This is a genomic window from Pseudomonas sp. CM27 (assembly GCF_013179515.1).
GTDB lineage: Bacteria > Pseudomonadota > Gammaproteobacteria > Pseudomonadales > Pseudomonadaceae > Aquipseudomonas.
Window position 1 is genome coordinate 1 of the sequence record NZ_JABMCN010000010.1, and the last position, 42,945, is coordinate 42,945.

The window sequence follows — 42,945 nt, forward strand, 5'->3', positions numbered from 1 at the left end:
AGTAGGCCAGCAGCTGAGTGTGCTCGTAGCCGTGCTGGCGCATTTCTTCCCTGATGTTGTCGATCTGGTTGCGTACCTGCCGGTGCACGTCCTTGATGTTGGGTAATTCATCCAGGGTGCGCAGGCGCATGACCAAGCCGAACAGGGGGGATGCGGCGTCCAGCATCAGGTTGTCGTAGCCGCCACGCAGCTGGAACTCGGGATCAGCGGCATAACCTTCATGGCCGGGCTCCGGCTTGGGCTCCTGCGTCGGGGCCTCGCAAGCGCCAGCAGCGGCTGTGGGGCCAGGCTCCGATTTATGCAGCGTATCGGGCAGCCGCGCACCCTCAGCTTTGCTGGTGCCGTTGTGCGTGTTGTCAGTTTTATCCATTTCATTCACTCCTGATTGCCCAGAACTGCATCTCAAGCCCCGGGAACTCCCCGGCGATGTGTATCCCGAAGCCATTTGCCGTCTTCATGCAGCCCCAGGCCGGGTCGCGGCGGTCCAGTTCGAAGTAGCTGAACCCTGCATGGAAGGGCAGTTCGCGAGGCGCTACTGGCAACTGCCGCAACGGAATTCCGGGTAACTGCTTGTGAACGCGATCATTCAAGCCTTCCAGTGAAGTTACCTTGGCTTTCTGCACGAACAGCTTGCGCAACGTCGTCGGCGGCAGGTCGGCGCGCACGGCGACGATGAAGTCGGCTTCGTCGATCAGGCGGCGGTCTTCCAGCGTTGTTGTCATCACCCCGTAGTCCTGGGTTGCCAGGGGCAGGGATACGGCGCGCGGTTGCAACACCGTGCCCAGCGCACGACGCAGGGTGTCTTGCAGCGGCTTGAACGATGTGCGGAGCGCCGTGTGCTGATAGGCGGGGTATTCCTGCGGCAACCTGCCTTCGTCGGTGAAGGTCACCAGTTCGCCACAGGCCTGGCTCATGCAGAGGTACAGTTGTTCGGGGTGCGTCTGGCCTTGCCTGGCCAGGTGCTGGAAGCACGGCCACCAGCGGTTCATGGCTTGCAGCAGGTTGAAGTCGCGGATGTCGGCAATGCCCGATTGGCCGGATGCGCCAATGCGGGCGGCCAGGTTGCGCGCGCGTTCGCGCAGGGTGTTGGTGATTTCTTCGAGGGAGCGTTGCAGGGCTGGTACTGCGCGTACCGAAACGCTTGTGGGATAGAACGCTTCGTCCAGCTGCAGGCTGCCATCGGGACGGCGCTCAAGAATACGTGCCACTGCCAGGCGGGTGTAGGCACTGCTGTCATCGGCCTTGCGCTTGAGTTGCAGGTTGGGCACGGCCAAGTCGACCTGCACCAGGTCGCCGTCGGCACTGTGGGTGTCCTTGATCTCATGGGCCTGGGCGTTGTAGCGAACGTTGGCCGCGCTGTCGGGCCAGCTCACCTCGCGGCCACCTTCGGTGCGCAGTGGCAGGCACAGGAATACCTCGCTGTCAGTCGCACCGTCATCAATGATTTCCAGCGGTGGCGGCGGTGGCAGATCTGCGGGAATGTCGAACACCGTGCCATCGGGCATGATGCCTCGGGCGCGGGTAATGGCGATCTTGCCCAGGCTCAGGTACTCGTCGTTCAGCTGCAGTTCGCTGAAGCCGTAGAACGCTGCATTCAGGCTGGCGAAGCGTTGCTGCAAGGCAGCTTCGCTGGCCCGGGCGGCTTGCTGGAAATGTTGCGGCTTGACGAACAGGCCCTCAGGCCACAGGACGGGGTTGCGGGAGCTCATGGGCGATCCTTGTCATCGAGAGTCAGCGAAAAGGGCAGGGCTAGAGGCAGCATTAGTCCTCTTCCTTGAGCAGAATCTGGGTGTCGTTGACCCGTACCGACAGGACGATCTGGCGGCCACGCGGGGGGATGCGCAGCACTTGCTGCCAAGTGGCGTTTTCCTGGTTCGTATAATCGCCAATCACCGCGATGAACCGGGTCTCGGGCTCGATGGGCACGAAGGGGATGAACTTGAACTGGCCGGGGCGCAGCAGGTAGTCGTCATCACGGACGTAGCTGCTGCGCAGCGCTTTGGCCGGGTCTTTGTGCAACAACTGATACACGCTGTTGCGCAGCAGCGAGTCGTCGCTCAGCTGCAGGATCTTGATGGCGATCGGCGTGGCGATTGGCCCAGGGGGCGCGGTGGCAGTGGGCGGGAGTGCAAGGACTACCGTCGGGTCGCCGTAGCTGCCTGGCGTGCTTTCCTCAAGCGGCGAGTGTTGCGGATTAAGGTCGTGGTCTTGGTCCATCACGACGGGCGACATCGCAGGGAACTGCTCCTGGAGATACTCGAACAAGGCCCCGATTTTCTCGGTCAACGCATAGGGGTCGCCGGCGCTGAGGCTGACCGCATAGGGGTTGGGCTCCAAGGCGTTTTCGGATGCATGTGCTACCTCGAGGCTGTTCGGGTTGCCATTGATCGTGGGGCTAGCGTTGATGCTGAATGCGACTTCGGTGGGGTGGTCCCTAGGCGGGCCGATGGGCAACGAGTGGTCCCTGATTACCTGGCTGGCTCTGTTCCATGACGTGCAGCCAGGCAGTGCGACCAGCGCGATCAGCAGCGGCGTGAGCAACGACGCCTGGCGGTTCATGGGCGGTCTCCCGCAAGCAGGCGCTGCAGCGGGTCGTCCGCCGTAGGCGCTGCAGCCGCCCCTGCATCCGGTGCCGCCAAGGGATCATTCCCCAGCGCAGGTTCGAACGCCGAGCAGATCTCGGGGAGCGGCTGTAGGGGACGCGTTTCGGGTTGCCACGCATCGGCGTGCGCATCGCTTAGCCACTGGTCCAGTAGCGTGCTATCCGGATCGAGCAGATCTTGCAGCGAACGCGTATCGGCATCGGTGCACTGGACCAGCAGCCGATACGCGCCGATACGCAGCTGATCGCCGTGACCCAGGCGCCGGGGTGGATGCGCACCCACGCACGCGATGCTGTCGTTCAGATACGTGCGCTGGCAGTGGTCAATGACGCAGTAACTGCCTTCGATCCAGCGGATTTCGCAGTGGATCGGGGCAATGGCCAGCTGACGGTCATCCACTTGCCAGGTGCTCCCTTTGCTACCGATGGTGCCGCCGTTGCGATCGAACTCATGCCGAGCACTGCTGGTGTGCTGCAGCTGTTCGATGTTGATGATGCTCAAGGTCAATGTGCTCATGAACGTCCTCGAAATCGAACCACCGGGCTGATCTCGCCGTGGCGGTCATCGATAAAGCTGGTCCAGCCCAGGTACGCGCCCTGGCTGCGGTGCAGGCAGAAAAGCGACAACGCGTTCTGCTTCAACCGCAGTTCCAGGTCGTAGGCCAGGCCGTCACGCAGCAAAAAATCGATCAGTGCCCGCAAGCGGCCGAAGTTGATGCCGCTGGGCAGCAGGTCACGCAGTTGCGCCTGGTCCAGTTCCCTGATCACGATGGTGAACCTGCTGCTACGTGTGCACGTGCGGCTGCCGACCATGAAGCTGCTGCCCAATTGACCGTTGCTACGCCCCAGGCTGACCAGTTGCTTCGCGGCGGTGGGTACCGAGCGCGAATCGAACTCACGGATCCGCACATGCGTCAGGTCGAAGCAGTGAGCGATGATGCCGGCGACGGTACCGGGTGAACGGCTGCGGCTGGCGATCACGCCGGCGAAGCTGAGCAGCCTGCTCCAGGGCAGCGGGGTGTCGCCGCGCAGCTGCTTGTCGTTCAGGCCGAGCAGGGCGAAGATGTACTGTGAAAACCCATCTGTGGCACCCGCCTGGAAGCGGATGTAGTAGCGGTACTTGCGCCAGATGCGGTGCAGCAGGCTCAGCACGTAGTGATTGAAGAAGTCGAAGAACGCCGGCCGCACGCCGATGCCGTGTGCATGCTCATAGGCAACCTGCTCCAGGTAATAGTTGGGCAGGGGCGAGTCAGTGCCATGCAGGCCCATGAACGTGGTGCACACGCGGTAGCGCTCTTGTTCCCCAGGCATGCGTTCGGCCTTGTACACGTCCGACACGGGAAAGGTCAGCCGTGGGTCACTGCCAAGGCGTACACGCAGGCGGGCGGCCTCGCTGGGCCAACGCGGTTCGAGGTCATCGCCGTGCAGCCCGTGAAGACGCTCCAGCAACTGGAAAAAGTTGTACTGGTGCGCGTCGGCGAGCAGCCGGTCAGCTAGATCAGCGGTTGCTTGCCGGTCTGGATGGGCCATGTGTAGTGCTCGTTGTTGGTGGTGTTGATCACTTCCAGCTGGTGGAAGGAATTGAGGCTGGCGTACAGGGCGAAGAAGTGCGCGAGCACGCAGCTGAACAGGTACAGGTCGCCTTCGCAGAGGAAGGCGCCCTGGTCCAGCTTCAGCCGGGTATGCAGGCCCCGAATGGGCTGGCCCTTGATCAGCCAGTCCATGGGTTGCGTGTGGATGTCATGAATGCCTTCTAGGCGCTTGCGGGTCGTGCGTGCCTGTTGAATGTCATATAAGGCGGCGAAGTCATAGGCGCGGATCACCGCCTTCAGCGGCTCGACTGAAAGCAGCGACAGGTAGTTGAGCGACATGTTGGAGAGCAGCGCCCACTGCAACTGGCCGTCCAGCACCGGGCGACAGGGTCGGGTGGGCGTGCGCAGGTTGGTATAGGTCGCCAGGGGCGGCGTGGCTTCGGTGAACACGTTGATATCACCGATGGCCAGTGCCAGCGGCAGGTCGCGGTTGGTGCAGGTCAGCTCGATAGAGGCGGTTTCCAGCTCGCCGATGTAGGCGTTGGCATCGGCGCGCACAAAGGCCATGCGATGCGTGACGCCATCGCCACGCAGGGATTCCTCGAGTGAGTAACGGTAATAGAGCGCCGTGCGCCCCTGGAGATGTTCGATTTCATGGGCGAACGATTCGAACGGGCGAAAGGTACGCAAGTGCTCGCCAATACTGCCATCGGTGGTAGTGCGGGTGCTGATGACCTCGTCGACGCTGAACACTTCGTAGGCGTGCTGCTCTTTGCCTTTGGGCCTGAGCTCTGCCTGGGCAGCTTCGCTGGACAGATCGATGGGTTCGGCGCTGTGCTTGAACAGGTTGACTGCCGGGGTGCAAGACAGACTGAAATCGGCTTTGCCCACCCGCAGCGAAGCAGGTAACTGGCGGCTGAAGTGGAACTCGATGCTCACCTGCTGACTGGCATGTGCCGGCCACAGCCTTGCCAGCCCGGTCACGCTGAAGAAGTGAAAGCGCTGTGGGAAAAGAAAGTATTCCTGCAGAATCCTGTAGCCATCGAAGACGTTCTGCGGATAAGGCAGCAGGGCGTCGTCCGGGCTGAAGCCGGAAAAGACGACGTTATCGGCCGGCACCCGGCGAACTTCGCCATTGATGATGACGCTGATGTGCTTGAGGTATTGAGAGATCCACAGATACAACGTGCGAGCGGTAAGGTCATCGCCGCCAAGGTGGAAATCGAGACTGGCGCATTCCAAGGTATCCAGGGGCCGCTCGACCAGAGGCTGCAGGTCGATGCGCACCACCGTGCTGACGAGGGTCTGGGTTGTGGCTACCGTGTCGATGTCGAACGGATGAATAGTTACCGGCGTGCAGGTACGAAACTCGCAGGCCACGTTGTCAACAGGTTTCGAGAACAACCGCGACCCCTTGGGAATTTGCTGTGACTGGCTGAGCGACTGCTTGCGCGCTGTGAACTGGACGATCGTGGCACTGGGCAATGGCCGCAGGTAGTTGGGCCACAGCAGCTGCAGCATGGGGTGGGTCAACTCCGGCAGGTCGTCTTCCAGTTTCAGCCGCAGCTTGGCCGTGAGGAACGCAAAGCCTTCCATCAGGCGTTCGACATCGGGGTCGCTCCCGCCTTTGCCCAGCCACCGCGCCAGTTGCGGGTTGTCCCTGGCGAAGTCGTTGCCCAGTTCGTGCAGGTGACGCAGTTCTTCGCTGAATCGATCTTTCAGAGACATGGGTCACCTCACGCGGGTGTAGCGGTTGTGCCCATTGACCAGCAGCTCCAGTTGCAGCTGCTCTGTGTGGTCATTGACCTGCACCTGGCAGTCCAGCCTGAAGTGCAACTCCAGCGGGGCATGGCAATCGGGTACTGCCTTGAGGGTTCGCACCTTGATGCGCGGTTCGAAACGCTGAAGGGTGTGGCGGATATCGGCGCTCACTTGCCCCAGCAGGTCGCCGCTGCTCGCGTCATGCCCGTTGAAGTCACTCAGGCCCAGCTCAGGGCTGCTCTGCGAGCAACCCTGGCGGGCGTTGAGCAACGTTTCCAGATGACGCTTGATGGCGGCGAATTTGTGCAAAGCGTTCTCCTGGCGGGTCGGGTTTCGGGCGACGGACGGGTCCGCCATCAGGCGATCAAACAAGCTGCTCATGGCGTATCGAGCCGCCCGACCAGGGAGATCTCGAAGTTGGCGCCCATGTACTTGAAGTGCGGGCGCACGGCGAGCGATACCTGGTACCAGCCCGGGTCACCGGCCACGTCCGAGACTTCTACCTTGGCCGCCCGCAGCGGGCGACGACTGCGAACATCGGCCGAAGGGTTCTCCTGGTCGGCGACGTACTGCTTGATCCACTTGTTGAGCTCGGATTCGAGGTCTTTGCGCTCTTTCCAGCTGCCGATCTGCTCGCGCTGCAGCACCTTGATGTAGTGGGCCAGGCGGTTGACGATGAACAGGTACGGCAGCTGGGTGCCGAGCTTGTAGTTGGTCTGCGCCTGCAGGCCTTCCGGTGTCTTGGGAAAGTGCTTCGGTTTCTGCACCGAGTTGGCCGAGAAGAACGCGGCGTTGTCGCTGTCCTTGCGCATGGTCAGGGCGATGAAGCCTTCTTCGGCCAGCTCGAATTCCTTGCGGTCGGAGATCAGCACCTCGGTAGGAATCTTTGCCTGCAACTGGCCGAGGGATTGGTACAGGTGCACGGGCAGGTCTTCGACGGCACCGCCCGACTGTGGGCCAATGATGTTCGGGCACCAGCGATAGCGGGCAAAGCTGTCGTTGATGCAACTGGCCAGCAGGAAGGCGGAATTGCCCCATAAATAGTTGTCGTGTCGCCCGTCGATGTTCTCTTCATAGCCGAAGCTTTCGATCGAGTGTTCTTGAGGGTGATAGGCAGAGCGGAGCATGAAGCGCGGACCGGTCAACGCTGCGTGGCGGGCATCCTCGCTGTCACGGAATGCACGCCATTTGGCATGCCGCGGGCCGGCGACAATGTCCTTGATCTCCTTGAGGTTGGGCAGCTCTTCGAAGCTTGCGAGGTTGAAAAACTCGGGGGAGGGGGCTGCGAGGAATGGCGCATGCGACATGGCGCCGACCGAAGCCATGTAACTGAGCAACTTGATATCGGGTGAAGAGGGGCCGAAATTGTAGTTGCCAACCATGGCCGCCACAGGTTCGCCACCAAACTGGCCATAACCTGCGGTGTAAACGTGTTTGTAGATGCCACTGCAAGTGATGTCAGCCGCGTTTTCGAAGTCATCGAGCAGCTCTTCTTTGCTGACATGTAACAGCTCAAGCTTGATGTTTTCACGGAAGTCAGTACGGTCGACCAGAAGTTTCAGGCTGCGCCATGATGACTCAAGCTGCTGGAATGCCGGCTGATGCAGAATTGCATCCATCTGTTTGCTGAGCACTCGATCCAGCTCTGCAATCATCTGGTCGGCGCGATGCTTATTGATTAATTGATCTGGATCATTGCTTTTGAGGATTTCGGTGATAAAGGCAGAAACGCCCTGGCGGGCAACTTGATAGCCCTCTTGCGTGGGCGCCAACTTTGTTTCGGCCATGATCTGGTCGAGCAAAGTGGCATTGCTCGACACATCGGCAGCTGTTTCAGAGATGACAGTTGCATTGCTTGGCTTTGACATGGGGACGCTCCGTTGTCTCAGTCTGCTTTGGGCGCCTCGAGCACCAGGTCCAGTTCGTGGGCGAGCCGCTTGCGCGCTTGTTCGTCATTGAGCAAGTGCTGCAGTTGCTTGCGGAAAGCAGGGACGTTGCCCAATGGCCCTTTCAGCGCCACCAGCGCTTCGCGTAGCTCCAGCAACTGATTTAACGCCGGTACCTGGCGGGCGATCTGATCGGGGCCGAAGTCGTCGATCGACTTGAACTGCAGGTTGACCGCCAGCTCGGCATCGGCGGTCGCGCTGAGCAGGCAGGGCACTGACATGTCCATGCGAACGTCGGCATCATTCAACACGTTGTTGAACGTGTGTTTATCGATGCGCATGACCGGACGGTCTTCCAGTGCACGGTCGTCATCCAGGCCGAAGTCGCCCAGCACCAGCATTTTGTGCGGCAGCTCTACTTCGGCCTGTTCGTTGCCAGTGGTGGGAACATACTTGATGTTTATGCGCTCTTTTGGTGCCACGGATCCGGTAGATTTGCTCATGGTTATATGTCCGTTTATATAGGCTTCCCATATGTAGGAAGTTTCCTACGTATTTGTGGGTGGATGCCGGCGAGTGACTTGTTGGAAGTTTTCCTCGCATAAAAACCATGCGCTTGAAGTGCGAAAATAGTCGAGCGAGAAAGTGTAAGATAATATTTTTATGTATTCGAATTTTGTGATGGGCTAGGCTGCAGGCGATTGCGCATGACTTGATGAGTCGTGCTTGCTTTGTTCAAGTTGACTAAGTCATATGGGTTGTAGGAAAGAGAGAATTTATAAGTAGTGAATATGTGCTGTTGCGAAGGAAGGTGGACTCACTATGATCGCCCATGCTACCCGTGGTTTTACTCTGCTATCGCTGGTTTTTGTTTCGTCGGCGTTGGCGAACCCTACCCGGGACTGTCCTGGGATAGTGTCAAACGTGGAGCGTCTGGCTTGTTTTGATCAAGCTGCAAAAACGCCTGCATATGCCCCGAAGCGGCAGTGGTCCGCCCCGGAGCAGGAGGCCCCCAGCGTTCTGCGCGTGTTGGCCAATGAAAACGCGCGTGGGCCAGATGATCTGACCTTCATCACGAGTACTCGCGCGGAGGATTGGCGAGTGCAGGGTCTGGTGATATCAGCACCGGCAATCGCGTCTGTCGAGCCCCGCCCTTACCTAGCTATCAGTTGTATCGAGAGCATCTCCAGGCTCCAGTTGATCACGGGTCAGCCGTTGGAAGCGAAGCGGGCCAAGGTACAACTGCAAGGGATGCGCGGATCCACGGTTGCAACGCCGTGGCAGGTGATGGAAAACGGCCAGGTCCTCGACGCGGGGCGGGGGCTGCCAGCCATCGAACAGATCAGGAAACTGATCGGTGCAGGACGGATACAGGTGCTCAGCGACAACCCTGTGATTGATGGCCTGTTGTTCGACGCGCAGGGGCTGGACGCACTGATCACCAAGGCGCGCAGCACATGTCGCTGGTAACGGGTGGATCCGAAGCGGAAATCAGCCGGCTGCTCGCGCCGATCGATCCGGCAACGCCGGCTGGCCTGTTTGACGTGGAGGATGAAACATACCAGGCCATCGACCAGGAGATGGTCAAGCTGGGTGGGTTGCAGGAGTCTTCAATCGACTGGGCCTACATCGACGAGGCCGCCCGCCATTACCTCGGCCAGCAGTGCAAGCACTTGCGCATCGTCGCCCACCTGGGTGTGGCCTGGCTGCGCAACGGTTGCTGGGAGCGCTGGGCACTCACCCTGGCGTTGCTGGCCGGTATGCTTGAATGCTACTGGGAGGCCGCTCATCCAAAGCCAGGTCCCAAAGGCTATCTGGCCAAGCGCAAGCTCGCAGGCCTGATGCTCAATCGACTGATCGAAGCGCTACCGCGTCTCGATCGCTTTACCTACAGCCGGGACCATGCAGCGGCAGCGCAGGCTGCGTTGCTGCGCATGCAACCGCTGCAGGCTGCCACGCAGCTGGATCCAGCTGTGCTGAGCGATTTGCAGCGCCTGCTACTCATGCACATGGATCTTGCCGAGGGCGCAGGCCAGCCTGCAGAGCCCATCACTCCTTCACCCATCAGCAGACCCGCTTCGTTGGCCGAGGTCATGGCCACGCCAAAGTCCGCCGTGTCGATGGGCAACGAACGTGAAACACGGCGCGCCGTGCTGGTCATGGCCGAGCACATCAATCAACAGGACCCCTACGACCCCGTCGGCTACCAGCTACGTCGTTTTGGCTTGTGGGCCCACATTCAGGCTGCCCCCCAGGCACGGCAGGGCAACCGTACCGAGTTGATGGCGGTGCCAGTGGATATTGCCGGGTTCTATGAAGACGCCATATCCAGCTCGGCGGTTGACCCTGCGCTGCTCCAGCGGATTGAAAAAAGTGTCACGGCCAGCCCCTACTGGATTCGCGGCAGTTACCTGGCAGCAACCGTCGCTGCCCGATTGGCGATGGGCGAAGTCGCGGAGGCCATCAGGTCTGCAAGCGCACGGTTCGTCCAGCGCCTGCCAGCGTTGCAGCAATTGTGCTTCAGCGACGGCGTGGGGTTTGCCGACGACCAGTGCCTGGCCTGGCTCAAAGGGGCTCAAGGGCGATCCGAACCCGGTGCGGCCTCTCAGGCGTTCGCCAACCTGCGCGAGGAGCTGATCAGCCAGCTGGAAAACGGTGGCATCGAACCGTTACTTCTCAAACTGCAGGGCATGCAGGCGAATCTCGACACCCCCCGTGAGCGTTGCCACACCACGGTGATTGCGGCGGACCTGCTGGCTACTCGAGGCGTGTCCTGGTTGGCCCAGGACTTGTGCAGCGGCGTCGCCAGGACCATGCAGAACACCACCGCCGATGCGTGGGAGCCCGAAGTGTTTCAGCGGCTGCAGCAGTACGCAGCCCCCACAGCGTTGGCCGATCGGAACAAGGAGCAGGAGCCTCGATGAATCTGAAATTTAAGCAACTCATACGTTGGGGCTTGCCGCTGATGACATGTATCGGCTTGGCGATGCCCATGCTGCTTGGGCTTGGCGCAGTGCTGATGCTGGTTGCCATCTGGTGGCTCGGCCCGGAATGGACCTGGCGCGAGCATCAGCCGCTGGCAAGTGTGGCCAATCGAAGTGTGGCTAGCCTGATGCTGGTCCTGATACCACTCCTGTGCTGGCTCATTGTGCTGCGCACGCGCTTTCGCCGGCTGCAAGCGGAACGCCAGCAAGCAGTGGCCGCCGAGCTGGATTGTTCATTGCCGTTTATCCTGGCTCAAGACAAGGCCTTGAGCCAAGACCTCGCCCGTTACCTGGACAATGTCGGCGGCCAGCGTGCCTTGTACCAGTTGCCCTGGTATCTGGTGCTGGGTGCTGAACACGCCGGTAAAAGCAGTTTCATCGACCACACCGATCAGTGCTTTTCCCTGACCCGCATCGACAGGGCCCAGGCACGAGCCCAACTGGCTGAGGTGCTTGCTTACCCGGTGGGCTGGTGGGTCAGTGATGATGCCGTGATCATCGATCCGCCGGGTGCTTTGATCAGTCAAGCCGCCGCGCCGGGTGGTTCGACAACGGCCGAAACCCAGGCCAGATTGTGGCAGCATTTGCTGGGCTGGTTGCTGCGAAATCGTAGCCAGCGAGCGCTCAACGGCTTGATTCTGGTAGTCGACTTGCCTGCGCTGCTGCATGGTACGCCCGAACAACGTGTTGCATTGACTTACGTCCTGCGCACGCGTCTGTACGAGGTAAGCAGCCAGCTTGGCTCGCGTCTCCCCTTGTATGTGGTGCTGACAAAGTTCGACCTGTTGGACGGCTTTGACCAAGCGTTCAGCAAGCACTCGGCTGGCAAGCGCGAACACATGCTGGGGTTCACGTTCAAGCTGGATACAGTCGATTCGTATGACGCCTGGCTGGACGAATATCGCGAGTACTACGATCACCTGCTCAAGCAATTGTTCGAGCAGCTCGTTGACCAGCTCGATAGGCTGGGCAGCGCCCCCTTGCGGGGGCGCTTGTACTCCTTGCATGCACAGATGATCGGGCTGCGCCCGATACTGCCGGGCTTTCTGCAGGAAACGCTGGCGAGTGACCGTTTCACCACGCCTGCGTTGGTCCGCGGCGTGTATTGGTCGTCGGTCGTGCAACAAGGCGACATGCTCAACGCTTTCGTCCGCGAGGCGGCACAGCCCTACCAGACAAAACTTCCCTTGCGTGAAGGCAAGGCGCAAGGCAAGGCGCTGGTCTACTTCATTCAACAGGCCTTCAGGCGTGTCATTTACCCGGAAGCCGGGCTTGGTGGGGACAATACCAAGGTTGCGCGCAGCAAGCGCCAGTTGTTCTGGGTAGGGTCTGGTGTAGGTGCTCTGGCATTCTGTGTCGTCATCGCCAGCTGGCAACGCTATTTTGATATCAACAGTACCAAGGCAGTCGGCGTACTTGCCAAGAGCCAGGCGTACAGTCGTCAGGAAGTGGACCCGCACCTGGACTCGACCGGGCGGAACCTGCTGGAGCCGTTGGACCAGATTCGCGATGCTGTCGCGGTGTTTGGCGACTATCGCGCTGCCTGGCCGGGTGTTGCCGATGTTGGCCTGTATCAGGGCCGCGCTATCGGGCCTCGGGTCGATGAGGCTTACCTGAGTTTACTCTCCAGGCGCTTCTTGCCGGCCTTGGCCAGCGGAGTGGTCGATGCCATGAACGCTGCTCCCCTGGGCAGCGAGCAGCAAATGGCCGCGCTCAGGGTTTACCGCATGCTTGAGGACCGGCAGAACCGTCGGCCTGAATGGGTAGAGGACTGGATGGCCCGCATTTGGCAGCAGGCTTTCCCGGGCCAGGGGCAACTGCAACGCGACCTGATGCACCACCTGAAATACGCATTGGCCTATGTCGATACCGATCTGCCGCAGTATCGCCAGGAAATCGCAGCGGTGCAGCAAGCATTACGCAAGGTGCCACTGCCCGAGCGGGTCTATGCAGGTCTCAAACGCCAGGCCGGGGAGCAACTGCACAGCGGCCTCGACCTGCGGCATCAGGTGGGCCCAGCTTTCGATGTGGTGTACCGGCCGTCTGCCGGGGTCAGCGATGGCGACAATAGCGTGCTGCTTTCGCCGTTGCTCACCGCCAAAGGGTTCAGGGAGTACTTTGAGCCACGCAGTCAGCAGTTCGCCGACATGGCAATGATCGACCAATGGGCGCTGGGTGAGCGCGACCACCTCGATTATTCGGAGAGCGACCGGCATGCGCTCACCGAACGCCTGAGCAACCTTTACAGCGCCGATTATATTGACAGCTGGCGGCGTGCCTTGAATGCCTTTACGGTGGCTGACTTTGCTGATCTGGATCATGCAGTGGCAGTTCTGGAGCAGTTGACCGGCCCCGCTGCGCCGTTGCACCGGCTGCTGGATGCGGTGCGGGAAAACACCGCGTTTTCATCGCCAGTGGATGTTCAGACGCCGAGCGAGGCAACGATACAGCGGCCAGCAAGCAGCAGATCCGAGCAACAGCAGGCGATGGCTATTCAACGTGCATTCGCTGGGCTGGCTGCCATGTTGCAGGTAACCGCCGAAAAACCGAGCTACCACGATGAAACCGTCGCCGCCATCGTGGCCGTTCACGACTATGCCAAGGCGGTGCAGGACAGCCCGGACCGCGGCAAGGCGGCATTGCAGGCGGTGCATCAGCGCTTTTCGATGACCGGGCACGACCCGATCAGCAGCTTGCAGCGGGTGGCCACCGGCTTGCCGGAGCCGCTCAATCACCAGGTCAGAAAAGTGGCTTATCAGACTGCCCAGGTATTGAATGTCGAAGCACTGCGCGAGTTGGAGCGTCGCTGGGATACGCAGGTGTACAGTTTCTTCCAGCAACGGCTCGCAGGGCGCTACCCCTTTTTAGTGAGCGGGAGCGATGCTTCTCTGGATGATTTCGAAGCGTTCTTTGGGCCGAAGGGGCGCCTGCAGCAGTTCAATGATCAGTACCTGAAGGTGTTCCTGAAGGAAAACCTGGAAGCCCTGCAATCCGGTCAGCAGGGGCAGTCGTTGATCCGCAGCGATGTGATCGAGCAGTTGGCGTTGGCAGAGCGCGTCCGCGAAACCTTTTTCGATCAGCGCGGCAACCTGAGTGTGCAATTCAGCATCGAGCCGCTGGGGCTGAGTGCCAATCAACGCACCAGCCTGCTGGACCTGGATGGCCAGTTGATCTCCTACACCCATGGCCCGAGCCAGATTACCGGTGTTGTCTGGCCCAACACCCTGGGCCAGCACGTGCGCAGCAACCTGACCTTGCTCCGCAACAATGGCAATAGCAGTAGCCTGGAGTACCGCGGCCCATGGTCGATGTTCCGCTTGTTGAGCCGCGGCTCGCTCAACGGGCGGACCGCGACCAGCGTGGATCTGAGCTTCAGGACCGGCGATGGGGTGATGCGCTATCGGCTCAACGCCGAGAAGGCTTTCAATCCCATTACCCAGCAACCGTTCAAGGGCTTCCGGTTGCCACGCGGCCTGCTGCAACAGCCACCCATCGTGACCCAGGTTGGGGAATGGGATGACCGGCCTTGATAAGCCCGATTAGCTGCACAAGGCAGATGGAGGACTACAACCCGCTCAGCCCCCTGCCGGCCAGGTAACCGAACGTCATCCCCGGCCCAAGGGTAATGCCGCCGCTGGGATAATGCCCGCCCATCACGCTGTGCATGTCGTTGCCCACCGCATACAGCCCGGGAATCGGCTGCGCCGCGTGGTCCAGCACGCGGGCCGAACTGTCGGTCGCCAGGCCGGCAAAGGTACCCAGGCTGCCCGGCAGCAGTTTCACCGCATGGAACGGCCCGTGCAGCAGCGGCCGCAGCGACGGGTTGGGGGCCTGCAACGGTTCGCCCTGCGCCTGGTTGTAGGCTGAAGCCCCGCGCTGGAAGGCTGGGTCTTCACCCTGGCCCGCATGGTGGTTGAAACCCTCTACCGTGCGCTGCAACTGCCCAGCGTCGATCCCGCAGCGCTGCGCCAGTTGCGCAAGCGTGCGGCCGCTGTGCAAATAGCCGCAGCGCTGATAATAGCGAGTAGGGAAGGGGAAGGGTTTTGCCCAGCCGATGCCATAGCGACGTTGTGCGGCGTGGTCGCAGATCAACCATGCCTCGTAAGGCTCTCCCTGTGGCGTAGCGGCGAACAGTGCATTCATGAAGTCATGGTAGCAATCCGCTTCGTTGACGAAGCGTCGGCCGTCGCGACGCACGGCGATAAAGCCAGGTTTTGCGCGGTCGATCAGGTGCGGAAAGTGGCCGAAACGGCCATCGCCATACGGCACCCTGGATACCGGTGCCCAGGCGCCAGCCTGGGACAATGGGGTGCCGATCCGGCCGCCAGCTTGCTCGCCCAGGCGCAGGTCGTCACCGCTGTTTTCCCTGGGCGCTGCGCAGTAATGCTGCACACCGTCCGGCGCGTGCGGCATCAGTTGCGCGATGCGCTGACGATCATGCGCGAAGCCACCGCAGGCGAGCACCACACCCCGGCGGGCGTGGATCACCTGGCCGTCGGCGAACGCCGCGCCATTGACCCGCCCGTCACCCAGCAGGCGGCTGGCCGGCTTGTCAGTCAGCAGCGTGACGCCAAGGTCAAGGGCGCTGCGCAGCAGGCGTGCCACCAGTGCGTTGCCATTGACCAATTGCCGGCCGCGACGGTACAGCATCAGGTCACGGCCGTGGCGCAGCAGGCGCTTGCCGACATGCCATGCGGCCTTGGGCGAGCGCGTGGCGTTGAAGAAAGCAGCCATGTCTGCCCCACCGGCGATGCCCATGCCGGCCAGGCTGACGATATCCAGCGGCGGGCGCAACCTGTGCAGCCAAGGCCCAAGCAGGCGCCCATCGAAAGGCAGCGCACACAGCGACCGGCCGCCGCGTGCGCTGCCGTCGCCTTCGTGCATGTCGGGCATGCGGTTGCCGGATTGGAACTGCACGGCAGTGTGTTGCTGGAAAAACGCCACCATTTCCGGCCCATGCTGCAGGAACGCACGCTGGCGCGCGTCCAGCTCACAGCTGTGGGTTTGCGCACGCAGGTAGCGCTCCGGGGCATCGTCGGCTTCGACGATGCCGTCGGCGATGGCGAGCGGGTTGCGTGGTATCCACAACCAGCCCCCCGACCAGGCGCTGGTGCCGCCCAGCTGGCTGGCTTTGTCTGCGACGATCACCTGCAGGCCGTGGTGCGCGGCAGTAACGGCGGCAGCCAGGCCAGAGGCGCCAGAGCCGATGACGAGTACGTCACATTCGAGGGGATGCATGTGGGGTTTCGCTCAGGCATTGAAAGAAAGGGCGTGCGCTTACTGCAGCGGCGAAAAGCCGGTGGGCCGCAGCAGCCGTGACTGCAGGTGCAGTACTGCACCCAGCTCGCGGTTGCGCCGCGAAAACTCCGCCCAGCGCGGGTCTGCAGCCATGGCGGCGCGCCGTGCCATACGCTCGTCGAGGCTGGCATAGCCCCACATGTGCACCACCTGGTTGGCGTCGCCGAACTCACTGGTAAAGAAGCCGACCAGGTTGCCCAGGTGCTCGCTTTGTACTTCCAGCGCGTGGCTCTGGTACAGGGCCAGCCAGTCAGCCATTTTCAGCGGATCGAGGGTGTAGGTTCTCAGTTCGTAGTACATGCGTGAGTCTCCGTTTGAGTGGTCGGCGCCTGCAGGCGCGCGGTGATGTGGTTGGCAGCGAGCCAGCCGAAGGTGAGGGCGGGACCCAGGGTGATACCGGGGCCTGGGTACGTGCCTTTCATCATCGAGTTCATGTCGTTGCCGACTGCGTACAGCCCGCTGATGGGCTGAGCGTTGCGGTCCAGTACGTTGGCATTGACGTCGGTTACCAGGCCGCAGGCCGAACCGAGGTCGCCGGTGTGGACGCGGATGGCGTAGTAGGGGCCGCTGGCGAGCGGCGCCAGGCACGGGTTGGGCGTGTGCTGCGGGTCGCCCATGTAGCGGTTGTAGCTGTTGCCGCCTTTGTCGAACGCGCGGTCGATGCCGTTGCGGGCATCGCTGTTGAACTGCTCCAGGGTCGTTGCGAATACCTGCGGGTCGATGCCGATCGCCTGGGCCAGGGCTTGGGGCGTTGCGGCGCGGTACAGATAGCCGGCGTCGATCAACGCCTGGTTGTTCACCGGTTTTGGTCGCGCCAGACCGAGCCCGTAACGGTTCATCGCCTCGGCATCGCAGACCAGCCAGCAGTTGGCAATGCCTTTGGCGAACATGGTCTGCACAAAGTGGTGGTACGAATCGGACTCGTTGACGAAGCGGCGCCCGCTTGGGTCCACCGCGATCACCCCTGGTTTGGCGCGGTCGGTGACCAGATGCGGAAAGCGCTCGCGCTCGCCACCGGCATGGCGCAGTTCAGAAACCGGTGCCCAGAAGAAATTGGCCGCCAGGCCCTCGCCCACGGCTGCCGACACAGCTTGACCAAGGCGCAAGGCGGCCCCGTCATTGCTGCATGGCGACATGCTCAGGTGCGACACACCCAGGGCTGGGCGGTAGCTGGCAGCCAGCGCGCCGGCAGCGAACCCACCCATGGCGCACACCACACCGCCGCGGGCCAGTACCCGCTCACGGCGGCCCTCGCGCTGCACCACCACGCCTGTCACCGCGCCGCGTTCGACGATCAGCTCCAGTGCCTCGCTGCGCAACCACAGCTGCGCGCCGTGGGCGAATGCGCTGGTGGCCAGGCGCGCGATCAACGCGTTGCCGGTGGTCAGCCGGGTGCCACGCGGGTGGTGCAGGCGGTCCCGTGCATAGCGCGCCATCAGCTTCAGGCAATGCCACAGTGACCCGGGCGAGCGGCGCAGGTTTAGGAAGTGCTGGATATCCACGCGGTTGACCATCATGCCGCCGAACAGCAGCATGCCAGGCGGTGGCATTTTCAAGTCCTTGAAACGCGGGCCAAGGTGCTTGCCGTCGTACTCGACCATTTCCAGCGCCCGACCGAACTGGGTGGCGCCGGGCGCATCCGGGTAATAATCCGGCGAGTGTGGGCGCAGGCTGTAGCGCAGTTCGGTGTGCTGCTCCAGCCAGCGCAGCGCCTGATGACCGTGCTCGATGAAGGCATCGACCAGGGCGGGGTCGTAGCCATCGCCAATGACATGTTCAAGATAGGTGCGCATGGCTGCGGGTGAGTCCTCGGCGCCAGCGGCACGGGCCTGGTCGGTGCCGTACAGCCACACCGCCCCGCCGGAAATCGCCGAGGTACCGCCAAACTGCCCGGCCTTTTCCGCCACCAGTACCTTGAGCCCGCGGCGGGCGGCCGTGGCGGCGGCAGCCAAGCCGCCGGCGCCGCTGCCGAGGACGATCAGGTCAACGCTGTGTTCGAGAGTTGCCATGGCTTCAGATCTCCAGCGGCGTGACGCCCATGAATGCGCCGAGGTGGCCGAGTTGGGCGAAGGCCATTTGCGGCCCGGTCTGGATCGCGCAGCCTACCTGGCGTGCCCGGTTCAGCAGTGGGGTGATCTCGGGCGAGGTGACTACATCGGCCACCAGGGTGTCGGGCTGCAAGGTGGCCAGCAGGGCGGCTGACAGCGGCAGCTCCGCGCTTGCGCCCATGCCGACGGGGGAGGCGTTGGCGACCAGGTCGAAGTCCTCCAGGCCATAGAACTGCGTGTTGATAGCGATTTCGGGGAAGGCATTGCCGAGCAGCTCGCATACCGCGCCCATTCGCATGGCGCTGGGGTCATGCAGGGTAATGCTGGCGATGCCGGCCTCGCCCAGTGCATAGGCAATGGCACTGCCGACTCCGCCGCAGCCAATCACCAGCGCCCGTTTGCCTGTCGGCTCAAAGCCATGCTTGCGCGCGGCCCCCAGAAAACCGGCGCCATCCACGTTGTCGCCCAGCAGGCGGCCGTCACGCTCGCGGCGGATCACATTGACCGAGCCCAGTGCGGCCGCACGCTCGCTCAGGCCGTCCAGGCGGCTGGCCAGGGCCTGCTTGTAAGGCACGGTAACTACGCAACCGCGCAGGTTCTGCCAGCCGCGCAGGCTGCCGGCAAAGCTGTCCAGCGCCGTTTCCTGCAGGTCGATGGGCAGCATGGCAAGGTTGCAATTGTTGTGGGCAAACCAGGTGTTGAAGTTTTCCGGGGACTTCACCTGGGCGATGGGCGAACCGACGATAGCGACCAGTTCCGTTGAACCACGAATCATGCTGACCTCCTTCTTGGCGTTGTTGTGGAGGCAAGCCTGATGCAGCAGCGCGTGTGCAACAATGCGCGGGAGTGGCAGTTAATGCGATAATCGCATCTATGTAGCGATTATCGAATTAATCGCCGTTTTCGCATCCTGATTGTGAGCCGATTCCGTGACCATTCCAGAAATCCACCCTCGTGATCTCATCGCCGGCTTGCAAAAAGGCCTGGCGCTGATGCAGCTGTTCAGCGTCGAGCAGCCGCGCCTCAGCGTGCCGCTGGCCGCCAGGTTGTCAGGCCTTACCCCAAGTGCCGCACGGCGCTTTCTGTTGACGCTGGTGCACGAAGGTTTTGCCGAAACCGACAGCCGCGAATACTGGCTGACGCCCAAGGCCCTGCGCATCGGCCAGGCCTATGTGGACTCGGCGCAACTGCCGCGCATGCTGCGGCCGATTGTCGAGCAGGTGGCACGGCAGACCCAGGAACACGTGTCGGTGGGCACCCGCGATGGTGACGAAATCATCCACCTGGTGCGCAGCCGCTACAGCCATGTGGCTTCGTTGTCGATCAGGCCTGGTTCGCGGGTGCCGATGCATTGCACCGCCAGTGGGCGCATCTGGCTGGCCTGGCTGGATGAAGGTGAGCGGGATGGCTACTTTGCGCGTAACTCGCTGCGCGCCTTGACGCCTTACACCCAGACTGACCGGCTGCAGCTGGAGGCAGATTTGCAGCGGATCAAGGGGCAGGGCTTCTGTATCGTTGACCAGGAGTACGAAATCGGCATGCGCGTGCTGGGTGTGCCGCTACTGGACCGGGCCGGGCGGCTGAAAGCCACGCTGACCATCACCACCCACGCATCGCGGTTGAGTGTTGATGAAATACGCTTGCGCTATCTGCCGCCCTTGTATGAGGCTCAGGCGTTGCTGCGGCCGGTTCTGGACTGAGCGCCAGCAGCGCCAAGGCCTATTCCACTGCCTCGGCCACACCCTGGTCCTCACCCAGGAACCCGCCACTCTGGTGCTGCCACAGCCGCGCGTAGGTGCCGTTTTTTGCCAGCAACTCGGCGTGGGTGCCTTGCTCGATGATGCGCCCTTCATCCATCACGATCAGCCGGTCCATGGCCGCGATGGTAGACAACCGGTGAGCGATGGCGATGACAGTCTTGCCCTGCATCATTTCATCCAGGCTTTCCTGAATCGCCACTTCCACCTCCGAGTCCAGCGCACTGGTGGCTTCGTCCAGCAGCAGGATCGGCGCGTTCTTCAACATCACCCGGGCAATGGCGATGCGCTGGCGCTGGCCGCCGGAGAGCTTGATGCCGCGCTCACCCACCAAGGTGTCGTAACCGCTGTGGCCTTGGCGGTCGCTGAGCTGGCTGATGAAACCATCGGCCTGGGCATTGGCAGCAGCGGCACGGATCTGCGCCTCGGTCGCATCGGGACGGCCATAGGCAATGTTGTCGCGAATCGAGCGGTGCAGCAGCGAGGTGTCCTGGGTGACCATGCCGATGGCGCTGCGCAGGCTGTCCTGGGTGACCTTGGCCACGTTCTGCCCGTCGATGAGGATTTCACCACTGTCAACGTCGTAGAAGCGCAGCAGCAGGTTGATCAAGGTGGACTTGCCCGCCCCGGAGCGGCCGACCAGCCCGACTTTTTCACCTGGGCGGATGTGCAGGCTCAGATCGTTGAGCACCTGCCGCTCGCCGTTGTAGTTGAAGCCGACCTTGTCGAAAGTCACCGCGCCACCGCGTGTCACCAGCTCACCGGCACCTGGCGCATCCTGCACCTTGGGCCCGCGGGTGAGGGTGGCCATGCCGTCCTGCACGGTACCGATGTTTTCGAACAGCGAGGTCATCTGCCACATGATCCAGTGCGACATGCCGTTGATGCGCAAGGCCATGGCCGTAATCGCCGCCACGGCTCCGGTGCCGACCTGGCCCTGGTGCCACAGCCACAGGGCGTAACCGCCCGCGCCAAAGATCAAACCCACCACCAGCGCCTGGTTGACGATCTCGAACTGGCTGACCAGGCGCATCTGGCGAAAACCGGTCTGCTTGAAGTCTTCCATGGCAGCGCGGGCAAAGTGCGCTTCGCGCTTGGAATGGGAGAACAGCTTTACCGTGGTGATGTTGGTATAGGCGTCGGACACCCGCCCGGTCATCGACGATCTGGCATTGGCTTGTTCCTGGCCGACCTTGCCCAGGCGTGGCACGAAATACAGCATGGCCAGCCCGAACAGCAGGAGCCAGGCAATGAACGGCAACATCAGCTTCAGGGCGAAGCCACCGGCCAGGGCAATGATGGCAATGAAATACACGCCAATACCGGGCAGGATTTCGATGACGGTGAACAGCACTTCGCGCACCGCCAGCGCCGTCTGCATCACCTTGGTGGTGACCCGGCCAGAAAATTCGTCGGAGAAGAACGACAGGCTCTGGCGCAACATCAGCCGGTGAAAGTCCCAACGCAGGCGCAGCGGCAGGTTGATCGCGAGGACCTGGTGCTGAACCATGGTGCGCAACGCCACCAGGCCGATGCTGACCAGCAGCACGATGCCAATGCCCCACAGTGCGCTGCTTTCCTGGGCGCTTGCTGCGCCACCCGCCTGCCAGGCCGACAGCAGGTCGACCACCTGGCCGAGAAAGGCAAACAGCCAGGCTTCGTAGATCGACACGCCGGCACTGAGCAAGGCAAGCGCCAGGATGTAGCCACGGGCGCCCCGGGTGCAGGCCCACAGGAAACGCATCAGGCCAACCGGTGGCGGTGGCGCTTCGTCAGGGGGGAAGGGATCGAGCCGTTGTTCAAAGATACGAAGCATGCTTGTCTCCGGGAAATCTGCATTCGCTTAGCAGGTAACCATACAGCACATCGCAGTATTCGCCTGCAGACGGGGCTGGCCAGCTGGTTTCAGGGTGCCGTGATCAGGCGTGGAATGATGCGTTGCAGGCAGGCATTCTGGCTGGCTTGACCCTCCTCTGGTTTGCGGGTGCGGCGCTGTCGTAGGGCGAAGAGAGGCCCGCCCTTACATACCTTTGCAATTGCTTACATTTACTTTGTCATAAACAGTCGCTGGTGCTGTAGAATTGACGGCTTCCCTGGTAACAACCTCCTTTTGCCGTTTTATTGACGTGAGTCATTAAGGCGACAACGGTGTTTGTGTCACATTCCCCAGAAATCCGATTTATTTTTTTTGCAGAGCCAGTGTTTTGACGAATGGAATGCCGTTGTTGGCTATCCCCGGCTTAGGCGCCGAAAGCAGCCAGCTTCATCAACAAGGACTGTATTGGTTAGCTTGCGATGCCGCCGAAGACGCCATTTTGCTCTGCCGCCAGGTAATCGAAGGCATGCCCGATAGTGCACGCGGCGCCTTGATTGCCGATGCGCAAACCTTGGGCGACGTGCTGGCGGTGCTCGACTCAGCCAGTGGCCCGGCCGAGCTGGCGCTGTATGAATCTACCCCGCAGGCCATCTGCAACCTGGCACAGGACCTGCCCCGCCTGGATGCGGGCGAGCGCGTGCTGGTGCTGATGGCGCCGGCTGGCACCTGGGCAGGCGACGACGTCGAGCTCTGGTGCAATGCCCTGCGCCCGGCGTTGCTGGCCGAAGGTGCGCTGTTGCTGGTCATCAGCAGTGGGCAGGGCGCCAGTCTGGTGGCGCACCTGCGCGCATTCAACCAAGGTGTCGACGGCCTGGCGCAGCTGTATCGCGGCAAAGGCGGCGTGCGCTACTTGCAGCATTTCTGGAGCAACCTGCTGGGCAAAGCGGGTACCCGCGACGTGGAACTGGCGCGCCTTCAGGCAGGCTTTGCCGCTGCCCAGGCGCCGCAGGCAGCCGCAGATACCGGTGGCGACGAATTGCAGTACCTGGCCCAGCGCGCGGTACTGGAAGGTGCACCGGCCTTCTCCGAACACTGGGTGGTGTGTGAAGGCCCTGACGACCTTGGTGCCAAGGCCAGCCGGGCGGTTTCCGCCACGGTGATCTTCGCCATGGACGCCGGTCAACGGCTGGATAGCCTGGCGCGGCAGTTGCACCGGTTACGCCAGCTGCGCGGCAATGCCCTGAAGCTGGTGGTGCGCGAAATGGCGCCCACCCTGCGCTATCAGGACGAACAGCTGCTGCTGGGCTGCGGCGCCAGCCAGATCGTGCCGTTTGGTGCCAGCCTTTCGCGCTTCCTGACCATGGTCGAGAGCATCCAGGGCTACGTCTGGCGCCGGCGCTTGCCCGGCGACTTTGACGCCTTGCTGGCACGCTTGCGGCCGTTGGCCATTTGCGGGCTGGTCGCGCCACGCGCATTTGCCGAAGCCGTGCAGAGCATGTGGCACGGCGTGCGAAACGGCGAGATCGTCCACCAGCTGCTGGTGCTGCGCCCGGCCCCGGGCCTGAGCCCGCTGCAGGCCTGCTCGCGCGCCGTATTCCGCCGTGATGGCGATATCGCCTGCGTGGTCGGTGAAGTGCTGTTCCTGTTCCTGTTTGCCTGCCGCTCCGAAGGCGTCGAACAGGCGCTTGACCACATCTTCCAGTTGTCGTGCAAAGAGCTGTTCATCAGCCAGGAGGTGCTGGCCGGCATCGACAGCCTGGCCACCCCGGCGTTTCTCGATGAGCGCTTGCCACGGCCACCGCGCGACGATGCGGCGCAGCTGCCTGCACAGGCACGGCCAGCCCTGCTGCCACGTCGGGTCGGCCTGGGCAAGTGGGGTGCAGCGTGAACATTGCACAACTGTTGCAGGTGTCGGGCATCAGCGCATTGGTCACGTTGGCCCTGGCCCTGCTGGTGCTGCGCCTGCAGCGGGCAGTGCGCCGCTGGCTGCGCCGTCGCCTGTCCCCCCGTTACCTGAAACCGCTGGGCGTGCGCCACCGCGCCGCACGCCAGGAACCCCGCAATGACTAATACTTCAGCCTCCCTCCCGGTGCTGGCCCGATGGCCTGGACTGGGAGGGTGGAACTTCTATTTCCTGGCCAAGTTCCTGCTGGTCAGCCTCGGCATGCTCGACTTCCAGGCATTGCCCAACCTGCTGTTTGCCGCGTTTCTGCTGATCCCCCTGGCGGGCAAGTGGCTGCGTGTTGCCCGGCAATTGGCGGCCGTGCCCATCGGTATTGCGTTGTTCTATCAGGACACTTGGTTGCCGCCGTTCAGCCGCCTGCTGGCGCAGCCGGGGGTGCTCGATTTCTCCTGGGAGTACTTGCTGGAGCTGATCGGCCGCTTCGTCAACTGGAACCTGATGGGCGCACTGGCGTTGTTGCTGGTGGGTTACCTGTACCTGCGTCACTGGCTGCGCCTGAGTACCTTGAGCCTGCTAGGGCTGGCGTGGCTGGCTGTCGGCGGCTTGCCGTCGCTGGGGTTCAGCGCGGGCCCGGCGCCAGGCGCCGAGGTTGCCAGCGCCGCCGACCAGGTACAGGGCGGGGCAGTGGCCGACAATGCCAGCCTCGACAACTGGCTTGAGCGCTTCTTCGCCAGTGAGCGGGAGCGGGTGACGGCGTTCCCGGCGATCAAGGCCGATGAACAGCCCTTCGACTTGCTGGTGATCAATATCTGCTCGCTGGCCTGGGATGACCTGTCAGCGGTCGGGCTGCGGGACAACCCGTTGTTCTCGCGCCTGGACGTGGTATTCGACCAGTTCAATTCGGCCACGTCCTACAGCGGGCCCGCCGCGATCCGCGTGCTGCGTGCCAGCTGTGGCCAGTCGACCCATGCCGGCCTGTACCAGCCCGCAGCCGAGCAGTGCCTGCTGTTCGAGAACCTGGCCAAGCTTGGTTTCCAGAGCAATACCTTGCTCAACCACAGCGGCCGTTTCGACAACTTCATCGGCGACATCAGCCAGCAGAACATGCCACAACCGGGCCTGCGCAACACCGACTTCCCGCGGGCACTGGTCGGCTTCGACGGCTCGCCCATCGCCAGCGACCTGGACGTGCTGCGCCGTTGGTGGGGGCAGCGCAAGGGGGCTTCGGCCGAGCATGTGTCGCTGTTCTACAACAGCATCAGCCTGCACGACGGCAACCGCATCGTTACCGCCGACGGCGGCACCCGCGTGGCCGATTACGCCACCCGGGCCAATCGGCTGTTCGGCGAGCTGGGCAGCTTCCTCGATGAACTGGAGCGCAGTGGCCGGCGGGTGGTGGTGGCGATTGTGCCGGAGCACGGCGCTGCGCTGCACGGGGACCGCATGCAGCTGTCGGGCATGCGCGAGATCCCCACACCATCGATTACCCATGTACCGGTGGGGCTGAAGTTCATCGGCATGGGGCAGCCTGCCCGCAGCGAGCCGCTGCGGGTGACGGCGCCCACCAGCTACCTGGCGTTGTCCGAACTGATCTCGCGGGTGTATGCGGGCCTGGGGCAGCAGCAGGCGCTGGATGTGCCCAGCCTGCTGAGCGACCTGCCGGCCACCGAGCAGGTCGCCGAAACCTCCGGCGCACAGGTTGTGAACTACCAGGGGCGCGCCTACATGCGCCTGCAAGGCCACGCCGACTGGCAGCCCATTCCCAAGGAGCGCCCATGATCACTGGCACAGCAGACCCCTCCGAGCGTAGCGACGACATCGCCCAGCTGCGCCAGCACCTGGGCATGCCCGACCTGAACTACCAGGATATCTCCCTGTTGGTGGGTGTTCAGCAGGCCCTGCAGCGCTGGCCGTTACTCGGTGAAAGCTGCCGCGCCGGCGCCCAGGGCACACTGTACGCAGCGGCGCCGCCGCGTGAGGCGGTGTCGTCATGACCAGCCTGGCATTGCACGGTGTACGCGGCGGCCTGGGCCGCAGCGCGTTGCTGGCCGCATTGGGCTATGCGCTGCATGGCGTGGGGGAGCGGGTGCTGCTGGTCGACCTGTGCCCCAGCAACCTGCTGGGTCTGCACTTCAACCTGCCCCTCGACACGTGTGAAGGCTGGGCGCTGGCCGAGCGGCAAGGGCGGCCGTTCGGCGACGCCGTGTACCAGGTGCTCGACGGCCTGTGCCTGTTGCCGTTCGGCAATCTGTCTGCTGGCGCGCCGCCGCCTGTGCTGGACGCGGATGCATGGCGCGTGCGCCAGGCAGAGCTGGCCGGGCATTTCGACTGGGTGCTGTTCGACCTGCCGCAGTTGCCGGGCGATGGCGCTGGCGGGGTCAAAACCGATGTGCGTGTGCTGGTCGCCGAAGCTGAAATGGCCAGCCACCTGCTGCTTGGGCGGCGACCGGTCGAGCACTATGACCTGTTGCTGGTCAACCGCTACGACCCCGCCAGCCGCTTGCAAAGCGACTTGCTGATGGTTTGGCGCGACCTGTTCCGTGATCGCCTGCCGCTGCAGGTGGTGCACCGCGACGAGGCGTTTCTCGAAGCCTTGGCGTGCAAGGCCCCGCTGGGCCATTACGCGCCGCAGAGCCTGGCCTGCCGGGATGTGCAGAGCCTGGCGGTGCGTTGCCTGACGAGGCGCCAGTCGTGACATTGACGCCATTGTCGGCCTACGCCTGGTTCAATGCCCGCGGCGCGCGCCGAGCGGTCGCCTGGCTGTTCACCCTTGGGGTGTGGCTGGCGTATCTGTTCCTGCGTCTGGAATCGCCCGCCTGGCAGGCGCTGCTGGCTGAGCGCAAGCGACTGTACCCGCAGCTGGCGGGCAAGCGCCCGAGCCTGGGCGACCCGCTGCGGCTGCTGATTCAAAGCCTGTGGCTGCTGCTGCGGCGTCAGCCGCAGCCACGCCAGCCTGGCGCCGCACGCCGCGCTCTGGGCGCCTTGCGGGCGCAACTGTGGCGCATGCGGCAAGCGGCAAACCACTGCCGGAGCCTGCTGATTGCCAGCCTGCAGCAAGTCCCCGCACGTTACCGTGCCAGTGCCTTCAGGCACGGCGCGTCGGTACGCCTGCGCAACCTCAGCGTGCTCGCCCGCCGGGCGTTCTACGGCGTGCTGACATTGTGCGCCGTCAGCCTGGCCTTGCTGTGCGTGACCGAGCCCTTCGGCTACCTGGCGCAACTGGTGTTCATCTGCCTGTTGCTGGGCATCGCCATGCTGGTGCGGCACATGCCGGGCCGCTTCCCGACATTGATGCTGATCGTGCTGTCGACCATCATCTCCTGCCGCTATCTGTGGTGGCGCTACACCGCGACCCTGAACTGGAACGACAGCACCGACCTGGTGTGCGGGGTGATCCTGCTGGCGGCCGAGACCTACTCATGGTTCGTGCTGATCCTGGGCTACATCCAGACCAGCTGGCCGTTGCAGCGCAAGCCGGCGAGCCTGCCGGCCAACCCGCAGCATTGGCCGACGGTGGACCTGATGATCCCCACCTACAACGAAGACTTGTCGGTGGTACGCACCACGGTGCTGGCGGCCCTGGGCCTGGACTGGCCACGTGAATGCCTGCGCATCTACATTCTTGACGATGGCCGCCGCGAAGCCTTTCGCGCGTTCGCCGACGAGGTCGGGGTGGGCTATATCGTGCGGCCAGACAGCAGGCACGCCAAGGCCGGCAACCTCAACCACGCGCTGGGCGTGACGGACAGCGAGCTGATTGCCATCTTCGACTGTGACCATGTGCCGGTGCGTTCCTTCCTGCAGATGACGGTGGGCTGGTTTCTCAAGGACCCGAAGCTGGCGCTGGTGCAGACGCCACACCACTTCTTCTCGCCCGACCCGTTCGAGCGCAACCTGGGCTCGTTCCGCCGTCGCCCCAACGAAGGGGAGCTGTTCTACGGGCTGATCCAGGACGGCAACGACATGTGGAACGCGGCGTTTTTCTGCGGTTCGTGTGCGGTGCTCCGGCGTACCGCGCTGGAGAGCATCGGCGGCTTCGCCGTCGAGACTGTCACCGAAGATGCCCATACCGCTTTGCGCATGCACCGTCAGGGGTGGTCGTCGGCCTACCTGAGCCTGCCGCAGGCGGCCGGCCTGGCTACCGAGAGCCTGTCGGCGCACATTGGCCAGCGTATTCGCTGGGCCCGCGGCATGGTGCAGATATTCCGCACCGACAACCCGCTGTTCGGGCGTGGGCTGAGCCTGTTCCAGCGGGTGTGCTATGCCAACGCGATGCTGCACTTCCTGGCCGGCCTGCCGCGGCTGGTGTTCCTCACGGCGCCGCTGGCGTTCCTGTTGCTGCATGCCTACATCATCTACGCACCGGCGCTGATGATCCTGCTGTACGTGCTGCCGCACATGATCCACGCCAGCCTGACCAACTCGCGCATGCAGGGTAAATACCGGCAGACTTTCTGGGGCGAGGTGTACGAGACCGTGCTGGCCTGGTACATCGCACGCCCCACCACGGTGGCGCTGTTCGCGCCGAAGAAGGGCACGTTCAACGTTACTGCCAAGGGCGGCCTGATGGAGCAGGAACAGTTCGACTGGCGTATCGCCCAGCCTTACCTGTGGCTCGCGGTGCTCAACGTGGCCGGCCTGGGTTTTGCCGTGTGGCGCCTGTTCACTGGCCCGTCGGCAGAAATCGGCACGGTGATCGTCAGCTCGCTGTGGGTGGTCTACAACCTGCTGATCATCGGCGCCGCAGTCGCCGTGGCCGCCGAAGTGCGCCAGGTGCGCCGCGCTCACCGGGTACAGATGCAGCTGCCGGCGGCGCTGGTATTGGGCACTGGGCATGCCTTCCCCTGCACCCTGGTCGACTATTCCGATGGCGGCGTGGGCCTGCAGTTGCACCCGGGCCTGGTGCTGAAACCCGGGGAGCGGGTGCGGCTGCTGCTTAACCGCGGCCAGCGCGAGTTTGCCTTCCAGGCCTGTGTCACCCGTACCGTCGGGCAGCACGCGGGCCTGGTGTTCCACGACCTCAGCCCGCAACAGCGCATCGACCTGGTGCACTGCACCTTTGCCCGGGCCGATGCCTGGCTTGGCTGGGGCGCGCAGCATGAGGTCGACCGACCGCTGCGCAGCCTGGTCGATGTGCTCAAGCTGGGCGGGGTCGGCTACCTGCGCCTGATCGAACACATGCCGCCCTGGGCGCGTGCATGGCTACGCCCGCTGCGCAGCCTGGGGCACTGGCTGGCCAGCTACAGGCCACGTACACCCGCGCCTGTCCTTTCCATGAACCTTGTTGACCGAGACGCATGATGACTCGTTATCCCTCGCGTACCTGGGGCCTGGCGCTGGCGCTGTGCGCCGCCTTGTCCCAGCCCGCTGTTGCTGCCAGCGCAGCGCCGCTTGCCGAGCCAGGTGTACCCACGGTACCGAACTGGCCGGTTGCGAAAACCTTCGAGCAGCTCGGGCATGCGTCCGACAGCCTGCTGTTGGGGGTGCGCAACAGCGAGCAGATCGAGTTTGGCGTGCGTCGCGACCGCCTGGCCACCGATGCCACCTTGCAGCTGGACTACACACCCTCACCAGCCCTGTTGCCGAACCTGTCGCACCTGCGCGTCTACCTGAATGACGAGCTGATGGGGGTGGTGCCGGTGGAAAAAGACCAGCTCGGCCAGCGCGTACGCCGCCAGCTGCCGCTGGACCCCAAGCTGCTCAGCGACTTCAACCGGGTGCGCCTGGAGTTCGTCGGGCATTACACCGACATTTGCGAAGACCCGGCGCACAGCGGCCTGTGGCTGAACCTGAACCGCAAGAGCCAGGTGCAGCTGCATGAACAGGCACTGGCGCTGGACAACGACCTGGCGTATTTCCCGCTGCCGTTCTTCGACCCGCGCGACACCGGCAAGGTTGTGCTTCCAGTGGTGTTCAGTGGCTCGCCGAGCCTGGAGCAGCAGCGCGCCGCAGCGATCCTGGTGTCCTATTTCGGCAGCCAGGCCGGTTGGCGCAAGGCAACTTTCCCGGTGCTGTACAACCGCCTGCCGGCCCGTGGCGAGCAACCCACGCCCAGTATCGTGTTTGCCAGCAATGACCGGCGCCCGGGCTTCCTTGCCGACCTGCAGCAGTTCCCTCCAGTCGACGGCCCGGTGTTGCAGCTGATCGACCACCCCGACGACCGCTTCAGCAAAGTGCTGCTGGTGCTGGGCCGCAACGACGAAGACCTGGTCGAGGCAGCCTCGGCGCTGGCGGTGGGCAACAACCTGTTCCGCGGTGCCCGAGTGCAAGTGGAGCAGATGGCCGCGCTGCAACCGCGCCAGCCCTACGACGCACCGAACTGGACGCGCACCGACCGGCCGGTACGTTTCGCCGAGCTGCTCGACTACCCTGGGCAGTTGCAGGTCAGCGGCCTGCAGCCGCACCCGGTGACGCTGCAACTGAACTTGCCGCCAGACCTTTTCGTCTGGCGTAACCAGGGCATTCCACTGCGTACCTTGTATCGCTACACGGCACCGGCAGTGACCGACGAATCGCGCCTGAGCATCAGCGTCAACGACCAGTACATCACCAGCATGCCGCTGGTGGGCAATGACCGGCGCGGTGGCACGCTGGAGGAAATGCGCCTGGCAGTGCTGTCGGGTGACAACACGGCACTGACCGAAAAGTCGCTGGTCCCGGCGTTGAAGATCGGCGACCGCAACCGCCTGCGCTTCGACTTCAGCTTCGCCAGCACCCTGGGCAGCGCCCAGCGCGATCGTTGCCAGACCTCGCTGCCGGTGGACGTGCGTGCGGCGATCGATGAAAACTCGACCATCGACCTGTCCGGTTACCACCACTACATCGCCATGCCCGACCTGCGCGCATTCGCCCGCAGCGGCTTCCCGTTCAGCCGCATGGCCGACCTTTCCGAAACCCTGGTCATGGTGCCGGCCAAGCCCACGCCAATGCAGGTGGGCACCTTGCTCGACACAGTGGCCGGCCTGGCCGGGCAGATCGGTTACCCGGCACTGGGCCTGAAGCTTGCAGATGACTGGCAACAGGCGGCAGCGGCCGATGCCGACTTGCTGCTGATCGGCCACCTGCCGCAGGCCCTGAGTGACGCGCCCAACCTCGGCCTGCTGCTCAGCGCCCAGCGTGACTGGCTGCTGCAAGGCCGCAGCACCGGGTTGCCTGGCAGCCATCGTTTCGATACCGCAGGCGTTCCTGCCAGCAGCCGCGTGGCGGTGAGTGCGCAGGCGCCGATCGCCGCCATCACCGGCTTGCAGTCGCCATTCCACCCACAGCGCAGCGTGGTTGCACTGCTGGCCAGCAGCGACAGCGACTATGCGTTGTTGCGTGATGTGCTTGGCGACGTCGGCAAGCTCGACGCCGTGGCCGGTTCGGTGAGCCTGGTGCGCAGCAGCGGCGTGACCAGCCAGTTCGTTGGCGAGCACTATTTTGTCGGCGCCTTGCCCTGGTGGCTGTTGTTGTGGTTCCACTTGTCCGAGCACCCGGTGCTGCTGGCGGCGATCGCTGCCGTGAGTGTGGTGCTGTTCGCCTTCCTGCTGTGGCGGGCACTGCGTTGGGCTGGCCGACGTCGGTTGGGTGAGGCGGCCTGATGATGCGACCATTGCTGACAGGGCTGGTCGCCCTGGGCCTGCCTGTTTTCGCCAATGCCGGGGCGGCCTGCTCGTGGCCTGCCTGGGAGCACTTCAAGGCCGAACTGGTGAGCGTGGATGGCCGGGTCATCGACCCGAGTGATGCGCGCCTGATCAGCACTTCGGAAGGGCAGAGCTACGCGCTGTTCTTTGCCCTGGTCGGCAATGACCGTCCGGGCTTCGCCAAGCTGCTGCGCTGGACCAGCAACAACCTGGCCGAGGGCGACCTGGCCCGGCATCTGCCGGCCTGGTTGTGGGGGCGCAATGGCCAGCGCCAGTGGCAGGTGCTGGACACCAACAATGCCAGTGACGCCGACCTGTGGATTGCCTACAGCCTGCTCGAAGCCGGGCGGTTATGGGACGAACCGGCCTATGCGCAACTGGGGCAGCGGCTGTTGTGGCGCATCGCCGCGCAGACCGTACGAAAACTACCGGGCCTGGGCGTGATGCTGTTGCCGGGTGACTACGGCTTCGAGGATGCCAGCGGCAGCCGCCTGAACCCGAGCTATCTGCCGCTGCAACTGCTCGACCGCTTCAGCCTGGTGGACCCGTTGTGGGGCGAGCTGGCGGCCAACAGTCGACGTGTGTGGCTGGCTTCTTCACCCAAAGGCTTTGCCCCGGACTGGCTGTTGTGGACCCCGACCGGTGAACCGGCATCCGACCCGCAACACGGCAACGCCGGTGACTATGACGCTATCCGCGTGTACCTGTGGGTCGGCATGCTGGCCGAGGACGCGGCGCAGCGGACCGAGCTGCTGGCCCACTATGCGCCGATGGCGGCATTGACCCACAGTCAGGGGCGCCCACCCGAGCGCGTGGATGCGCGCAGCGGCGCCGCCACCGGGCATGGCCCGGCGGGCTTTTCGGCAGCGTTGCTGCCACTGCTGGCAGCGTCGCCCGAGCACGCGGCGGCGTTGGCGCAGCAGCGCCAGCGCCTGGCCGAACAACCGGTCGAGCCCAAGGCCTACTACAGCCAGGTGCTGGCGCTGTTCGGCCAGGGCTATGACCAAGGCCGTTATCGCTTTGCCGCCGACGGCCGCCTGTTGCCCGCCTGGAGCCCGTCATGCAGCGAGTAATCGGCGTGCTGATGCTGGCGGCGATCAGCTGCCAGGCCCTCGGCCAACCGAAGGATGCCAGCGAGCAGCGCCAGTGGCTGCTGGAGCAGGTTCGCCGCGGCGAAGCGCTGCACCGTGACGACCTGGTGCGCGATGCGCTCGGCCGCCTGCAGTTGCTGGAACCGCGCAACCCCGATGTGCTGCTGGCGGCCTTGGGCCTGGCGCTACGCGAAAAGAACAGCGCCCAGGCTGAACAGTTACAGGCCAGGCTCAGCGCCTTGGCGCCCGGCAGCCTGCAGGCTCGCCAGGCCACACGCCTGCTCCAGCTGCAGCAGCCCGAAGCGGCGCGGCGCTTGCAGCAAGCGCGGCTGCTGGCCGTTACCGGGCGCAACGCAGAGGCGCTGGCAGCGTACGAGCAGTTGTTCGCAGGCGAACCACCCAGCCTGGAGCTGGCGCTGGACTACTGGCGGGTGCGCGGCAACCTGCCAGGCCAGCGCCCGGCGGCGATCAGGCAGTTGCAGCAACTGGACCGCCAGTATCCCGGCAACGCCGGGTTGCGCCAGACCCTGGCCGGCTGGCTGTTTGCCGAAAAGCGTGACCGCGAAGCGCTGGCCCTGCTCGATGAGCTGGCCCGCGACCCCAACGCGCGGGATGCTGCTGCCCAGCGCGAGTTCGACTACCTGGCTGGGCAGTCGGTCAGCACTGCCAGCGCAGCGGCCTGGCAAGCCTTCCTCCAGCGCTACCCGGCCTCGCCACTGCTGGCGCAGGCCGGCCAGACCCTGCAACAGCAGCGCACGTTGCTGGCCGACCCGGCTTGGCAGGCGGGCCAGCGCGGCAAGGCGTTGGTCGACAAGGGACGCAACGCCGAAGCCGAAGCGCAGCTGCGCCGGGCGCTGCGCCAGTACCCGGATGACGCCAGCCTGCACGGTGCACTAGGTTACGCGCTGATGCGTCAGGGCCGCTATGAAGACGCCCATGCAGCGTTCCGCGCGGCCAGCGCGAAGGAGCAGGACACCTATTCGATCAGCCAGTGGAAGGACCTGGAGTCGTCCAGCCAGTACTGGGCACTGCTGAACAAGGGCGAGCGGGCATTGCAGGCGCAGGACTTGCCCGGCGCACGCGCGTTTTACCTGCAGGCGCGTCAGCAGCGGCCAAAGGATGAATACGCATTCCTGGGCCTGGCGGATGTTGCGCTGGCCGAGGGCAACGCCGCTGCCGCCGAGCGGCAGTTCCTGCAGGTACGGCGCATGGCGCCGGACAACGAAAGCGCCGTGCGCGGCTTGATGCGCGTGTACCAGGCACAGTCACCCGACAAGGCGCAGGCGTACCTGGACAGCCTGCCACCACGCCAGCAAGTGCAGTTCGCCAGCCTGCGTCGCAACCTGCAGCTCGCGCGGTTGAGGCAGCAAGGGGAAGCAGCCTTGCAGCGCGAAGACTGGGCCACCGCCAGCCAGGCCCTGGCCCAGGCTGCGAGCTTGGCCCCCGATGAGCCCTGGCTGGTCTACCAGTTGGCCAACAGCCTGCGTCAGCAGGGGCGCAGCGCCGAGGCCGATGCGGCTTTCGCCAGGCTGGTCCGGCAGCAGCCTGGCGACCCGGCCACGCGCTACGCCCATGGCCTGTTCCTGGAGTCCAGCGACCGCGATGCCCTGGCCCTCGATAGCCTCGCGGCGGTGCCGCCGGCAGCCTGGAACGCTGACATGCACGCGCTGCAGCAGCGTATCCAGCGGCGCCTGACCCTGGCCTCGGCGCAGCAGTTGCAGGCACAGGGCCGCGGTGCCGAGGCCACAACCCTGCTCGAAGCCGGCCTGGCGCGGGGTGAGGGCGGCCCCGACGACCTGATGCTGTTGGCCGACTGGGCAGCCGCGCGCGGGGAACCAGGGAAGGCGCGCGACTATTACTGGCGAGTGCTTGCCGTGCAACCCGGGCGACCCGAAGCGCGTCTTGGGGTGATCGAAAGCGCGGTGGCCGAAGGCAACCTGGCACAGGCCCGGCACATGCTGGGGGTGCAGGTGCCCCGGTTGGCCGCCGATGACAACAACGGCCAGCGGCGCCTGGCAGCGGTCTGGGTTGCCCTGGGCGAACACGACCAGGCGGCCAGGCAGCTTGATCAGCTTGCCGCGCAGTCGCCTCGCCCCGACCCACTGCTGCGACGCGATGCAGCGCGCCTGGTAGCGCAGACCGACCCGCAGCGGGCGCTGGACCTGTATGCCGCAGCGATGGCCGATGCACAGCTGCTGGATCGTGCTGGCGCAGCGCCGCGGGATGACCAGGCACTGACGCTTGCCAGCCGCGAGCAAGCCAGCGACGACTGGCTGGCGCGCAGCCTGCGCAGTGATGTGGATGCGTTGTACCGCCAGCGCAACACCCACGTGACCCTGATGCACGACTACGGCTGGCGCGAGGATGACGGTACTCCGGGCACGTCGCAACTGAGCACCCACTCGACCTTGCTGCATGTGGATACCCCCTGGCAGGACGGCACCGCCTTTGCGCGGGTCGAGCGCATCGGCATGGATGCGGGCGCGTTCGAGCAGAACGCGCAGGGGCGCTACACCCCGGATTTCGGCAGTTGCCAGTTTGTCGGCAGCAGCGCTGACGGCAAGGCGCTGCCCGCCTGCGAGGGCGGTTCGCAAAGCGCTGACGGCAGTGTCCTGGCGCTGGGTTGGCAGGGCAGCCGTTGGGCGCTCGACCTGGGCACCACCCAGGGCTACGCGATCAACAACTGGCTGGGGGGCGCGACGCTCAACGGCGACCTCGGCCAGGTCGGCTGGTCGCTGACCGCTTCGCGGCGGCCCATGAGCAACTCGCTGCTGTCGTTCGCCGGCGCCCGTGACCGCCCGACAGGTGTGCGCTGGGGCGGGGTCACGGCCAACGGCGCCACGCTCGGCCTGAGCTGGGACCAGGGCGGCGACAACGGGGTCTGGGCCAGCCTTGGGCACCATTGGCTGTACGGCCAAAACGTTGCTGACAACCAACGCACGCGGGCCATGGCCGGTTATTACCACCGCGTGGTGGAAAAGGCCGACGAGCGCGTGCGTGTCGGCCTGACGCTGATGCACTGGCGCCACGACAAGGACCTGGGCGGCTACAGCCTGGGGCAGGGCGGCTACTACAGCCCGCAGCGCTATACCTCGGTGGGTGTGCCGGTCAGCTATGCCTGGCGCAACTACGACTGGTCACTGTTGCTGGAAGGGTCCGTCAGCTGGTCCCAGGCCCACAGTGCCAGCAGCCGGCTGTACCCGGACGTACACCTCAACCGCAAGGTGCTGGCGCAGTATGCTGTCGACTCCAACCTCGACGCCATGACTGAAGCCAGCGACAGCAGCGGCTTGGGCTATCGCCTGCGCGGCCTGTTCGAACGGCGCCTGAGTGACCATTGGGTGCTGGGCGGCGGTTTCGACTGGCAGCACAGCGATGACTATGCGCCCAGCCATGGCATGCTTTACCTGCGCTACCTGTTCGAGCCGTGGCGCGGCAACCTGGCGCTGCCGGTGACACCGCTGGAGCCCTATAGCGAGTGGCGGTGATTGACTGGAAGGTTGACACCGGGCACACCGCCCCACCATTATCCAGCCATACCCACGCAACGGGCTTTCCAGCATGTCCATGACCAACCACGCCATTTCCGCTTCGGGCTTTATCGCCCAGGCAGACGCGTGTGTTGCCGTTGCCAAGAAATCCAAGAAACAGCCGCTCATCTGACCGAGGCGCGCTGTCTCGTCAGGTGGGCTGACGAGACAGAAGGCGCCAGGTATCCCTGCCAGACCACTTCCTCTCTTCGCCCTGCTGACGCTGACTATCGGTCAACATCAGGAGTTTTTGCATGTCGAATTTCCGTGGTATCTGGATCGCCTTGGTCACGCCATTGCGCGGCAATGAAGTCGACTTTGTCGCGCTGGAAAAGCTGGTGAACAAGCTGCTCGAAGACGGCGTCTCCGGTTTTGTGGTGTGCGGTACCACGGGGGAAGCGGCCGCGCTGTCCAAGGCCGAGCAGCTGGCCGTGCTGGATGCCGTGCTGGCCTGGGTGGAGCCGGGCAGGGTGGTGATGGGCCTGTCGGGGTACAACCTGGGTGAACTGCTGGCCTTCCAGGCGCAAATCCAGCAGCGCCAGATCGGCGGGCTGCTGGTGCCCGCACCGTGCTACATCCGCCCGTCGCAGGCCGGCATCGAGGGCTTTTTCAACACGGTGGCGGATGCCGCCAGCGTACCGCTGATCGTCTACGACATCCCTTACCGCACCGGCGTGCGCATCGAGCGGGAAACCCTGCGCCGTATCGTGCGCCACCCGCGCATTGCCGCCGTCAAGGATTGCAGCGGCGACAGCGAAACCACCCTGGCCCTGATCGAGGACGGCCACGCCCAGGTGCTGGCTGGCGAAGACCTGCAGATCTTCAACAACCTGTGCCTGGGCGGTGCAGGGGCCATTTCGGCTTCGGCGCAGGTGCGCGCAGACCTGTATGTACGCATGCTGCAGCAGGTCGAAGGTGGCAACTGGCTGGCCGCGCGCGGCACGTTCTATCAGATTCTGCCGTGGATCAGGCTGGCCTTCGCCGAGCCCAATCCGGCGGTGATCAAGGCGGCCTTGCACCTGCAAGACTTGATCAGTGACGAGCTGCGCGAGCCCATGCAGGCCTGCACGCCATTCACCCGGGGCAAGCTGCAGGCCGTGCTGGATTCGCTCGGTGCTTGAAGCGACCAGGGCAGGCAACGCCGCTTCTACAGGCATGGCCACGTTGCAACAAATGAGCAGCCTTGTGCTGCGAAGCGCCGCGCGGGCGGCGCCCGGTCTCATAGGCGCTGCATTTCTTGCGGCCAGCACTCGTCAGCCCTGATGCGCCCCAAAGCCAGCCCCGATCAATCTTGTCATTTGCCCAAGCTTAGGGCAGGGTCCTTAACACGGACATCTCTGCCAAGGAGTCACCCATGTCAAAGCTCTATCCCAGTATTGACCCTGAGGGGCTGGTCGAGTACTCGGTGGTCTACACCGACCGCTCGCTCAACCACATGTCGCAGGCATTTCAAGGCGTGATGAAGAACATCTCCACGACCCTGAAACAGGTCTACAACGCCCAGGCTGTTGCGGTAGTGCCGGGCAGCGGTACATTTGGCATGGAAGCGGTGGCGCGGCAGTTTGCCACCGGCCAGCAATGCCTGGTGATCCGCAACGGCTGGTTCAGCTATCGCTGGAGCCAGATCCTCGAAACGGGCAACATCCCGGCGGCCACCACCGTACTTAAAGCCCGGCCGGTCGAAAGCGGTCGCCAGGCTGCCTACGCGCCACCCCCGCTGGACGAAGTGCTGGCGGCCATTCAGGCGCACCGGCCGCAAATTGTCTTCGCCCCCCACGTTGAAACCTCATCCGGGATCATCCTGCCCGACGCTTACCTGCGCGCTGTCGGCGATGCCGTGCACGCGGTGGGGGGCTTGTTCGTGCTCGACTGCATCGCCTCGGGAACCGTCTGGGTCGATATGCACAAGTGCGCAGTCGACCTGCTGATCAGCGCACCCCAGAAAGGCTGGAGCGCATCCCCTTGCTGCGCCCTGGTGATGCTCAGTACCTTGGCTGTCGAGCGCATCGGGCATACGCAAAGCAGCAGCTTTGCCTGCGACCTGAAAAAGTGGCTGCAGATCATGCAGGCCTATGAACAGGGCGGGCATGCCTACCACGCCACAATGCCCAGCGATTCTCTGGCACGGTTCAACGAAGTGATGAACGAGATGCAGGCCTACGGGTTCGACAAGCTGCGCAGCGAACAACAGCTGCTGGGCGACCGGGTGCGCGCCATGTTGACCGGCAAAGGCATCAACAGTGTCGCCGCCGCCGGCTTCCAGGCCCCGGGCGTGGTGGTCAGCTACACCGATGATGCCGACATCAAGAGCGGTAGGAAATTTGTCGAGCATGGCCTGCAGATAGCGGCGGGTGTGCCGTTGCAGTGTGATGAGCCGGCCGATTTCCAGACCTTCCGCATCGGGCTGTTCGGCCTCGAAAAGCTGCACAACATCGAGCGTACGGTCAGCACCCTTGAGCAGGCTCTGGACGAAGTGATAGCGCCTTAGGCTGTTCAGCACCTTTGGGATCAAGCGCCGCGCGGGCGGCGCTTGATCCCATGGGCGCTGAGTCTTGTCCCGGCGGCAAATAGTGTGGTGTTTCAGAAGTACCACTGAAAAATCACTTGCCCAGCGCTCGTGCTGTACGAGCGACTGAGGCGAGAATATCTTCTACCTTGTTATGCCACCGAAACGGTTTCGGACTCTGGTTGTAAGTTTCCAGATAATGCTCAATCGAAGCTTCAATGCTGGCGAGTGTGTCGGAGAACTGTTAGTCGGGTGCTTTGAAGACCTGGGGCCCTATTGCCTGCCCCAGATTGTGCGTCGGATGCAGGAAGCCTGCCAAGATCACTGTCGACATGCGCGATGGCAGTTTCGATTACCTTGGCGGTGAGGGCGCGATAGAGCTGGCCATCACCTACGACTTGGGTTTTTCGTCGAACACGCAGTGCGGTGGCATGGTTTAACGAGCGACCGTCGTTTGCATCCGAATGACCAATGGGTAGGGTGCCCGCGCAGCCTGGATAGGTAGAATGAGTCTGCATCCGTGAAGAGGCAGGGAAGAACTAATCCTGGCTGTTTCCGAGGCCCTGCTATCCAGAGCCCCGGACTCTCTAAGTTGGTCGAAGATTACCACTCTTGACCGGCGGGCAGCGCCCGCGCCTGTGCGCGTATTTAAACTTTTCGCGCCATCATTCAATGCCTTTTCAAAATCTTTCCAAAAGATAATTTTGCTTAGAGCTTGGTAGTTCCAAATACCGGCGCATATATCCAGCGTATTTTGTCAAGTCCTTGACTTTAGATCGTGCTTGATGCCGGGGTTCATCAATGAAGCTGGTGAAACCTTTTAAGGGGAGTTCGGTTTTTTGCAATTGGTCTTGCAGATATTGAAGGTTGAATACGTCCGTGTTGTTTAGCCTTCCGTCGTTTCTATAATCTACTTTTTGCCCTTTGGAGATTGCGTCGAAATAATCCAGATACCTACTCATGGAATGTTTGTCTGCCCAAACGTCGATTTGATTTATAGAGGCGGCATTTTGCAAGTCCCCTGGCGATAGGTTGTTCACTATGTTGTCAAATATATCTGGATATATGGGCTCTATTTCCGTTAAAAATCTGAAGGCGCCCCTTTGTTGTTCTTGCCTACTAGGCACAGGACTAACGGTAGTTATAGGCTCGGCGTTAACCCTGGAATGCGCCATGTCTGACCGGTTAGGTCGCCCCCCAAAAAAGCCCTTGATTCTACTCCACAGGCTAACCGTTCCTGTCGGGTCGACACGGTTGACTGGATCTCCGGAGCAATAGGCGTACGTGTTTACCCCGCCGGCTCCAAAAGGGCTGAAACGATCTGGGCTGGTAAATCTCATCAATAGAGGGCTGTACTCACGATGACCGTTTCCCAAATGATATAAATTTGCCAGGGGATTGAGCAATGCTCCGTTAAAGCCAATCTTGAAAGTGCGTTGAGAAGGCAGTTTGCTATGGCCGTAGACGGTATAGTTGGTAAATGTGGTGAGAGAAGTATGTCGGCAGTCTGGTTTCATGGCTGTTCTTCTTGGGGTCTAAAGGATGAGGTGTATTGGTTTTTCATTTGGCGGTTCAAATGCTTTTGTTTTTAGGGTACAGCCTTAAGTGGTGATTCATAAGGTTTGATTAGTATTTGATATGGGGGTTGCGGACCCCGCTTGGAAACATGCCTTTTAAGTCCCAGCTCCGAATCTGCATCGCGGTTGAGGTGTTGGTCAACTGGCAGAATTACCAGTTTCTGCGCCAAAGAAATGCCGCAAACACAGCATGGAACAAGCTAGTGTGGTGTTTCAGAAATACCACTGAAAATTTGGCATAGCTCGGTAGAGCCCTACTCTTCAAGCGTTGTGTATCGACATGGGCCGACCAGCGACTGTCACTACCCTATCTGAAACTGAAAGTGCGGAGCCGCTACGCTGTGTCCAGCTCCGCAAAGGCGCCCAAGATGCACGTCTGCGGGCCGAAATAATCCGCGCTTGTGCAGCCGGCGATTCTGGCAATGACATTGCTCAGCGCTTGGGTACCACCAAGGATCGTATCGCGGTGGCGGCAACGTTTCGCTGAATTGGGATTGTTGGGTTTGAACGATGAACCCCGCTCTGGCCCGCCACGCACGATCTCGGATGAGCAGGTTCAGCAAGTAGTCAATCAGGTATTCCAAGGTAAGCCCGACGATTCCAGCCACTCGAGTACTCGCCGCATGAGCCGCGAGACAGGCCTTTCTCCTGCCAGCGTCATGCGTATCTGGCACGCGTTCGGGATCAAGCCGCATCTGGAAAAAACCTTCAAGCGTTCCACCGATCCGTTGTTTTTCGAAAAGGTTCACGACATCGTCGGGCTGTACTTGAATCCCGGGTCATCGATTGCGTACCAGTCCTCGTCGCTTGGCTTGAAGAACGTCGAGCTTTGCCAGTAGGCATTGCCGCCCACGGTGAACTTGCGGCGCCGGCGAATCCAGCCCTGCAGCCATTGGCTGTGGTCGCGATACAGGGCATGCATGTCATCCTGCCGGGAGATGCGGGCGGCAGCGGGTAGGGCACCTGGATCTTCCTGATTATAAGTGCGGATAAGAATTGATCGCAATTATAGTGATATCAAGGTGCTTTGCAATGTTGTCAGGTTCAACGGATAGGTGCCGAGTACGTGCCCCGGTAAGACCTGATCCTTTGCGTAAACAGCATCAGGTCCAGCATGCCTTACAGCCCCAGTTCAGTCAGGCCTGGGTGATCGTCTGGTCGGCGACCCAGTGGCCAGTGGAACTTGCGCTCGCTTTCCTTGATAGGCATATCGTTGATGCAGGCGAACCGGCGGTGCATCAAGCCATCCGCTTCGAATTCCCAGTTTTCATTGCCATAGGAGCGGAACCAGTTACCCGAATCGTCGTGCCACTCGTAGGCGTAACGGACGGCGATGCGGTTGTCGGTGAAGGCCCAGAGCTCTTTGATCAACCGGTAGTCCAGCTCTTTCTTCCACTTGCGAGTGAGGAATGCCTGGGCCTCTTCGCGATTGGTGGCAAACTCGGCGCGGTTACGCCATTGGGTATCCAGCGTGTAGGCGAGCGCAACTTTTTCGGGAGCGCGGGAATTCCAACCATCCTCAGCCAGTCGGACTTTTTCAATCGCTGATTCGCGAGTGAAGGGCGGAAGTGGCGGGCGAGCTTGTTCGTTGGGCATGAGGGTGCCTCCAATCATGTGGATCGTTCAGTGGAGTTAGCATTTCGTGCAACTTCAAGCGCGTGTGCGCTGTACTTCTTTTTTGAGCAAAATGTCGGCGACTTCTTTCGCGCTATCGAGCGCGGTATAGTCGCCCATTATGCGGGCCACGGTTATCGTGCCCTCTATAAGCACGAACAATTGCCTGGCCAGAACAATCGGATCTGTGACGCCTAAATCGCTGGTCAGTTCGAGGGTATAGTCAAGCAGCTTTTGTTTATGCAGCTTTGCGATCTGTCGAATGGGATCGTTTGCGTCGCCAATCTCCCCGGCAGTGTTGATAAAAGCACATCCGCGAAAACCGTCAGACTCAAACCAACGCTTGAGCACATCAAAAATGCCCAGGATACGTTGTTGTGGAGTTTGCGCTTTTTCGCATTCACCACGAAACCACTGCATCCAGCGTACATCGCGTGCATTCAGCGCAGCTGCCGCTACATCGTCCTTGGTCGCAAAATAGCGATAAATACTTTTACGTGCTACACCCGAGGTCTTTACGAGGAGGTCCATGCCAGTGGCGTGAATCCCGTTTTCGTAAATCAGCTTCTCGGCAGTAGCCAGAATCTTTTCGCGTGTATCGGTCATTGGCTTATCCATGTGGCTACGGTAGAACGATCGTTCTCCCTGGTCAAGCATTTGTTGATATCTTGGCGGCTCAGGCACCCGAAAGGTTGCCAGTATCCCTGAAAGCCAGGCCTATCAAGCCATCCCCTTTCTACCAACCCTGCAGTAAACGCCTATACCACCGTCATCTTTGACAAAGTGACCTGGGCCCCCGGTTCGCAAATAGTCGGCCAGCACGGCTCCCGCACGTGCGGCGCTGGCCTGGAGGTTGGTGATAAAGTTGCCGGAGCCGGCTTGTCTGGTAATGAACACGGTGATGGGGGTATCGAATGCTTTTCGTTGTGCTGCTCGGCGGTAAACATCCTCGGGCAAAAATAGAAGTGCACGACGTCGCTTTCGTCGTGGCCGACACGCTGGAGCAAGCCTACCCGGAGCTTCGTGACAGCTGGTTTGGCAGCCCCAAAGGCATGCACATCGACGCGTGGATGGCCATCGATGGTGTCGAGGGCTGGCGCGTGGAATTCAGCACCTTGGCGCCATTGCCGGATGCGCCTCGCCTTTACTTCATCAACCTGGGTGGCTACGAGTCACAGACTTTCGGCGAAGCGCATCATTATCTGTTGGTCGTGGCCAGGGACAAGCGGGAGGCCAAGGCAAAAGGCAAGCGGCAGATCCTGCTGCATTGGGCTCAAGCCCACACCGATGCGGTGCTGGATGTTGATGACTGTTTGCCAATCGATCAGGTCGGTGGGCGATATGTGCACCTGGTCGAAGGGCCACATGCCGGGATCGTGCAGCGCAACGCTTACATCGTGCTTACCTAGGCTGGGCAC

At 62.7% G+C, this 42,945-nt stretch carries 34 protein-coding genes and 2 pseudogenes; 17 read left to right on the forward strand and 19 right to left on the reverse strand.

From position 1 onward, the window contains the following. From HP547_RS02490 to tssB, 9 genes are all read right to left on the reverse strand, one after another. Positions 1 to 370: DotU family type IV/VI secretion system protein (locus HP547_RS02490; RefSeq protein WP_172285415.1), on the reverse strand; the 370-nt coding region annotated here is incomplete at its 3' end. A gap of 1 nt (position 371) precedes the next feature. Next, positions 372 to 1,709, reverse strand: a complete 1,338-nt coding sequence (tssK, locus tag HP547_RS02495; protein ID WP_172285416.1) for a type VI secretion system baseplate subunit TssK — start codon at positions 1,707 to 1,709, stop codon at positions 372 to 374. A gap of 52 nt (positions 1,710 to 1,761) precedes the next feature. Further along, positions 1,762 to 2,559, reverse strand: a complete 798-nt coding sequence (tssJ, locus tag HP547_RS02500) for a type VI secretion system lipoprotein TssJ (RefSeq protein WP_172285417.1) — start codon at positions 2,557 to 2,559, stop codon at positions 1,762 to 1,764. Next, positions 2,556 to 3,119 (reverse strand): FHA domain-containing protein, encoded by a 564-nt coding sequence (locus HP547_RS02505; RefSeq protein ID WP_172285418.1) that lies wholly within the window; start codon positions 3,117 to 3,119, stop codon positions 2,556 to 2,558. Before HP547_RS02505 ends, tssJ begins: the two co-directional genes overlap by 4 nt. Next, the gene (gene tssG, locus HP547_RS02510; RefSeq protein WP_172285419.1) at positions 3,116 to 4,132 is read right to left on the reverse strand and encodes a type VI secretion system baseplate subunit TssG; all 1,017 of its coding nucleotides are present in this window, start codon (positions 4,130 to 4,132) and stop codon (positions 3,116 to 3,118) included. Before tssG ends, HP547_RS02505 begins: the two co-directional genes overlap by 4 nt. Next, complete coding sequence (tssF, locus tag HP547_RS02515; RefSeq protein ID WP_172285420.1) at positions 4,096 to 5,862, reverse strand: type VI secretion system baseplate subunit TssF; 1,767 nt, start codon at positions 5,860 to 5,862, stop codon at positions 4,096 to 4,098. Before tssF ends, tssG begins: the two co-directional genes overlap by 37 nt. Before the next feature lie 3 nt (positions 5,863 to 5,865). After that, positions 5,866 to 6,276 carry a type VI secretion system baseplate subunit TssE gene (tssE, locus tag HP547_RS02520; protein ID WP_172285421.1) on the reverse strand — a complete coding sequence of 137 codons (411 nt, stop codon included), beginning with the start codon at positions 6,274 to 6,276 and terminating at the stop codon, positions 5,866 to 5,868. Next, on the reverse strand, positions 6,273 to 7,763 hold the full coding sequence (tssC, locus tag HP547_RS02525; protein ID WP_172285422.1) for a type VI secretion system contractile sheath large subunit: 1,491 nt from the start codon (positions 7,761 to 7,763) through the stop codon (positions 6,273 to 6,275). Before tssC ends, tssE begins: the two co-directional genes overlap by 4 nt. A gap of 17 nt (positions 7,764 to 7,780) precedes the next feature. Further along, positions 7,781 to 8,284, reverse strand: coding sequence for a type VI secretion system contractile sheath small subunit (gene tssB / locus HP547_RS02530; protein ID WP_172285423.1), 504 nt, complete (start codon positions 8,282 to 8,284; stop codon positions 7,781 to 7,783). Positions 8,285 to 8,603: 319 nt separating this feature from the next. Here tssB and vasI point away from each other — a divergent pair, with 319 nt between their 5' ends. Genes vasI through tssM form a run of 3 tightly spaced genes read left to right on the forward strand, consistent with a single transcriptional unit; the run spans position 8,604 to position 14,295 of the window. Then, a complete protein-coding gene (vasI, locus tag HP547_RS02535) occupies positions 8,604 to 9,251 on the forward strand; it encodes a type VI secretion system-associated protein VasI (RefSeq protein WP_172285424.1) in 648 nt (215 codons plus the stop codon). Further along, a complete protein-coding gene (gene tssA / locus HP547_RS02540) occupies positions 9,239 to 10,705 on the forward strand; it encodes a type VI secretion system protein TssA (protein WP_172285425.1) in 1,467 nt (488 codons plus the stop codon). The genes vasI and tssA overlap by 13 nt, the downstream gene beginning before the upstream one ends. Beyond that, a complete protein-coding gene (gene tssM / locus HP547_RS02545; RefSeq protein WP_172285426.1) occupies positions 10,702 to 14,295 on the forward strand; it encodes a type VI secretion system membrane subunit TssM in 3,594 nt (1,197 codons plus the stop codon). Before tssA ends, tssM begins: the two co-directional genes overlap by 4 nt. A gap of 34 nt (positions 14,296 to 14,329) precedes the next feature. Here the strand turns inward: tssM and HP547_RS02550 are convergent, their stop codons facing one another. The 4 genes from HP547_RS02550 to HP547_RS02565 are packed head-to-tail and all read right to left on the reverse strand — an operon-like array spanning position 14,330 to position 18,886. Continuing rightward, positions 14,330 to 16,003 carry an FAD-dependent oxidoreductase gene (locus HP547_RS02550; protein WP_172285427.1) on the reverse strand — a complete coding sequence of 558 codons (1,674 nt, stop codon included), beginning with the start codon at positions 16,001 to 16,003 and terminating at the stop codon, positions 14,330 to 14,332. A 39-nt stretch (positions 16,004 to 16,042) separates the two neighbouring features. Continuing rightward, entirely contained in the window at positions 16,043 to 16,363 is a 321-nt protein-coding gene (locus HP547_RS02555; RefSeq protein ID WP_172285428.1) for an NIPSNAP family protein, read from the reverse strand. After that, entirely contained in the window at positions 16,348 to 18,072 is a 1,725-nt protein-coding gene (locus HP547_RS02560) for an FAD-dependent oxidoreductase (RefSeq protein WP_172285429.1), read from the reverse strand. Before HP547_RS02560 ends, HP547_RS02555 begins: the two co-directional genes overlap by 16 nt. A gap of 4 nt (positions 18,073 to 18,076) precedes the next feature. Beyond that, positions 18,077 to 18,886: a shikimate dehydrogenase gene (locus tag HP547_RS02565; protein WP_172228190.1), complete on the reverse strand. Its 810-nt coding sequence runs from the start codon at positions 18,884 to 18,886 to the stop codon at positions 18,077 to 18,079. A gap of 154 nt (positions 18,887 to 19,040) precedes the next feature. On the opposite strand from HP547_RS02565, the gene HP547_RS02570 reads away from it, so the two are divergent. Then, positions 19,041 to 19,811 carry an IclR family transcriptional regulator C-terminal domain-containing protein gene (locus HP547_RS02570; RefSeq protein WP_172285430.1) on the forward strand — a complete coding sequence of 257 codons (771 nt, stop codon included), beginning with the start codon at positions 19,041 to 19,043 and terminating at the stop codon, positions 19,809 to 19,811. Positions 19,812 to 19,830: 19 nt separating this feature from the next. Here HP547_RS02570 and HP547_RS02575 read toward each other — a convergent pair whose 3' ends face one another. After that, positions 19,831 to 21,684, reverse strand: coding sequence for an ABC transporter ATP-binding protein (locus HP547_RS02575; RefSeq protein ID WP_172285431.1), 1,854 nt, complete (start codon positions 21,682 to 21,684; stop codon positions 19,831 to 19,833). A gap of 400 nt (positions 21,685 to 22,084) precedes the next feature. Here HP547_RS02575 and HP547_RS02580 point away from each other — a divergent pair, with 400 nt between their 5' ends. The 11 genes from HP547_RS02580 to HP547_RS02630 all read left to right on the forward strand — a co-directional run bounded on the left by HP547_RS02580 (position 22,085) and on the right by HP547_RS02630 (position 38,318). Then, the gene (locus HP547_RS02580; RefSeq protein WP_172285432.1) at positions 22,085 to 23,572 is read left to right on the forward strand and encodes a BcsE family c-di-GMP-binding protein; all 1,488 of its coding nucleotides are present in this window, start codon (positions 22,085 to 22,087) and stop codon (positions 23,570 to 23,572) included. Further along, positions 23,569 to 23,754 (forward strand): cellulose biosynthesis protein BcsF, encoded by a 186-nt coding sequence (bcsF, locus tag HP547_RS02585; protein ID WP_172285433.1) that lies wholly within the window; start codon positions 23,569 to 23,571, stop codon positions 23,752 to 23,754. The genes HP547_RS02580 and bcsF overlap by 4 nt, the downstream gene beginning before the upstream one ends. Continuing rightward, on the forward strand, positions 23,747 to 25,366 hold the full coding sequence (gene bcsG / locus HP547_RS02590) for a cellulose biosynthesis protein BcsG (protein WP_172285434.1): 1,620 nt from the start codon (positions 23,747 to 23,749) through the stop codon (positions 25,364 to 25,366). Before bcsF ends, bcsG begins: the two co-directional genes overlap by 8 nt. Then, the gene (gene bcsR, locus HP547_RS02595) at positions 25,363 to 25,581 is read left to right on the forward strand and encodes a cellulose biosynthesis protein BcsR (protein WP_172228245.1); all 219 of its coding nucleotides are present in this window, start codon (positions 25,363 to 25,365) and stop codon (positions 25,579 to 25,581) included. The genes bcsG and bcsR overlap by 4 nt, the downstream gene beginning before the upstream one ends. Further along, the gene (bcsQ, locus tag HP547_RS02600) at positions 25,578 to 26,282 is read left to right on the forward strand and encodes a cellulose biosynthesis protein BcsQ (RefSeq protein ID WP_172285435.1); all 705 of its coding nucleotides are present in this window, start codon (positions 25,578 to 25,580) and stop codon (positions 26,280 to 26,282) included. The genes bcsR and bcsQ overlap by 4 nt, the downstream gene beginning before the upstream one ends. Beyond that, the gene (bcsA, locus tag HP547_RS02605) at positions 26,279 to 28,888 is read left to right on the forward strand and encodes a UDP-forming cellulose synthase catalytic subunit (protein ID WP_172285436.1); all 2,610 of its coding nucleotides are present in this window, start codon (positions 26,279 to 26,281) and stop codon (positions 28,886 to 28,888) included. The genes bcsQ and bcsA overlap by 4 nt, the downstream gene beginning before the upstream one ends. Further along, positions 28,885 to 31,167, forward strand: coding sequence for a cellulose biosynthesis cyclic di-GMP-binding regulatory protein BcsB (bcsB, locus tag HP547_RS02610; RefSeq protein ID WP_172285437.1), 2,283 nt, complete (start codon positions 28,885 to 28,887; stop codon positions 31,165 to 31,167). Before bcsA ends, bcsB begins: the two co-directional genes overlap by 4 nt. Then, entirely contained in the window at positions 31,167 to 32,282 is a 1,116-nt protein-coding gene (gene bcsZ, locus HP547_RS02615; protein ID WP_172285438.1) for a cellulose synthase complex periplasmic endoglucanase BcsZ, read from the forward strand. Before bcsB ends, bcsZ begins: the two co-directional genes overlap by 1 nt. Next, complete coding sequence (gene bcsC / locus HP547_RS02620) at positions 32,270 to 35,788, forward strand: cellulose synthase complex outer membrane protein BcsC (protein ID WP_172285439.1); 3,519 nt, start codon at positions 32,270 to 32,272, stop codon at positions 35,786 to 35,788. Before bcsZ ends, bcsC begins: the two co-directional genes overlap by 13 nt. A 296-nt stretch (positions 35,789 to 36,084) precedes the next feature. Continuing rightward, entirely contained in the window at positions 36,085 to 36,951 is an 867-nt protein-coding gene (dapA, locus tag HP547_RS02625; protein WP_172225648.1) for a 4-hydroxy-tetrahydrodipicolinate synthase, read from the forward strand. Between the two features lie 233 nt (positions 36,952 to 37,184). Then, complete coding sequence (locus HP547_RS02630) at positions 37,185 to 38,318, forward strand: aminotransferase class V-fold PLP-dependent enzyme (protein WP_172285440.1); 1,134 nt, start codon at positions 37,185 to 37,187, stop codon at positions 38,316 to 38,318. A 112-nt stretch (positions 38,319 to 38,430) separates the two neighbouring features. On the opposite strand, the pseudogene HP547_RS29435 reads toward HP547_RS02630, so the two are convergent. Both HP547_RS29435 and HP547_RS02640 read right to left on the reverse strand, forming a co-directional pair. Further along, positions 38,431 to 38,556 (reverse strand): annotated as a pseudogene (locus HP547_RS29435) (IS630 family transposase); the annotation flags it as partial. 460 nt (positions 38,557 to 39,016) lie between these two features. Next, positions 39,017 to 39,853 carry an RHS repeat-associated core domain-containing protein gene (locus tag HP547_RS02640; RefSeq protein WP_172285441.1) on the reverse strand — a complete coding sequence of 279 codons (837 nt, stop codon included), beginning with the start codon at positions 39,851 to 39,853 and terminating at the stop codon, positions 39,017 to 39,019. A gap of 340 nt (positions 39,854 to 40,193) precedes the next feature. Between HP547_RS02640 and HP547_RS02645 the strand changes: the two are divergent. After that, positions 40,194 to 40,689, forward strand: a pseudogene (locus HP547_RS02645) (helix-turn-helix domain-containing protein); the annotation flags it as partial. On the opposite strand, the gene HP547_RS29440 reads toward HP547_RS02645, so the two are convergent. The 3 genes from HP547_RS29440 to HP547_RS02660 all read right to left on the reverse strand — a co-directional run bounded on the left by HP547_RS29440 (position 40,659) and on the right by HP547_RS02660 (position 42,133). Then, positions 40,659 to 40,835, reverse strand: coding sequence for a hypothetical protein (locus HP547_RS29440; RefSeq protein WP_256676239.1), 177 nt, complete (start codon positions 40,833 to 40,835; stop codon positions 40,659 to 40,661). The pseudogene HP547_RS02645 and the gene HP547_RS29440 overlap by 31 nt on opposite strands. A gap of 197 nt (positions 40,836 to 41,032) precedes the next feature. Further along, a complete protein-coding gene (locus HP547_RS02655; protein WP_172225656.1) occupies positions 41,033 to 41,509 on the reverse strand; it encodes a nuclear transport factor 2 family protein in 477 nt (158 codons plus the stop codon). Positions 41,510 to 41,563: 54 nt separating this feature from the next. Next, positions 41,564 to 42,133, reverse strand: coding sequence for a TetR/AcrR family transcriptional regulator (locus tag HP547_RS02660; RefSeq protein ID WP_218583458.1), 570 nt, complete (start codon positions 42,131 to 42,133; stop codon positions 41,564 to 41,566). A gap of 308 nt (positions 42,134 to 42,441) precedes the next feature. On the opposite strand from HP547_RS02660, the gene HP547_RS02665 reads away from it, so the two are divergent. After that, positions 42,442 to 42,936 carry a DUF1543 domain-containing protein gene (locus HP547_RS02665; protein WP_172285442.1) on the forward strand — a complete coding sequence of 165 codons (495 nt, stop codon included), beginning with the start codon at positions 42,442 to 42,444 and terminating at the stop codon, positions 42,934 to 42,936. The last annotated feature ends 9 nt before the right edge of the window (positions 42,937 to 42,945 follow it).

What these genes read in the sequence shown, in the direction of transcription:
- tssK (WP_172285416.1), bottom strand. Translation starts at nt 1,709, where the DNA reads ATGAGCTCCCGCAACCCCGTCCTGTGGCCTGAGGGCCTGTTCGTCAAG.
- tssJ (WP_172285417.1), bottom strand. Translation starts at nt 2,559, where the DNA reads ATGAACCGCCAGGCGTCGTTGCTCACGCCGCTGCTGATCGCGCTGGTC.
- HP547_RS02505 (WP_172285418.1), bottom strand. Translation starts at nt 3,119, where the DNA reads ATGAGCACATTGACCTTGAGCATCATCAACATCGAACAGCTGCAGCAC.
- tssG (WP_172285419.1), bottom strand. Translation starts at nt 4,132, where the DNA reads ATGGCCCATCCAGACCGGCAAGCAACCGCTGATCTAGCTGACCGGCTG.
- tssF (WP_172285420.1), bottom strand. Translation starts at nt 5,862, where the DNA reads ATGTCTCTGAAAGATCGATTCAGCGAAGAACTGCGTCACCTGCACGAA.
- tssE (WP_172285421.1), bottom strand. Translation starts at nt 6,276, where the DNA reads ATGAGCAGCTTGTTTGATCGCCTGATGGCGGACCCGTCCGTCGCCCGA.
- tssC (WP_172285422.1), bottom strand. Translation starts at nt 7,763, where the DNA reads ATGTCAAAGCCAAGCAATGCAACTGTCATCTCTGAAACAGCTGCCGAT.
- tssB (WP_172285423.1), bottom strand. Translation starts at nt 8,284, where the DNA reads ATGAGCAAATCTACCGGATCCGTGGCACCAAAAGAGCGCATAAACATC.
- vasI (WP_172285424.1), top strand. Translation starts at nt 8,604, where the DNA reads ATGATCGCCCATGCTACCCGTGGTTTTACTCTGCTATCGCTGGTTTTT.
- tssA (WP_172285425.1), top strand. Translation starts at nt 9,239, where the DNA reads ATGTCGCTGGTAACGGGTGGATCCGAAGCGGAAATCAGCCGGCTGCTC.
- tssM (WP_172285426.1), top strand. Translation starts at nt 10,702, where the DNA reads ATGAATCTGAAATTTAAGCAACTCATACGTTGGGGCTTGCCGCTGATG.
- HP547_RS02550 (WP_172285427.1), bottom strand. Translation starts at nt 16,003, where the DNA reads ATGCATCCCCTCGAATGTGACGTACTCGTCATCGGCTCTGGCGCCTCT.
- HP547_RS02555 (WP_172285428.1), bottom strand. Translation starts at nt 16,363, where the DNA reads ATGTACTACGAACTGAGAACCTACACCCTCGATCCGCTGAAAATGGCT.
- HP547_RS02560 (WP_172285429.1), bottom strand. Translation starts at nt 18,072, where the DNA reads ATGGCAACTCTCGAACACAGCGTTGACCTGATCGTCCTCGGCAGCGGC.
- HP547_RS02565 (WP_172228190.1), bottom strand. Translation starts at nt 18,886, where the DNA reads ATGATTCGTGGTTCAACGGAACTGGTCGCTATCGTCGGTTCGCCCATC.
- HP547_RS02575 (WP_172285431.1), bottom strand. Translation starts at nt 21,684, where the DNA reads ATGCTTCGTATCTTTGAACAACGGCTCGATCCCTTCCCCCCTGACGAA.
- HP547_RS02580 (WP_172285432.1), top strand. Translation starts at nt 22,085, where the DNA reads ATGCCGTTGTTGGCTATCCCCGGCTTAGGCGCCGAAAGCAGCCAGCTT.
- bcsG (WP_172285434.1), top strand. Translation starts at nt 23,747, where the DNA reads ATGACTAATACTTCAGCCTCCCTCCCGGTGCTGGCCCGATGGCCTGGA.
- bcsR (WP_172228245.1), top strand. Translation starts at nt 25,363, where the DNA reads ATGATCACTGGCACAGCAGACCCCTCCGAGCGTAGCGACGACATCGCC.
- bcsQ (WP_172285435.1), top strand. Translation starts at nt 25,578, where the DNA reads ATGACCAGCCTGGCATTGCACGGTGTACGCGGCGGCCTGGGCCGCAGC.
- bcsB (WP_172285437.1), top strand. Translation starts at nt 28,885, where the DNA reads ATGATGACTCGTTATCCCTCGCGTACCTGGGGCCTGGCGCTGGCGCTG.
- bcsZ (WP_172285438.1), top strand. Translation starts at nt 31,167, where the DNA reads ATGATGCGACCATTGCTGACAGGGCTGGTCGCCCTGGGCCTGCCTGTT.
- bcsC (WP_172285439.1), top strand. Translation starts at nt 32,270, where the DNA reads ATGCAGCGAGTAATCGGCGTGCTGATGCTGGCGGCGATCAGCTGCCAG.
- dapA (WP_172225648.1), top strand. Translation starts at nt 36,085, where the DNA reads ATGTCGAATTTCCGTGGTATCTGGATCGCCTTGGTCACGCCATTGCGC.
- HP547_RS02630 (WP_172285440.1), top strand. Translation starts at nt 37,185, where the DNA reads ATGTCAAAGCTCTATCCCAGTATTGACCCTGAGGGGCTGGTCGAGTAC.
- HP547_RS02640 (WP_172285441.1), bottom strand. Translation starts at nt 39,853, where the DNA reads ATGAAACCAGACTGCCGACATACTTCTCTCACCACATTTACCAACTAT.
- HP547_RS29440 (WP_256676239.1), bottom strand. Translation starts at nt 40,835, where the DNA reads ATGCATGCCCTGTATCGCGACCACAGCCAATGGCTGCAGGGCTGGATT.
- HP547_RS02655 (WP_172225656.1), bottom strand. Translation starts at nt 41,509, where the DNA reads ATGCCCAACGAACAAGCTCGCCCGCCACTTCCGCCCTTCACTCGCGAA.
- HP547_RS02660 (WP_218583458.1), bottom strand. Translation starts at nt 42,133, where the DNA reads ATGACCGATACACGCGAAAAGATTCTGGCTACTGCCGAGAAGCTGATT.
- HP547_RS02665 (WP_172285442.1), top strand. Translation starts at nt 42,442, where the DNA reads ATGCTTTTCGTTGTGCTGCTCGGCGGTAAACATCCTCGGGCAAAAATA.